This window comes from Marinobacter sp. F4206 (assembly GCF_019392195.1).
GTDB lineage: Bacteria > Pseudomonadota > Gammaproteobacteria > Pseudomonadales > Oleiphilaceae > Marinobacter.
Map to the genome: position 1 here is coordinate 56236 of NZ_JAHXKI010000004.1, position 57671 is coordinate 113906.

Here is a 57671-nt window from a genome sequence, read left to right on the forward strand (position 1 = left end):
CGCCGCGATATTGGAGCCGGTTATAAAACCCGAGCCGTCTCCGGCGAGGAAATCGACAATGCGGGCAATCTCCTCGGGCTCGCCGAGTCGACCGACGGGTATCTGGGCAATGATTTTTTTCCTGACGTCCTCAGGGACCGCCAATACCATATCCGTTGCTATATAGCCGGGAGAGATGGTGTTAACGGTAATGCCTTTACTGGCAACCTCCTGTGCCAATGACATGGTCAAACCGTGCATGCCCGCCTTGCTGGCCGCGTAATTCACTTGTCCAAACTGACCTTTCTGACCATTGATCGACGAAATGTTCAGAATTCGTCCAAAGCCCCGTTCCAGCATCAGCGGGATAACGCTGCGGCACATGTTAAAGGTGCCGGTAAGGTTAACGTCGATGACCGTTTGCCACTGATCAACAAACATTTTTTTGAGAGTCGCATCCCTTGTCACCCCGGCAGCATTCACCAGCACGGCGATAGGGCCGTGAACCTCCTCAAGATCGAGGACAATGTTTTTGCAGGCTTCATGGTCTGACACGTCGAGCACACAGGCTTCAATATTAAAGCCAAGCTCTTTCTGTTGTTTGCTCCAGGCCTCGGCTTTGGCTTGGCTGGCAGATGCTGCGATGACGGTAAAACCGGACTGTTCCAAGGCCTGACAAATAGCGGTTCCAATACCCCCGGTCCCGCCGGTCACCAGTGCAATCTGTTTTGTTTTTGGAGAGGTGTGTGCAGACATAAATGAGTCCCTTTATTTATCTCTTGTGGTCAAGTCAGCTTATTGCTGTGGTTAAAACATGACCGATTCTGACGGTATGTGAATAACTCACATTGATCTCAGTCATGCTTTGCATTTAAAGATCGCAATGGCATAGAGGATCTAAGACGAATGGATAAGGGAGGGGGCAAGAGAGAAGAGCGGTCTCCGGAGACCATCAGGGTTCGGGTGTTAGCGACACGTCGTTCGCCCGCCAACGCGTCATCGCGTTGGCGGGCATTTCATGTCGGTGCTTACCGTTTGTCGATGTTTCCGGACTCGTCCGAAATCACGATCTCGACCCGACGGTTTTGCTGTCGCCCTGAACTGGTATTGTTGCTGGCGACGGGATAGGCCTCACCATAGCCCTCAACTTCAACCCGGCTGCTGGAGATCCCCATGCCCAGCAGGGAATCGTACACGGCCATGGCACGACGCTCGGACAGGCGCTGGTTATAGGACTCTTCCCCGGTGCTGTCGGTGTAGCCTTCGATTCGCACCCGGCGATTCTCGTACTCGCGCATGAACTCGGCCAGGCGTGAGACGGTCCGCTCTCCCGAGCTCTTCAGTTCCGCCTCGTTCAGGTCAAACAGCACGTCCCCAAGCGTCAGCACCATGCCTCGATCGGTTTGTTCCGCCTTCAGCGCTTCCATCTCGGCCCGAAGTTTCTCGGCCTCGCTGGTTTTCATCTGCAGTTGCATCTGTCGGCGACGTTCTTCAGCAGAGGCGACCTCGTCCTGCAGGGACGCACGCATGCCTTGCTGCTGGGCAATCTGCGCATGCCGCAGCGCCAGATAGGCTGCCTGATCGACCCGGGGATCATCGGCGTCTTCCTCCAGTAAGTTCTCGGCTCTTTCCAGCTCGGTCTTGGCGGCCCGAAGCTGGCTGTCCCCACTACGGGCCACGTCTGGGTCGTTCTCGATACTCATGTAGGTCGATCGAGCCTCATCGAGTGTTTCGTTGTAGGGGGGCGAACTGGCGCAGCCTGCCATCAGTGTGAACAGCCCGATCACGATGCTTAGTGAAAGTGTGCGCTTCATCATCTCAGTCTCCTTGTCCGGGCTCACGGTTGATCCGTCTCGAGTTCGTTCTGAAGGTCTTCGATACTGCGGCTGATCTCAGCCACGGCGCGCTGGGTCTTTTCAGTCTCGGCGCGGGCGCCTGCTAGTTGCGCATCGACAGCAGCCTGTTCCAGGAGCCGTCTTGCTTCCGTGTAATCCTCCTCCTCGGGGTCCGATTTATCCATCAGCTCACGGGCGTCGGCCACTTTGTTCTGAGCGTCATTCAGCAAGACTGGATCGAATTGCCGGGCATCGTTAGCTTCGGCCTGTTGAATGGATGACTCGGCTATTTGCAGCTCGCTGGTTGGCTTGGGGCCGGGACCGGCACAGGCCATTAACGCTGCTGTCAGGGTGAGTATCACGAATGTGCGTGGTATCAGTTTGTGCGGCTTCATCTAGGAGCTCCCTTTTCTACGGTGTAACCCGCCGTCCGGCGGCGCAAGCAGGAATGTCAAAAAATGTAAAACCACTGGCTACACTATAGCAGCGGATTTGAAAATCGCTGTATACAAGCGTCGACCGTCTGAGTTTCTGAAATTAGGGGCGCGACCTACAGCTGAATTTGAATCGTCTTCTAAGCTCCAATCGGGAACTGGTCCTGTCTGGCTTAAGTGGCGTATGACTTACAGGAAATGCTCAGCGCAGCGGCCTGAGTGAAACATTTCACCGCTAGGAGAAAATTTAGCTATGAGTGATCCGACCTACACCCCTCCGAAGATCTGGAAATGGGAAGCCGAGAGTGGCGGAACTTTTGCCAAAATCAATCGGCCGATCGCCGGGCCGACTCACGATAGAGAGTTGCCAGTGGGCAAGCATCCGTTGCAGCTCTATTCGCTGGCAACGCCGAACGGCGTCAAGGTCACGATTATGCTGGAGGAATTATTGGAGCAGGGGATTCAGGGGGCGGAGTACGATGCCTACCCCATCCGGATAACCGAGGGTGACCAGTTCGGCAGTGGTTTCGTTGAGGTTAACCCGAATTCCAAGATTCCCGCCCTTCTGGACCGCAGTGTTGATCCTGGCATTCGCGTCTTTGAGTCGGGCTCCATTCTTCTGTACCTGGCGGAAAAATTTGGTGCGTTTTTGCCCGGGGATGTCGCCAAGCGCACCGAAGTCCTGAACTGGCTGTTCTGGCAGATGGGCAGCGCGCCGATGCTGGGTGGCGGCTTTGGGCATTTCTATGCCTATGCGCCGGAAAAGTATGAGTACCCCATCAATCGCTACACCATGGAGGTCAAGCGGCAGCTGGACGTTCTGGACCGTCAGTTGGCCAACCACAGGTATATTGCCGGGGATGAGTACACGATTGCCGACATGGCAATCTGGCCCTGGTACGGTGCGCTGGTTGCCAACAAGGTCTACGATGCCGCGGAATTCCTGGAAGCCCACACCTACAAGAACGTGAATCGCTGGACCGAGGAGATTGCACACCGGCCCGCAGTGCAGCGGGGCAGGATGGTCAACCGCACCTGGGGTGACCCGGAAGAGCAATTGCACGAACGACACGATGCCAGTGATTTCGAGAACCGGACTCAGGACAAGCTGGCGGCAATCCTCGGCCATTCCTGACAGGTCAAAGAGAAGCAAAAAGCGGCAGCCATTGGCTGCCGTTTTTCGTTTGCATCGGCAAGCAGATCTTTGAGCTATTCTTGATTGCATTGCCTGCAGCGCAATTTCTGCCAGACGCACGTCAGGAGGAAGTTGATGAACGGACCCGCAGCGCTGACCGAGGACCAGGTCTACCATCGGTGCCCTCTCGGCCAACTGGACTTTGAAACCACGGACTCTCTGGAAGACCTTGATCTGCCGTGCGGGCAGGAACGGGTGCTGCGTGCGCTGGAGTTCGGCGCCGGTATGCAGGCCGAGGGCTTTAACCTGTTTGTGCTGGGGCCTTCTGGCGCCGGCAAATACGATCTGGTCGAGCGTTTCCTGACCAGACACGCCGCCCGACAGCCGGTGCCGTCAGACTGGTGTCATGTTTTCAATTTCCAGTTCTCTGACCGGCCTAGAGCAATTCGTTTGCCGGCGGGAGAGGGACGGCAGTTCAAGGAAGACATGAGTGATCTGGCCTCTGAACTACGCACAGCGATTCCGGCGACCTTTGAGAGTGAGGAGTATCAGGCCAGGCTCCAGGAACTTCAGGAAGAAATGGCCAAACGCCAGCATCAGGGCCTGTTTGATATCCAGGAAGAGGCCAATCGCAACAACATTGCCATGATTACCACACCCGCCGGTTTCACCTTTGCACCTATGCGTAATGGTGAGGTGATTGACCCGGAAGAATACAAGACGTTTTCCGAGGAAGAGAAAGAGCTCGTCGAATCGAAAGTCGACGAGCTGCAGAAGAAGCTTCAGCAGACCATTCAGCAAATTCCCCGATTGCGGAAGGAGGTACGCGAACGGGTGCATGCCCTGAATGAGGAAATGGTTCAACTGACTCTGGGTGGTCCCATCGGAGAGCTCAGGCAAAAGTGGTCCCACCTCCCGGACATCGTGGATTATCTTGACGGCGTGCGCGAGGATGTGGTCGAACATGCAGAAATGTTCAAGGACCCTGAGAATGGTGTTCCCGGTGGCCTGATGGGCCGTTACCGGGTGAACCTCTTCATCGACAATGCCGACACCTTGGGGGCGCCGGTCATCTATGAGGATTTGCCCAATCACCAGCACCTTGCCGGTCAGATCGAGCACCGGGCCCGCCAAGGTACGCTATACACTGACTTCACCCTGATTCGCGCGGGCTCTGTGCATCGGGCCAATGGTGGCTTCCTGATCATTGATGCCCGCAGGGTGCTGTCCCAGCCGATGGCCTGGGAAAGCCTGAAGCGAATCCTGTTCTCCGGAGAGATCCGGATCGAATCCCTTGAGCGCCTTTACGGACTGGTCAGTACGGTAAGTCTGCAACCTGAGCCGATACCGGTTTCGGTCAAAGTGGTTCTGCTGGGAGACCGACTGCTGTACTACCTGCTGGCCCATTACGACCCCGATTTTCTGGATCTGTTCAAGGTAGAGGCGGATTTCGAGGACGACCTGGATCGGAATGACGCCTGCTATGGTCTTTATGCCCGAATGATTGCGACCATGACGCGTCAGCTAAATCTTCGTGCCCTCGACCGCGCTGCGGTGGCCAGATTGATTGAACATGCCAGCCGTGTGGCGTCGGATCAACGCAAGCTGACGGCCCATGACCGGGTCCTCCGGGATCTCTTGAGTGAGGCAGACCACTGGGCCGATCAGAGCGGCTGCGACCTTATCGGCGCCGATGAGATCCAGCGGGCCATCGACGAGCGGGAATACCGTGCCAGTCGAATCCGCGAACGCAGTCGGGAGCAGATCAGCCGGGGTATTGTGATGATTGCGACCCAGGGCGAGGTTGTGGCACAGGTGAATGGGCTGTCTGTGCTCAGTCTGGGCACCTCCATGTTTGGCCAGCCAACCCGGATTACCGCGACCGCGAGACCCGGCAAGGGGCAGGTGGTGGATATCGAGCGGGAAGCCAAACTGGGTGGGCCGATTCACAGCAAGGCCGTCATGATTCTCTCCCGTTTCCTTGCCAGCCGGTATGCCGGTGAGGGGGAGCTATCATTATCCGCAAGTCTGGCATTCGAGCAGTCCTACGGTGGGGTGGAGGGGGATTCGGCCTCGGTGGCGGAAACCTGCGTGCTTCTCTCTGCCATCAGCGGTGTGCCGTTGAAACAGGGCCTTGCAGTAACCGGGTCCATGAACCAGCTCGGTGAGGTGCAGGCGGTTGGCGGTGTGAATGAAAAAATCGAAGGCTTCTACGATGTTTGCCGTGAGGCAGGCGAGGTTGGTGGCCAGGGCGTGTTGTTGCCGGCCAGCAATGTGGAGCACCTCATGCTTAAAGAAGATGTCCGCAAAACAATTGCCGCCGGTGATTTCAGCCTTTATCCGATCTCCGGCATCAATCAGGCGATTGAGCTGCTTACGGGCATGATGGCCGGTGAGGCGGACGAGGCCGGTTGCTTTCCGGAGGGTTCGTTTAACCGTGCGGTGGCGGACCGGCTAATGACGTTCGCCGAGATCAGCAAGAAGCGCGGTAATGCCGACGCTGAAGAGGATAGAAGCAGTGACAAACGGAGCGACTGAGCGCCGTCGCGGCCGGATTATGGTGCTGCTGGACGGCTCCCGGGTGAGCTATGCGGCATTGGAAGCGGCCGCGGACATTGCCGCGCAAACGGGCGCGGAGGTCCTGGGCATTTTTGTGGAAGAAGTGAACCTGTTACGCAGTGCGGGATACAGTTTTTCCCGTGAAGTGGGTTCGGCATCCGGGATCAGTCGTTCCTTCGATGCGGCCCTGGTTGAGCACCGCCTTCAGCGTCTGGCGGACCAGGCGCGTCAGGCGTTGGCACGGGCTATGGCCGGGCGCGGCGGCCATCATGCTCTTAGCGTCGCCCGTGGCCGGGTTGTCGAGGAGGTATTGGCGCTGGCGGGACCGGAGGATTTGCTGGTTTTGGGCCGGGTGGGCTGGTCCTCCGCACCGGGTGCCCGGCTGGGCTCGACGGCTCGCGGGCTGATTCAGAGGTCTCCGGGCCGGGTCCTGTTATGGTGTGAGCCGCCCGTAGCGACACCGGGACGGATCGTGGCTTTTCTTAATGACCACAACCAGGCCAATCATCGGGCAGTTCTCGCGGCGGTAGAGGCGTCCAGGCGTTACCATCAGCCGATTACGGCCTTTCTGTGCCCGGGTAAGACAGTCCCGCCGGAGCATCTGACTGCCATCAGACGAGAGCTGGATGTGCTTGGTGCGGATGCTCGGATTCGAACTCTGCCGGCCACCGATCCGGCCACGATTGCCCAGGCCGTACGCCAGGAGCATGCCTCTCAATTGGTGGTCAGCCGCGAGTGTGGGCTGTTTCAGAATCCGGGCGCCGATCAGCTGTTGATTGCGGTCAATCTTCCGGTGACGGTTACGCCATAGCCTTGGCAGGATGACTGCTTTTTTGGAATTTCGGGGTTGCCTTAATGATTCTGGATGTACTTTACGTTGTGGGTTTGACGGCACTGGCCGGTGCCTGTATCCCACTAGGCGGTTTGCTGGCCCGTATCGAGAAGATTGGCCCTAATTGGCTGGAACAGGAGTTCCGACATTTCCTGATCGCGTTTGGTGGGGGCATCCTGCTTGGCGCGGTGGCGGTGGTTCTGGTTCCGCAAGGACAGTCGAGTATGGGCGGTTCGTTATGGGCGATACCGACCATCGTCGCGGGCGGGCTGTTGTTCTTCCTGGTGGAGCGGATGCTCGGGCTCCGGCGGCGGGAATCCCCCCAGTTGATGGGGTTGATGCTGGATTTTGTGCCGGAGGCAACGGCGTTGGGTGGGCTTGCGGTGGCCAACCCGGGTATGGCGCCGCTGCTGGCGGTACTGATTGCCCTGCAGAACCTGCCAGAGGGCTTTAACGCTTATCGGGAGTTATGTGCTCTGCCGGGTTACACGTCAAAAAAGACGCTGGCGTTCATGGCGGTGCTGGTAACGGCCGGCCCGATTGCGGGTCTCCTCGGGTACTTCTTCCTGTCGGAACAGCCCGTTTTACTGGGGGCTATGATGCTTGCGGCTTCCGGCGGGATTCTTTATCTGATCTTTCAGGACATTGCACCCCAGTCCCGGCTTGACCGACACTGGGGGCCGCCGCTTGGCGCGGTCGTCGGTTTCTGTCTGGCACTGTTCAGCCATGAACTGGTCACGACCGTGTGAACTGACCGTCAGGCAATTTTCCGCGCGTCTTCCTTTCGAAGCACCTCTTCGATCTCTTCGGCGGAAAGGGTCTCCTGCTTCAGAACAGCCTTTGCCAGGGCCTCCAGTTGCTGCCGGTGTTCCGTCAGGAAGTCGATGGTCGCTTTTTCCAGGGCCAGGAGTTGTGACTGGATTTCAGTATCAATCAGCTCAGCCATTTTCTCGCTGAACTCCCGGGGCAGCCCCATTTCCCGGCCCAGGAAAACGTGCTCCTCGCCAATGCTCAGCCCCAGTGGGCCAATCTTTTCGCTCATACCCCATTGCCCGATCATCCGACGGATCAGGGTGGTCGCCTCTTTGAGATCGTTCTGGGCACCGGTGCTCACTTCGCCATAGATCAGCTTTTCCGCGGACCGGCCACCCAGCATCACCTTGATCCGGTCTTTCAGGTAACTCTCGGTGTAGTTGTACTGATCGTCTTTCGGGGTTTGCTCGGTCACCCCCATGGCCATGCCATGCGGGATAATGGTGATTTTCGTCAACGGATCAGCCTTGGGCATGTAGTAGGCCATGATCGCGTGTCCGCACTCGTGGTAAGCCACCGCTTCCCGTTCTTCCTTCGAAAGATGAGCGTCCCGTTCTTCGCCAAGAATGATGCGATCCCGGGCCAGTTCAAAGCAGTGGGCATTGACCTCGTGAAGGTTTTCCCGGGCCGCTGTCAGCGCTGCTTCGTTCACCAGGTTCTTCAGGTCGGCACCGGAAAAGCCAATGGTGCGAGCCGCTACCTGATCAAGGTCCACATCCGCGGCTAGCGGCACCTTTCGCACATGCACCTGAAGGATTGCCCCGCGGGCCTCCTTGTGGGGACGATCCAGAGTGATCTTGCGATCGAACCGTCCCGGTCTCAGTAGCGCGCTGTCCAGGACGTCCGGGCGGTTGGTGGCAGCGAGAACCAGAATATTCTCGTGGGGTTCGAAACCGTCCATTTCGGTGAGTATCTGGTTCAGGGTCTGTTCCCGCTCATCGTGCCCACCGCCAAGCCCGGTGCCCCGGGAGCGGCCGATGGCGTCAAGTTCGTCTATAAAGATCAGCGCTGGCGGGTCCTTGCGGGCGTTCTGGAACATGTCACGCACCCGGGCCGCGCCGACACCGACGAACATCTCGATGAATTCCGAAGCGCTGATGCTGAAGAAAGGCACTTCCGCCTCGCCGGCGATGGCCCGCGCCAGTAAGGTTTTACCGGTGCCTGGTGGCCCGACCAGCAGAACGCCTTTGGGCATTTCCGCACCCAGTGCCCGGTATTTCTCCGGGGATTTCAGAAAATCGATGATTTCGCTGATTTCCCGCTTTGCTGATTCAATGCCCGCGACATCGTCCAGTGTGGTGGTTGAGGTTTCCTTCCGGGCGAGGCGAGCCTTGGATTTGCCATAGTCAAACGGGCCGCCGCCTTGTGTCATGCGCTTCTGGGCCGCGCCCCAGAACCAGAACATAAGAGCCAGGAGCAATATCCAGGGCAGGAAGCCGCGAATCATCTCCTGCCACCAGGGCAGCCCCGAGGGCGTGGCCCTGATGGTAATGTCGTACTCCTCCAGCAGTGGCAGCAAGGCTGGGTCTTCCATCGGCGGGCGGATGGTATGAAACCCGGTACTGCTGGCCTGGGCGGATCTGTCCGAGCTGAAGGATGCCGCGCCGCTGTCCGTGAACTGCCCGGTGATACTTTCCTCCATCAGAGTGACTTCCGCCACCTCACTGCTCACCACCGCCGTCTTGAACTCGGAGTAGGCCAGTTCCTGCAGCTTGGGCTGACCGCTATCCTGAAGCCAGAGCACCATCAGGAAGATGGCCGCACTGAGCCACAGGAAGGAATACTGGTTTGGAATAGCCGGCTGTTGGTTGTCCGACGGTTTACGGTTTTCGGGCTCGTTGGGCGCTGTCATTTCGGTCTCCGGTCACCCTCCATGATTTTCGCCACAAAAACGGATTTTCCATAGGTTTCGAAGGACCACTTCATGGTGTCCGATAGCACCTTCATGACTTCGTCGTACTCCCCGAAAAGCTCGGTGCTCATGCGCCCTGGATACACCTCCAGCCCGGTTTTCTCCAAACGGGCGATGAGGTCCCAGATCGGTTGTTTGTAATCGTCTTTGAGCGGATAGCAGCTCAGTTGAACAGACAGGAACATACTCGCCTCCATGGTCAGTATTTCAGTTGCCCGGCAGTGTCAGTAGCCCCGGGCCGAAGACGTGCTTCGCCTCGGATCGGCGCCACCATACAACGTGCCGTCCCTACCAATCATAATACTCTGAATGGCGCCCATGGCCGAATCCGTCACTACGGTATGGCCACGCCCCTCCAGCAGTTCGATGGTGTCCGGGCTGATTCCCTGTTCGATCCGAATCTCGTCCGGCAACCACTGGTGATGCACGCGGGGCGCGTTGACGGCTGTCTGGATGTTCATTCCATGATCGACCACATTCATGATCACCTGCAGCGTGGTGGTGATAATCCGGGACCCCCCCGGGCTGCCGGTAACGAGGAAATTCTTGCCGTCTTTCTTGACGATCGTTGGTGACATGGAACTGAGCATGCGTTTGCCCGGTTCCACCTTGTTGGCTTCGCCGCCGATCAGGCCGTAGGCGTTCGGTACGCCGGGTTTGGCGCTGAAGTCGTCCATCTCATTGTTGAGCAGGAAGCCGGCCCCCTTAACGGTGATGCCCGAACCATAGCTGAAATTGATGGTATAGGTGTTGGACACGGCATTGCCCCATTTATCCACGACCGAAAAATGGGTGGTTTCCGGGCTTTCATAGGCCGCCGGCCGTCCCGGACTGATCTCGCTGGCTGGCCGGGCTCGGTCCGGATCAATGCTGCCACGAAGTTCTTCGGCGTAGTCCTTGCTGGTCAGGCCCGGCAGGGGAACCTCCACGAAATCGGTGTCGCCGAGATATTCGGAGCGATCTGCATACGCCAGCTTCATGGCCTCAGCCATCAGGTGAAGGGTGTCTGCGGAGTTGTGGCCGGATTCGCCGATCGGGTAGCCCTCGAGAATGTTCAGTATCTGGATAATGTGGGTACCGCCGGAAGAGGGCGGGGACATGGAGTAGATGTCGTATCCCCTGTAGCTGCCATGCACCGGCTCCCGAACCACGGGTTGATAGGCTTTCAGATCCTCTTCGGTAATCAGGCCGCCATGGCGCTCCATCTCCTCCGCGATCAGTTCGGCTGTTTTGCCCTCGTAGAATCCCTTTACTCCATCGACGGCGATTCGGTGCAGGGTTTTAGTCAGGTCGGGCTGGCGGAAGAGGTCGCCGGGCTGGTACGCGGTGCCGTCTGCCTTATAAAAGGTGTCGAGGGTGGCGGGCCAGCGCTCGAGGCGCGACCGCGCGGATTCCAGACCTTCCGTGAACCGCTTGGGCACCGTGAATCCGTCGCGGGCCAGTCTGATAGCTGGGGCCAGAGCCTCCTTGAGCGAGAGTGTGCCATGGCGTTCAAGCGCCAGTGCCAGTCCGGCGACTGTGCCCGGGACGCCAGCGGCCAGGTGGGTGAAGCGGCTCCGGTTTTTAACCACCTCGCCGTTGTTATCCTGAAACATGGTTTCGGTGGCGGCGGCCGGCGCCTGTTCCCGGTAATCAATGGCCTCCGGGGCACTGCCATCACCCTTGGCGATGAGCATGAAGCCGCCGCCGCCAATGTTCCCGGATCGGGGCTGGGTCACGGCGAGGGCGAATCCTGCGGTTACGGCGGCGTCTATGGCGTTACCGCCGTCTTTCAGCACCTGCAGGGCGACCTCGGTTGCCAGGGCGTGGCTGGTTGCGACCATGCCGTGCTGGGCAACGACCGGATGAAAGCGTTCGCCCTCGAGAATGGCCTGACCGGATGCCGGAATTGCTGCAGTGATCGAGAGGATAAAGGCGATGACGCGCAGGCCGCCTGAGCGTGTCCTGAGGCGGGTCTTCCGTGTTTGCCGCTGAGGGGCGCTGTCCATGATTCTGTTCCTCGTTTCTGACGTCGAGATAGGCTATGATAGCCGGTCATTTTAATAGGTGCGTAACGTCAACCTGTCGAGTTTCCGCCAGTGATTCCCCTGCGCACCTGCTTTCCCGGATTTTAGTTGAAGGAAAGGCTTCCATGGAGCATACCTATCGTCTTGTGATTTCCTGCCCCGACCGGGTCGGAATTGTCGCCAAGGTGAGTAATTTTCTGTCCACCTACAATGGCTGGATTACCGAGGCGAGTCACCATTCGGATACCCACACCGGCTGGTTCTTCATGCGCCACGAGATCAAGGCCAGTTCCATTCCCTTTGGCCTTGACCAGTTCCGTGCGGCGTTCGAGCCCATTGCCCGCGAATTCGACATGAACTGGCACATCGCGGATTCGGCCCAGCCCAAGAAAGTTATTCTCATGTGCAGCAAGGAATCCCATTGTGTGGCCGACCTGCTGTACCGCTGGCACAGCAAGGAAATTAATGCCGAGATCGTAGCGGTGATTTCCAACCACGACGATCTTCGCCGTATGGTCGAATGGCATGAAATTCCCTATCACCATGTGCCGGTGAGCAAGGAAAACAAGGCCGAGGCGTTCGCCCATATCGACGAACTTTTCCAGCAGTACGATGCCGATGTGGTCGTTCTGGCCCGTTACATGCAAATCCTTCCCGCCGAGCTTTGCGCCCGGCATGCCGGCAAGGTCATCAATATCCACCACAGCTTTTTGCCCTCATTTGCCGGGGCCCGCCCGTATCACCAGGCCTACAGCCGGGGTGTGAAGCTGATTGGTGCGACCTGTCACTACGTGACTCAGGATCTGGACGAAGGGCCGATCATTGAGCAAGACGTCATTCGCATCACCCACAGCGATTCCATTGAAGACATGGTGCGCCTGGGCAAAGATGTGGAGAAGAACGTGCTGGCACGTGGCCTGCGGTCTCATATCGAGGATCGCGTGATCACCTATGAAAACAAGACCGTGGTGTTTGATTGAGGCCGTCTCACAGTTGCCCCGGTGCGGGTGCGATTGTGGTAGACTTGGCGGCTTGTTGAAGAATAACTAGGGGGCCCGGAAACGGCCCTGACACGACTTCCAGATAACGCAAAGGAACCTTTCTCGATGGGTGAGTTAGCCAAAGAGATCCTGCCGGTAAATATTGAAGATGAGCTAAAACAGTCCTACCTCGACTACGCCATGAGCGTCATCGTTGGCCGGGCTCTGCCGGACGTGAGGGATGGCCTCAAGCCGGTACACCGGCGGGTTCTGTTCGCCATGTCCGAACTGAACAACGACTGGAACAAGGCCTACAAGAAATCCGCCCGTGTGGTGGGTGATGTTATCGGTAAATACCACCCTCACGGTGACTCTGCGGTCTACGACACCATCGTTCGTATGGCTCAGCCGTTTTCTCTCCGGTACCCGCTGGTCGATGGTCAGGGTAACTTTGGTTCCATCGACGGTGATAACGCGGCAGCCATGCGTTACACCGAGATCCGGATGGAGAAGGTCGCGCACTCGCTGCTGGCGGATCTTGAGAAGGAAACGGTGGATTATGTCGATAACTACGACGGCACCGAGCGTATTCCTGATGTGTTGCCGACCCGGGTTCCCAATCTGCTGGTCAATGGTTCTTCCGGTATTGCCGTCGGTATGGCGACCAATATTCCTCCCCACAACCTGACCGAGGTGGTTAACGGTTGTCTGGAACTGATCAATAACCCGGACCTGACCGTCGACGAGTTGATGGAGTTTATTCCCGGTCCGGACTTTCCGACGCAGGGCATCATCAATGGTCGCGCCGGCATCGTTGAGGCGTATCGCACCGGCCGTGGCCGCATTTACATCCGTGCCCGCCATGAAATTGAGCACGACAACAAGACTAATCGCGATGCGATCATCATCACCGAGCTGCCGTACCAGCTGAACAAGGCACGGTTGATCGAGAAGATCGCCGAGCTGGTGAAAGAGAAGCGTCTTGAGGGCATTTCCGAACTCCGGGACGAATCCAACAAGGAAGGCATCCGGGTGGTGATCGAGTTGCGTCGCGGTGAGAACCCGGACGTTATCGTCAACAACCTGTTTGCCCAGACGCAGCTTGAAACCGTGTTTGGTATCAACATGGTTGCGCTGATCAATGGTGAGCCGAAGACCCTCAACCTGAAGGAAATGCTGGATGCGTTCGTGCGTCACCGCCGTGAAGTGGTGACCCGCCGGACCATTTTCGAGCTGCGCAAGGCAAGGGAGCGGGGTCACATTCTCGAAGGTCTGACCGTTGCCCTGGCGAACATCGATGAAATCATTGAGCTGATCAAGGCTTCGCCGTCGGCGACGGAAGCCAAAGAAAAGCTGATGGACAAGGGTTGGTCACCCGGTGATGTTCTGGCCATGCTGGAACGCGCCGGTGAGGACGCGTGCCGGCCGGACGACCTGCCGGAGATCTATGGCCTGCGTGAAGGGTTGTATCACCTGTCGCCGGAGCAGGCCCAGGCCATTCTGGACTTGCGTCTGCATCGCCTGACGGGTCTGGAAACCGAGAAGCTGCAGAACGAGTACAAGGAAATCCTGGACAAGATCGCTGATCTGCTGGACATTCTGGGCGATCCGGACCGCCTGATGCAGGTCATTCGCGAGGAACTGGAAGCCATCGTGACCGAATTCGGTGACGAGCGCCGCACCGAAATCACCAGCTCTCGCCGCGACCTTACTATCGCGGATCTGATCGACGAAGAAGACCTGGTTGTGACGATTTCGCACAGCGGTTACGCGAAGACCCAGGCCGTTGAAGACTATCAGGCCCAGCGCCGTGGTGGTCGAGGCAAGGCAGCTACGTCCATGAAGGATGAGGATTTTGTCGAAAAGCTGCTGGTGGCCAACTCCCATGACACCATTCTGTGCTTTTCCAACCGCGGCAAGGTCTACTGGCTGCGGGTGTTCGAAATCCCCCGTGCCAGCCGTGCGTCCCGCGGTCGACCGATGGTGAACATCCTGCCGCTGGACGAGGGCGAACGGATCACTACCTTCCTGCCGGTCCGCGACTATCCGGAAGACCAGTTTGTACTGATGGCGACCTCTGCCGGCGTGGTCAAGAAAACCCCGCTGCCCAACTTCTCCCGCCCCCGGAGCAGCGGTTTGATCGCCCTGTCCCTGGATGAAGGTGACACGCTGATTGGCGCCGCCATTACCGAAGGCGATGCCGAGGTTATGCTGTTCTCCACCGCCGGCAAGGCCGTCCGCTTCAATGAGGAAGCGGTGCGCCCGATGAGTCGGACGGCCCGCGGTGTTCGCGGTATCAAGATGCCGGAAGGGCACCACGTTGTTTCCCTGATTATTCCCCAGGAAGACGGTGTGATTCTGACCGCCAGTGAAAACGGCTACGGCAAACGGACCGCGATTGATGAGTTCCCGACCTACGGCCGGGGCAGTCAGGGCGTCATTGCGATGCAGTGTTCCGAGCGGAACGGCAATCTGGTGACGGCACTGCAGCTGTTCGATGGCGATGAGATGATGCTGATCTCCGACAAGGGCACGCTGGTAAGGACCCGTACCGATGAGGTCTCGGTTCTGAGCCGGAACACCCAGGGTGTGCGTCTGATCAAGCTGAGCCAGGAAGACGAACGCCTTGTAGGTGTGGAGCGTATTGCCGAAACCGACGATGAAGAAGTCGACGGTGAAGAAGGCGCGGATGTCTCCGGTGAAAGCAGCCCTGAAGAGGGGGCCGGCGAGGAATAAGCCGGCACTGCCACAAGACTGAATCAGTAAGACTTGAGAGATCACAGGATCATGAGTAGGGCGTATAACTTTTGTGCAGGCCCGGCAACCTTGCCGGAACCCGTGCTGCAGCAGGCACGCGAAGAGATGCTGAATTGGCGCGGTACCGGCATGTCTGTGATGGAAATGAGTCATCGCAGCGACGAGTTTGTGCAGATTGCCGAAGCTGCTGAAAAGGATTTTCGTGAATTGGCTGGCATATCAGATGATTACGCCGTACTTTTTATGCAGGGCGGAGCTTCGAGTCAGTTTGCCACCATCCCGCTCAATCTCCTGGGAGAGAAGACGTCTGCGGATTATGTGAATACCGGGATCTGGTCCAAGAAGGCGATTGCCGAAGCAAAGCGCTATGGCAACGTGAATGTGGTTGCAAGCTCGGAAGAATCCGGTTTTACCACCATTCCGGATGTTTCCAGCTGGCAGCTCGATGCCGATGCCGCGTATCTGCACTATACGCCGAACGAAACCATCGGTGGTCTGGAGTACGACTTCATTCCAGATAGCGGCAACGTTCCGTTGGTGGCGGACATGTCATCTACCATGCTGTCGCGCCCGATGGATTTCTCGAAATTTGGTCTCATCTACGCCGGCGCCCAGAAAAACATCGGTCCGTCCGGACTGGTCGTCGTGGCTATTCGTAAGGATTTGCTCGGCAAGGCCCGCCAGGAAACGCCGACAATGATGAACTACCAGGTCATGGCCGATAACGATTCCATGTACAACACCCCGGCGACTTATTCCTGGTATCTCGCCGGGTTGGTGTTCCAATGGCTGAAAGGTCAGGGTGGCGTGGAAGCCATGGGCCGGATCAACCACCGCAAGGCGACGAAGTTGTACGACTTCATTGATGCCAATGATTTTTACGCCAACCCCATCGATCCCCGTTTCCGTTCCTGGATGAACATTCCGTTTACCCTGGCGGACGATGCACTCAATGGCGACTTCCTCAAAGGTGCGGATGCCCGTGGCTTGCTGAACCTGAAGGGGCATCGCTCCGTTGGTGGCATGCGCGCCAGCATCTACAACGCCATGCCGGAAGCAGGCGTTGATGCCCTGATCCAGTACATGGCGGAATTTGCCAGGGAGCGTGGCTAAGCATGAGTGACGAGCAAATTCGCCTCGGCGAGCTTCGGGACGAGATCGACAGCCTTGATCAGCAGATTATGGATCTGATCAGTGCCCGGGCCCGCTGTGCCCAGGAAGTGGCGCACGTCAAAATGAACTCCAATCCGCAGCAGGATGTCTTCTTCTACCGCCCTGAGCGGGAAGCGCAGGTACTTCGCCGCATCAAGGAGCAGAATCCCGGCCCGCTGTCTGCGGAAGAAATGGCGCGACTGTTCCGTGAGATCATGTCGGCGTGCCTGGCATTGGAAAAACCGATGCACATCGCGTTCCTCGGCCCGGTGGGGACGTTCACTCAGGCCGCGGCCCTGAAACATTTTGGCCACTCTGTGATCAGTGTGCCGCTGCCGGCGATTGATGCGGTCTTTCGGGAGGTGGAGTCGGGCGCCGCTCACTACGGGGTGGTGCCCGTCGAGAACTCTACCGAGGGAATGATCAACCATACCCTGGATATGTTCATGTCGTCGCCGCTGAAAATATGTGGTGAGGTTCAGCTGCGAATTCATCATCACCTGCTGGTGTCGCCGAAACACAAGGATCAGGAAATCACCCGGATCTACTCCCATCAGCAATCCTTTGCCCAGTGTCGTCAGTGGTTGGACACCCATCGCTATGGTATTGAGCGCATTACGGTGTCCAGCAATGCCGAGGCAGCTCGGCGCGCGGCGGAAGAGTCTGGCGCAGCGGCCATTGCCGGCGATATGGCGTCGGAACTCTACGGTCTGGAAAAGCTGGCGAGCAGCATTGAAGACCGTCCGGACAATACCACGCGATTCCTGATTATCGGCCGTGAGGAAGTTCCGGCAAGCGGGCACGATAAATCCTCGATTCTGGTCTCGATGCGCAATAAACCCGGTGCTCTCTACCAGCTTCTGGAGCCATTCCACCAGCACGGTATCAGTCTGACGAGGATCGAAACGCGACCCTCGCCCAGCGGTACCTGGGCGTATGTCTTTTACATCGATTTTGAAGGGCATATGGAAGACGAGCCGGTCCGTAATCTGTTGGCGGAAGTGGACGATGAGGCGGTCGAACTCAAGCGGCTGGGTTCCTATCCGATTGGTGTGCTCTAGGTTCGCGGTGTTCAGGCAAAGAACGAGGTAAGGCTATGGCGATTGATTACCAGAGCCTGGCAGTGAAAGGGGTTCAGGCGCTGTCCCCCTACCAGCCGGGTAAACCGATTGACGAACTGGCCCGAGAACTGGGCCTGAATCCGGCCGAAATCGTCAAGCTGGCGAGCAACGAGAACCCTCTGGGGCCCAGTGATACAGCCCTTGCCGCGGTCAGGGAGGCGCTGCCTGAGCTGTGCCTGTATCCCGATGGCAATGGATTTGACCTGAAGCAGGCACTGGCAGCCCGATTCGACGTCGGTATGGATCAGATTACTCTGGGTAACGGGTCCAACGATGTGCTGGAAGTGATTGCCCGCTGTTTTGCGGACCGGGACTCGGAAGTCATCTTTTCCCAATATGCGTTCGCTGTTTACCCTCTGGTGACTCAGGCCATCGGTGCCAGGGGTGTATCGGTGCCTGCGAAGGAATGGGGGCATGATCTTGATGCCATGGCTGCTGCGGTGAACGATTGCACGCGCCTGATTTTCGTCGCGAATCCGAATAACCCGACCGGTACGGTGCACGAAGCCGGAGCCATCGAAGCGTTCCTGGAAAAGATTCCTGCCCATGTTCTCGTGGTTCTCGACGAAGCCTATTGCGAGTACCTCCAGGGTGATCAATACCCCGATGGCGTTGAACTCCTGAGCCGGTTCCCTAATCTCATCGTCTGCAGGACCTTCTCCAAGGCCTGGGGTTTGGCAGCGCTACGGGTCGGCTACGCCATCTGTTCACCGGCGATTGCCGATATTCTCAACCGCGTTCGTCAGCCGTTCAATGTTGATACGCTGGCCCTGGCGGCGGCAACCGCGGTGTTGGACGATGAAGATTACCTGGAGCGTTCCCGCGCAGTAAACGCCGCGGGCCTTCAACAGTTGGAGCAGGCGTTCGATCGGCTTGGCCTTGGCTATATTCCGTCAGCCGGTAATTTTGTTGCCGTTGATGTCGGTGAGCGGGCCCAGGAAATCTATCAGTCACTCCTCGCCCATGGCGTCATCGTCCGCCCGGTTGCCGGTTACGGCATGCCGGACCATCTGCGAGTATCGGTTGGGTTGCCCGAGGAGAACGCACGATTCATCGAAGCTCTGGAACAGTCGCTGAAATCGGCGGGGCAGGGAGCCGCGGGTGTCTGATCAGCAGCCCGTTTTCGAGCGTGTCGCGATCATCGGCCTTGGCCTGATTGGCGGTTCCCTGGCCTGCGCCATCCGGCGTAACGGGTTGGCACGGGTCGTCGTTGGGGCGGATAAGCGTGCCGACGAGCTCGCTCTTGGCCGAGAGCTGGGTATTATTGATGAAGCAGCCGTCTCGATAGAAGCCGCAGTAAGAGGCAGTGATCTGGTGGTTCTGGCGGTACCGGTTCGGGCAACGCGGGCTGTGCTGGCGGAAATACAGCCCTGGCTTGGCAAGGACGCCGTGCTGACCGACGTCGGTAGCACCAAGTCCAGTTTTGTTTCCGATGTGCAGGCTGTCTTCGGTGAACTGTCGCCGCAGGTTATTCCCGGCCATCCCATTGCCGGTTCGGAGAAAAGCGGTATCCGGGCGGCCAATCCGGATCTGTTTGCCCGGCACAAGGTTATTCTGACGCCGGGCGATCAGGCCAGTCCGACCGCCCTGGCGAGTTTAAAGAGCCTCTGGGAAGGTTGCGGTGCCACCGTGCTGACCATGTCGGTGGCCTATCACGATGAAGTTCTGGCGGCGACCAGTCACCTCCCGCACCTGATTGCCTTCTCCCTGGTGGATACCCTGGCCGGTGAAGATGAGAACATGGACATCTTCCGTTACGCTGCCGGTGGTTTCCGCGATTTTACCCGGATTGCTGCCAGTGATCCGGTCATGTGGCACGATATTTTTCTCTCGAACCGGGATGCAGTGCTCCGGGTGATTGATCATTTTACCCATGATCTTGATCAGCTGCGTGAGGCAATTGCCAATCAGGACAGCGCTACGTTGCTGCGGGTTTTCAGTCGCGCCAAGGCGGCGCGGGAACACTTTTCAAAGATGCTTTCAGGACAGTCTTACGTGACAAACAACAGTGAGAAACAGGTAACGTTCCGTCTTCAGCCCGGCGGCGCCGTTTCCGGCGATATCCGGGTTCCGGGTGATAAATCCATGTCCCACCGTTCGATAATGCTGGGCGCGCTGGCGGATGGCATCACCGAGGTGAAAGGCTTTCTGGAAGGCGAAGACAGCCTCGCCACCCTGCAGGCATTCCGGGATATGGGCGTCACCATTGAGGGGCCTGATGACGGGTTCGTGCGTATTCACGGTGTTGGCGTCAATGGGCTGCAAGCGCCTCGTGGCCCGCTCTACCTGGGCAACTCCGGCACCGCCATGCGTTTGTTCGCCGGGTTGTTGGCGGCGCAGCCGTTTGATTCCGAGCTGACGGGTGATGCCAGCCTTTCAAAACGTCCGATGGGGCGCGTGGCGGATCCGTTGCGGGCCATGGGTGCCGTAATCGACACGGCCGAGGGCGGTCGACCCCCCATGAAAATTCGCGGTGGTCAGCGCCTGACCGGTATTCATTACGAAATGCCGGTCGCCAGCGCGCAGGTGAAATCCTGTCTGTTACTGGCCGGCCTTTATGCCGAAGGCAGCACCTCTGTAACCGAACCGGCTCCGACTCGTGATCACACCGAGCGCATGCTCGCGGGCTTCGGATACCACGTGCATCGCGATGGCGCGACGGCCAGCGTCAGTGGCGGCGGAGAACTCGCAGCCACCAATATTGACGTCCCGGCGGATATCTCTTCCGCGGCGTTTTTCCTGGTTGCCGCCAGTATCTCACCCGGCTCTGACCTTGTGCTCCGACACGTGGGAATGAACCCCACTCGAGTAGGGGTGATTAACATTCTACGCCTGATGGGCGCTGATATTGAGGTGCTGGATGAGCGCGAGATCGGTGGCGAGCCGGTTGCGGACCTGCGCGTTCGGGCGGCAGAGCTCAAGGGTATCGATATTCCCGAGGATCAGGTACCGCTGGCGATTGACGAGTTTCCGGTGCTGTTTATCGCAGCAACCTGCGCGAAGGGTCGCACGGTACTGCGCGGCGCGGAAGAGCTGCGGGTGAAGGAGAGTGATCGGATTCAGGTGATGGCCGATGGGCTCGCTGCGCTGGGTGTCGAAACCACGGTGACGCCGGACGGCATTGTTATTGAGGGTGGTCAGTCCATGGGTGGTGGGACGGTCAACAGTCACGGAGATCACCGAATTGCCATGTCCTTCGCGGTGGCATCGCTGCGGGCGAAGGGCGAGATTGAAGTCACGGATTGCGCCAATGTGGCCACATCGTTTCCGGGGTTCGTGGAGCTGGCCCGTAACACCGGGATTCATATTTCAGCCGAGGGGGAGGAGTAATGTCGGGGGGCGAAGCGACAGTCATTACCGTCGACGGCCCTGGCGGGTCCGGTAAAGGCACGATTACCCAAATGCTGGCAAAGAAACTCGGATTTCATCTTCTGGACAGTGGGGCGCTCTACCGGTTGACTGCCCTCGCGGCGATGCGCCAGGCGGTGTCCCTGGATGATGAGGCCGGCCTGGTTGGTGTTGCGGCCTCCCTGGATGTGGCGTTCGAGCCGACGCCGGCTGGAGAACCGGCGAAAGTGGTTCTGGCGGGGGAGGATGTAACCTCGGAAATCCGGACCGAGACCTGTGGTGACAATGCCTCGCGGGTTGCCGTTATGCAGCCGGTTCGCGATGCGTTGTTGCAGCGGCAACGGGATTTCCGGAAGCCGCCCGGGCTGGTTGCCGATGGCCGCGACATGGGCACCGTCGTTTTTCCAGATGCACCGGTCAAGATTTTCCTGACCGCCAGTGCCGAGGAGCGTGCCCGAAGACGATTTAGCCAGTTGAAGGACGCGGGTGTCGATGTTAACATTGATGCCCTTTTAGAGGAGATACGGGTTCGTGACGAACGGGATATGAACCGTTCCGCAGCCCCTCTCAAGCCTGCAGATGATGCGCAAGTCATTGATTCTACGGGTTTGAGTATAGAAGAGGTGTTAGACAGGTGTATGGCCGCAGCAGGTCAGGCCTGACTGCACCTTTTCGTCGTTGAAATGCCGGATATGGCGTTATCGGCCAGCCACTGGCCGTATCCGGACATGACTAACAGACCGTGTTGCTGGTAGCACGGAGTAAACTTGCGTTGATCACATAGGACACATAATGAGCGAGAGCTTTGCGGATCTTTTTGAAGAAAGCCTGAAAGAAATTGACATGCAACCGGGTTCCATCGTCCAGGGAACCGTAGTTGACGTCGACAGCGACTGGGTCACCGTTAACGCCGGACTGAAGTCCGAAGGCGTTATCCCCGCCTCCCAGTTCCTCAACGAAAAAGGCGAGTTGGAAATTGCTATCGGCGACGTTGTCGATGTAGCTCTCGATGCTGTTGAAGACGGCTTCGGGGAAACCCGTCTGTCTCGTGAGAAGGCCAAGCGTGCCGAAGCCTGGAAGGTACTGGAAAAGTCCTTCGAAGCGGAAGAAGTTGTTAAGGGTGTTATCAATGGCAAGGTCAAGGGTGGTTTTACCGTCGATCTGGCCGGCATCCGCGCCTTCCTGCCCGGCTCTCTGGTAGATGTTCGTCCGGTCCGCGATACCGCGCACCTGGAGAACAAAGAACTCGAGTTCAAGGTTATCAAGCTGGACCAGAAGCGTAACAACGTGGTTGTTTCCCGCCGCGCCGTTCTGGAAGCTGAAAACAGCGCTGAGCGTGAAGCTCTGCTGGAAACCCTGACCGAAGGTATGGAAATCAAAGGTATCGTCAAGAACCTGACCGACTACGGCGCGTTCGTAGATCTGGGCGGGGTTGACGGCCTGCTGCACATTACCGATATGGCCTGGAAGCGCATCAAGCATCCGAGCGAAATCGTGAATGTGGGCGATGAGATCAGCGTCAAGGTTCTGAAGTTTGATCGTGAGCGTAACCGTGTATCGCTCGGCCTGAAGCAGCTGGGTGAAGATCCCTGGGTTGATATCAAGGGTCGCTACCCGGAAAACAGCCGGGTCAAGGCGCGCGTTACCAATCTGACCGATTACGGCTGCTTCGCGGAGCTGGAAGAGGGTGTTGAAGGTCTGGTTCACGTTTCCGAAATGGATTGGACCAACAAGAACATCCATCCGTCCAAAGTCGTGCAGGTTGGCGACGAAGTGGAAGTGATGATTCTGGATATCGACGAAGAGCGTCGTCGTATCTCCCTGGGTATCAAGCAGTGCGTTTCCAACCCGTGGGAAGATTTCTCCAGCAATTTCAACAAGGGCGACCGTATCTCCGGTAAGATCAAGTCAATCACTGACTTCGGTATCTTCATCGGTCTGGACGGTGGCATCGACGGTCTGGTTCACCTGTCTGACATCAGCTGGAACGAGACTGGCGAAGAAGCGGTTCGTGAATACAAGAAGGGTGACGAAGTTGAAACCGTTATCCTGTCTGTTGATCCGGAGCGCGAGCGTATCTCCCTGGGTATCAAACAGCTCGAGAGCGATCCGTTCGCCGAGTTTGTTCAGCTGAACGACAAGGGCTCCATCGTTAAGGGCACTGTCTCTGCTGTTGATGCCAAGGCTGCGACCATCGCCCTGAACGACGAAGTTGAAGCCGTACTGAAGGCCTCAGAAATCAGTCGTGACCGTGTTGAAGATGCACGCAACGCGCTGAAGGAAGGCGAAGAAGTCGAAGCGAAGATTATCAGCATCGATCGCAAGAACCGCATCATCAACCTGTCTGTTAAGTCCAAGGATGTCGAGGACGACAAGCAGGCACTGGAAGGTGTGCGGGCCAAGGCGGCTGAATCTTCTGGTGCGACCACCATTGGTGATCTCATCAAAGAGCAGATGCAGCAGCAAAACGCCAACAAAGATTGATATCTTAGGTTGGTAAGAAAAAAACGGGCTCTAAGAGCCCGTTTTTTTTGTGTTTTTTTTTGGTTTGGCTAAACTGGTAGTCATGAGAGTCCGGTAATCGACGGCCGAATAATAAAGAAAGAGGGAAACGCCTCATGACGAAGTCCGAACTGGTCGAGCTGATTGCGTCCAAGCAAACTCAGCTTTCCGTTAAAGATGTAGAGCTGGCTGTAAAGACCATCATTGAACATATGTCCCAGTCCCTCGCCGATGGTCAGAGAATTGAAATCCGGGGCTTTGGCAGTTTTTCCCTGCATCACAGGGCTGCTCGCACCGGACGGAATCCCAAGACCGGTGAAGCGGTTCAGTTGCCCGCCAAGTTTGTGCCTCATTTCAAGCCGGGCAAGGAGTTGCGTGAGCAGGTTAACGATAGCTTGAAAAAAGGCTTCTGACGCCAGATCGGGGAACGGGTATAATCCGGGTTTTTCCAAAGCCCAAGTGGGAGCTCTATCGCTATGGCAGGATTGCAGAAAATTCTTATTATTCTGTTGGTGCTGGTCCTTATCCTGCTTGCGCTGGTGTTTTCACTCAATAATCAGATGGCCGTTTCGCTCAACTTTCTGTTGTTCGAAACCCAGCCCCATGGAGTGGCTGTCTGGATTATCATGGCATTTGTGATCGGTGCGCTTGTCGGTGTGCTGATAACAATGCTGGCAACTGTTCGTACCTCAGTCTCCCGGCGAACCCTTCAGAAACGACTTGATCGTGCCGAGCAGGCATTGGAGAAATCCAGGGCCCAGAACGACCGGACTCTTTAATGGATATAGTGCTTCAGTGGCTGCTGCTCACCGTGGCGGTCGCGGCCGGCTGGTTAGCCGGCAGGCTAGGTAGCAATGGTCGCAGGACCAAAAAAACCATCGCCGACGAAGATTCGGTGCGCGATCGTCTTCAGTTTCTTTTTACCAATTACTCCGACCAGGCCGTTGAGAATTTTGTTCAGTCCCTTGCAGTGAACAAGGATACGGTTAGCCTGCACCTCTCCATCGGTAGTCATTTCCGCCTGAAAGGCGAGACGGAACGAGCCATCCTGATTCATCAGAACCTTCTGGCCCGACCGGAATTGCCGACCCGCTTTTCGCCACAGGTAACCCTCGAACTCGCCAAGGATTACCTCAATGCTGGTCTCCTCGACCGAGCTGAAGCCTTGCTGCATCAATTGATGGGCGACCGGGACTATGGCCGCACATCGGCGCTGCAGTTGATTGAGGTTTATCAGCAGGAAAAGGAGTGGGGCAAGGCCGCTGATGTGGCTCGGGCGCTCACCAAAGGAGATGCCGACCCGGGAATGTTCAAGGTACTGGCGTACATTACCTGTGAACTGTCGGAAGAGTCGTTGCGGCACGATGATCGTTGGGCGGCTCAGAAGCTGGCTAAGGAGGCTCTGGATTACGATCAGTCCTGTGTCAGGGCAACCCTTATTCTGATGAAGCTGCAGATTCGTCAGGGCAGTTTCCGGGAGGCGGCAAACCAGAGTCTCAAAGTGTTTGACCAGAATCCGGAATTTGGTCCTGAGGCGGTTGATCGCCTGATGCGGCTGGAGCATGAGCATGGCGACGTGCGTCGTCTTGGCAAAAAGCTGCGTAAGCTCTATGAGAAATATCCCGGCACCAGTCTGCTTCTGGCTCTCGTTGAGTCCGTAGAGCGGTCCTCTGGCCGTCCAGCTGCCATCGACCTGTTGCGGCGGGAGCTTGAGACTCGCCCCAGCGTTCGGGGTCTGCTTCGACTGGTTGAGATGGCCGGTTACGAAAAAGGTATGACCACGGACGAGGGCCGGCTTGTCAGCCGGATTGGTCATCTCATCCTCTCCAATCGTCCAATATACCGTTGCGCGAATTGTGGCTTTTCTGGCCAGCAGTTGCATTGGCTGTGTCCAAGCTGCAAGCAATGGGAAACCGTCCGCCCCATCCAGGGCGTTGAAGCCGAATAACCTTTCTGACATTCTGCAGGACATTGAACGTGCAAATCGCTAACGATCCGAAGATTATCGTCGCGCTGGATTTTCCCTCCGAGACTCCCGCCCTGGAACTGGTGGAAAAACTGGATCCGGCCAAATGTCGTCTGAAGGTGGGCAAGGAGTTGTTCACCCGGTCTGGGCCCCAGCTGGTTCAGGGCCTTCAGCGACGAGGCTTTGAAGTCTTCCTTGACCTGAAATTCCACGATATTCCCAATACCACAAGCGCCGCCGTTGCCGCTGCTGCAGACCTGGGGGTGTGGATGGTGAATGTGCATGCCTCGGGCGGCGAGAACATGATGACGGCCTGCCGGGAGCGTCTGGAGCCTTTCGGCGCAGGCCGTCCACTGCTGATCGCGGTAACGGTTCTGACCAGTATGAGTGCTGAAGACCTGGCTGGGATCGGCATCAGCGAATCGCCGGAGGCCCATGTGTCCCGGCTTGCGACCCTGACCCGAAATTGTGGGCTGGATGGTGTTGTGTGTTCGGCCCAGGAAGCGCCGGCCCTGAAGGCTGAGCAGGGTGCTGATTTCCAGTTGATCACGCCGGGTATTCGCCCGCTGAGTGCAGCGAAGGGGGATCAGCAACGGATCATGACGCCGAGTGATGCCTTGCGGGCTGGCAGTGACTATCTGGTGATAGGCCGGCCGATTACCCAGGCTTCCGATCCGCTGGCGGCACTGGAGGCGATTCATCAGGAGGTGGCGGCTCTCTGAGTCGCCCGTATCTCGCCTGGCCGGAAAAGAAAAAAGCCGCTGATTCAAGGAATCAGCGGCTTTTTCGAATAGTGGCTCCCCGAGCTGGGCTCGAACCAGCGACAAACGGATTAACAGTCCGTTGCTCTACCAACTGAGCTATCGGGGAACGTCGTCGTGTGACGAGGCGCGTATATTAAGTTGGCAATACCGCCCCGTCAACCCCTGACCGGAACTTTTTAGCCAAGCGCTTTCTGAAGACGCTCGATAGCCTTTTTCAGGTTGTCCATGCTGGTGGCAAAGCTCAGTCGCATGTGCCCCGGGCAGCCAAAAGCAGAGCCCGGCACCAGTGCCACGCCGGCATCGGTCAGCAGTTTCTCGGCGAACTCGACATCGGAGCTGACGTTGGCGTCGGCATCAATGGCGCCCTGGAAACTCGGGAACACGTAGAAGGTTCCGTCACCGTTCAGGCACTCCACACCCGGCAACTGGTTCAGGGCCTCGACCAGCCAGTCGTGACGCTCCTTGAAGGCCTTGACCATCTCGCCTACACAAGCCTGGTCGCCATCCAGGGCAGCGGTTGCCGCCGCCTGGGAGATGGAAGCCGGGTTTGAGGTGCTCTGGGACTGGATTTTCTTCATGGCGCCAATGATCTTCGCCGGTCCGGCAGCATAGCCGATACGCCAGCCTGTCATGGAATAGGCCTTGGAGACACCGTTGAGCACGAAAGTGCGGTCGTACAGTTCCGGTGTGGCGGTCAGGATGTTGCAGAACGGTTTGCCGGTCCAGAGAATCGGCTCATACATGTCATCGGTGGCGATCATGATGTTGGGGTGCTTTTTCAGCACCTCGCCGATGGCCTGCAACTCTTCCAGGGTATAAGCCATGCCACTGGGGTTGGACGGGCTGTTGATCACGAACAGGCGGGTACGCTCAGTGATGGCGTTCTCCAACTGCTCGGGGGTGATCTTGAAGCGGGTATCCGCCCCGGTCTCGATGATCACCGGCTTACCCTCGGCGACCAGCACCATGTCCGGGTAGGACACCCAGTAAGGGGCCGGAATGATGGCTTCATCACCAGGGTTCAGGGTGGCAAGTGCGAGGTTGAAAAAGCTCTGTTTGCCACCACTGGATACCAGTATCTGGTTGGCTTCGTAATCCAGGCCGTTGTCCCGCTTGAACTTCGCAATAATCGCTTTCTTCAGGGCCGGCGTACCATCCACAGCAGTGTACTTGGTCTGCCCGTTGTTGATGGCCTCAATGGCCGCCTGTTTAATGTGATCGGGGGTATCGAAGTCCGGCTCGCCTGCACCGAGGCCAATGATGTCCTGGCCGGCTGCGCGGAGTTCCGCGGCCTTGTTGGTGACTGCGAGGGTGGGAGAGGGCTTGATAGCCTGTACTCGGCTGGAAAGTTGAAGGTCCAAACTTGCGCTCCTTAAAGCTGCGTCTGATAGGGCTGCGATCGGCCGGGAATCGGTGAATGAGCCGCAGAGCTGGCTGAATTTCGCCCAGCCGTCGATCGAACTGATGGTATCATGAAGCCGGCGTAACGCTAAATTTCTCGATGGTAGGGGGCCTGCTGACAGGCCGTCGCTGTCAAAACCGGAGGTTGTCCGCCTATTATGGCCAAAAATGAGTCCAGTGCTGACAAAGAGGGTGTGTTCAAGGTTGATTCGCCCTATAAGCCTGCCGGTGATCAGCCCAAGGCTATTGAAGGGCTGGTTGATGGTATTCAGTCAGGCCTGGCACACCAGACGTTGTTGGGGGTAACCGGGTCGGGCAAGACCTTTACCATTGCGAATGTTGTCGAGCAGATCCAGCGCCCGACCATCATCATGGCGCACAACAAGACACTGGCCGCCCAGCTGTACGGCGAGTTCCGCGAATTCTTCCCGAACAACGCGGTCGAGTACTTCGTCTCCTATTACGACTATTACCAGCCTGAGGCCTACGTGCCATCGTCCGACACGTTCATCGAGAAAGATGCCTCGATCAACGAGCACATCGAGCAGATGCGGCTGTCGGCGACCAAGGCACTGCTGGAACGGTCGGATGCGATCATCGTGGCCACAGTGTCATCGATCTACGGTCTTGGTGACCCCCAGTCCTATCTGAAGATGATGCTGCACCTTGACCGCGGGGACCAGATTGACCAGCGCTTCATTCTGCGTCGGCTGGCCGAACTGCAGTACACCCGCAACGATGTCGAGTTTCACCGGGCCAACTACCGGGTTCGCGGGGATGTGATTGATGTGTTCCCGGCAGAGTCTGAGAAGGAGGCCATCCGCATTGAGTTGTTCGATGACGAGGTGGAGAACCTCAGCTATTTCGACCCGCTCACCGGCGAGGTGTTGCGCCGGGTGCCCCGGGTCACGATTTATCCGAAGTCCCACTATGTGACGCCCCGCCAGACGGTCCTCGATGCGGTGGAAAATATCCGGGTCGAGCTGGACGAGCGCCTGCAGCAACTGCGTGACAACAACCGTCTGGTGGAAGCCCAGCGGCTTGAGGAGCGAACCCGTTACGATATCGAGATGATGATGGAGCTGGGCTATTGCAACGGCATCGAGAACTACTCGCGCTACCTGTCCGGTCGTCGACCCGGTGAAGCGCCGCCAACCCTGTTTGATTACCTGCCACCGAACGCCTTGCTGGTGGTGGACGAATCCCACGTGACTATTCCCCAGATCGGTGCCATGTACAAGGGCGACCGGTCCCGGAAGGAAACGCTGGTGGAGTATGGTTTCCGGTTACCCTCGGCCCTGGATAACCGTCCAATGCGCTTCGAGGAATGGGAGCGCATTGCTCCCCAGATGATCTTTGTCTCTGCGACCCCCTCCCATTACGAGGCGGAACACGCCGGGCAGGTGGTCGAGCAGGTGGTCAGACCGACCGGCTTGCTGGACCCCGAAATTGAGGTGCGCCCGGCTTCTACACAGGTGGACGATTTGCTCTCCGAGATTCACGCGCGGGTTTCGATCGAAGAGCGGGTGCTCGTAACCACCTTGACCAAGCGGATGGCGGAAGACCTCACCGACTTCCTTATGGAGCACGACATCAAGGTTCGGTACCTGCACTCGGACATCGATACCGTGGAACGGGTTGAGATCATTCGAGACCTTCGGCGGGGCGAGTTCGACGTTCTGGTCGGGATTAACCTGTTGCGGGAAGGTCTGGACATGCCAGAGGTATCCCTGGTGGCCATTCTGGACGCTGACAAGGAAGGGTTCCTGAGGTCTGAGCGTTCATTGATCCAGACCATTGGCCGCGCAGCGCGGAATGTTCATGGCAAGGCAATTCTTTACGGGGACCGGATTACCGGTTCCATGCAGAAGGCCATTGATGAAACCGCACGTCGGCGTGCCAAACAGACCGAGCACAATGAAGAGCATGGAATTACGCCCCAGGGCCTGAACAAGAAAATAGCCGATATTATGGAAGGTGCCGGTGGTGGCGGTCGTGGCCGCCGCAAAGCCGAGCGGCCCGGTCAGAAGGCCGCGGAGGAAGCGGAAAAGTACCGGGTGAAGACCGGCAACAAGTCACCCGAAGAGGTACTTAAAGAGGTGTCAAGGCTTGAAGACGAGATGTACAAAGCCGCCTCGGACCTCGATTTCGAGACTGCTGCCCGGATCAGGGACGAGATTTCTGACCTGAAAGAGGCCGCGTTGCGTACCGGGTGATCAGTTGTCTCGTTTGGGCCCGACGATGACCGCCGCCTGCAACGGTTGCAGGCGGCCGTACCGGGACATCTTGTCGAAGATTCGCCGGTCGATGGGCAGATATTGCTTGTCGGCCATGGTTTCGCCGGCGTCGACATCAATTTCCGGATCGTGCAGATAGACGAATTGATCGTCTATCGCGCACACCGTAACCCAGTGCGGAACCCGGCTTCGGTTCAGCTGCCAGGTGCTGATAAGGATAACGGGGACCCGCCCCTGATGAAGTGCCTGCTCCATGCCCTGGAGGGTCAGGGGGTCGTGATGAAGTGCAATGCCGGTCTGGCCGATATCGTGCAAAAAACCCTCATGCACCAGCTCCAGGACTCGCTTCTTGTCCTCGTTTCTGACGGTGTCCTTGAACAGGGCGCCCTCCTTGCTGATCCAGGCGCTGGCCTCGAAGCCCCGATTCCAGGCTGACAGTGCCAGTCCATGGGGGCCGCAGCCTCCATGGCCGGCCAGCATGAAGATGGTGGTCGCTTCACGCCAGAGTTTCAGCTCTTCCAGGGTGGTGACCGGCTGCTTTTCATCCTGTGCCGCCATGGCCATGATCAGGGCAGCGGGCCCGCATGAAAAATCGGTTGTCTGTGGGTAGTAGGGCACAGGGGAAAACTGTTTCGAGGGTTCGTAAAACAGAATCCGGCGCTCGAAGCGAAGGGCGTTCCCGTGATCCTCGTAGTAATCCCGGTAAGTGCCAAACTGGCGGTAGCCCAGGCGTTTGTAGAGGTTAATTGCGGGGTGGTTGTCTTCCCGTACCTCCAGGCGCATGACAATACGGCCGGTATTGGCTGCCTCTCGTTCGGCCTCACGCACCAGCTTTTCACCCGCACCACGGCCGCGGGCTTTCGGCGAGACGGCAATGGAGTAGATCCGGGCAAGCCGGGTGGCCGCGTTCATCAACACCAGGCAATATCCCACCAGCTCATCATCGAGGGTGGCGACGATCAGCCGGTCTCTTGGCATTTCGAGGAACCGACGGAAACTGCGTCGCGAAATCCGGTCATCCGTGAAACATTGGTTCTCCAGCTGGACGAGGTCATTGAGGTCGGTCGGTTTACCCTGTCTGAGCAAGAGATTGGACATGGTGGCAGAGCCTTGGTGAGAGTCGGGATAGGGAGTCTGGGTGGCTTCCCCTGCCGCGCTATTATGAGTCAGAGCCAGTCACTGAAAAATAGCTGAAGGATGCGTAAAAGCACGCATTATCAGAAGATTGTACAGGTTCCGGTGCAGGCGTATTGTGGCCCAAAATAATTAAGGCTGAACCTTCAGGGAGGAGCGCCTTCGATGTCCCGTTTGCTCATAGTTGTGGATCGTGCCAAAGACTGGTCGCCGTATTACCCCAGTGACGATGTTCTGACGTTCGATGAGTACCTGCAGTTTTCAGCACCGGCGTCCGGTCGCGTTCGGGTCATCAACCTTTGCCAGAGTGCCCGGTATCTGAGTCGGGGTTATTATTGTTCCCTGCTTGCCGAAGCCCGGGGGCACCACGTGGTGCCATCGGTGATGACGCTCAATGACCTGAGCCGGAAAGGGCTGTTTTCCCTGGAGCTGGAAGAGCTGGATGACAGCGTCGTGAACTGGCTTGAGGCTTCCGGGGCGGAAATTGATCCGTCCACGGATGCGCGGCAGGCAACTCACGAAGTGAGGATCCGAACCTATTTTGGTCAGGCGGGGCATCCGGAGCTCAAGCCGGTTGCCCGTGCGCTGTTTGACCGGTTTCCCTGTCCGATTCTGGAAGTGGTGTTCAAGCGCCGCAAAGGTTGGCAGATCGAGTCCATGAGACCCGCATCGCCAGCAGATCTGGACGAGCAAGAGCAGGACGTCTTCGCGGCCGCTCTCGACCGCTTCAGCAGCATGGTCTGGCGGAAGCCTCGGGCCCGGCGCCGCTACCGCTTTGACCTCGCGGTTCTGGTCAATCCAGACGAAGAGATGCCGCCCAGCGACAAACTGGCCCTGAAACGCTTCGAGAAGGCCGGGCGCAAACTTGGCATAAACGTAGAGCAGATTACCCGGCGGGATTACATGCGATTGCCAGAATACGATGGCCTGTTTATCCGGGAAACCACAGCGATTGACCACCACACCTACCGGTTTGCACGGAAGGCCGAAGCCGAAGGCATGGTGGTGATTGATGACCCGGTGTCCATCCTGAGATGCACCAACAAGGTTTTTCTGGCGGATCTCCTGAAAAACAACAAGGTGCCGACGCCCAAGACGTTGATTCTTTCCAAGGATCAGAAGCACGCGGTGGAGCAGATCATTGCGGAGCTGGGCTTTCCGGTCGTCATCAAAATCCCGGATGGCGCTTTTTCTCGCGGTGTTACCAAGGCTGAGGACGAAGCATCGCTTCGCGCCGGTCTGAAGGACTTGTTCAGACAGTCTGCCCTGGTTCTGGCGCAGGAGTATCTCTATACCGATTACGACTGGCGGATTGGCGTTCTTGGCGGCCGGGCCATTTATGCTTGCAAGTATATGATGGTGAAAGGTCACTGGCAGATATACCAGCACGGTGAGTCGAGCAGTGAGAGCGGCGATTTTGAAACCATGCCGACTTATGAAGTACCCCGAAACGTTATTCAGGCAGCTCTGAATGCCACCCGGCTGATTGGCAACGGGCTCTATGGGGTGGATATCAAGCAGTCGGGCAACCGGGTGGCAGTGATCGAGGTCAACGACAACCCCAGCATTGATGCAGGCGTGGAAGACCGCTTTCTCGGTGGAGAACTTTACACATTGATCATGCAGGAAATTCTGTCGCGAATGGAGGACAACCGGCGCCGTTAGGCGCCGGATTGCCGCTTCTCAGGGGCCGCTAACCCAAACCCGCACGCTGCCAAACCAGTTATAATCCGCAAGCTCTTCCCGAAGCCGGTCGGCTGTGAGCGTGTTGCTGTCCGTGGCGGTGTCGAAGAACAGTTCAAGATACACCTTGTTCTTCAGGTAATGCAGCCGCAGGCGGGTGCTGGATGGCAGCTCGCCCACGTGCCGGGACAAGACATCCAGGATCTCCTCGCGAGTGGGGAGGCGTTCCGACGTTGGTGGGTGGTCCTCATCGTTCTCGGCGTCAATGTGGAAATTGATGTCCCGAATGTTTTCGAGGGCATGACGCATGCCACCAACGACCTGCATGCCAATCTGGTGTCCTTCGGACACGCTGATATCCGGCCTTACAACCAGATGGATGTCGAGAAGGATGTCGTGCCCCATCCGGCGGCTGCGCAGTTCATGGACATTCCTTACACCATCGGTCTGGCGGGCAATATCTTTCAGCATGTCGGTGTCTTCCGGGGACAGGCCGGTGTCCACGAGCTCCTTGACGCTGTCCCAGGTAAACCTCCAGCCTACGTGTATGATAATACCGGCGATGACGACAGCCGCCAGAACGTCCAGCCAGAGCATGCCAGCCATGGCGCCGACGGTTGAAAACAGAACGACGACCGAGGAAAACGCATCGGTTCGGCTATGCCAGGCATTGGCAATAATCAGATCGGATCGGATTTGCATACCCACGCGCCGAGTGTAGTGATAGATCCATTCCTTGCCGGCCACTGACAGCCCTGCTGCCAGCAGTACCGGCCAGCCGGGCACAATATCGGCCTCACCCTCAATCAGGCGCAGCGTGTTCTCCCAGGCCAGGGCTGCACCCACGGCAATCAGGATGCTGCCCAGTACCAGGGTTCCGAAGGTTTCGATGCGCTGGTGACCGTAAGGGTGGTCTTCGTCGGGCTCCTGGCGCGAGACTTTCATGACCCCAAGAACCACCAGGTCCGATGCGACATCGCTGAACGAGTGAATTCCGTCTACCAGCAGAGCCTGAGAATGAAAAAGGGTACCTGCAATGACCTTAATGACGCCGAGAACGGCGTCGAGAACCATTCCAATGATGGTAACCCGGAATGCGGCCTTCATTTCCGTGGCCAGATTTTCTCGGTGGCGTTGTGCCGGCGAAACTGGCTCTTCCATCGCGTTGCTCCGGTAAGTGGCTGGTGTGTCAGTATAACGTTATTACAGGCGACGGCGAGGGGGGTGTTTTTTTGGCACCCGTGCACTATTTATGCACAATGTTGCTGAAGTGTGACGGGCTAACATTTTGTTCATGTTTACTCAATACCTTCCCTAAAAAATAATAAGTCATTGAAAATAAAGAGTAATTTAACTGGTTAAAAAATGATCAATCTGTAGACTGGCGCAGTTATCAAGGGGTGGCAAACGTTGCCCCGCGATTTTCAACAGGTTTATCCACAGATTCCGTGGAAAAGATCTTCGGAGGCGCGTCAGCCGGTCATTTGCCGCTGATTCTTCATGCGAAAGCGATGCTGTGGAAAACTTCCGGTATACTCCGGCTCACTCAATGGCAAGGAGTTTTCAGATGTACGGTGTAATCCGCAACCTGCTTTTTCGACTACCGCCTGAGCAGGCCCACAACATCGCTTTGACCGGGCTGGATGCAGCCAACAGGCTCGGATTACTGAGGGTTCTGTCCCGGAAGATAGATGCATTACCAGTGAATGTAATGGGGCTGGACTTTCCGAACCCAGTCGGTCTGGCGGCAGGGCTGGATAAAAATGCCGATCATCTGGATGCGTTGGGTGCGCTGGGGTTCGGGTTTATAGAGGTCGGTACCGTGACCCCGGTTGGCCAGCCAGGCAATCCCAAACCGCGCATGTTCCGTTTGCCGGAGCACCAGGCGATCATCAATCGCATGGGCTTTAATAATGAAGGCCTTCAGCATCTGCTTGACCGTGTGGATTGTCGACGCTACCGGGGCATACTGGGAATCAACGTCGGTAAGAACAAGGATACGCCGAACGAGGAGTCAGAGGCCGACTATCGAAAAGGCATCTGGTCTGTCTACACACGGGCAGACTACATTACGGTCAATGTCTCGTCTCCCAATACGCCGGGCCTTCGGGATCTCCAGTTTGGCGACTCCCTGAAGGGACTGTTGGAAGCCATCAAGGACGAGCAGGGGAGGTGTGAGCAGGAGTTTGGTCGCTACGTGCCCATAGCCGTCAAGATTGCGCCGGACATGGATGATGATGGCATCCGCTTTGTCGCCAGTGCGTTGCGGGAAACGGGTCTCGATGGGGTGATTGCCACCAATACCACCATTAGTCGTGATGCCGTGGCCGGTCACCCCCACGCAGTGGAAGCTGGCGGCCTGAGTGGGGCACCCGTGCGAGCGCCTTCTCTGAGAGTGATCCAGGGTCTCTACGCTGAGCTGGGGGAATCATTGCCGATCATTGGCGTTGGCGGCATCACCGACGGTGAAAGTGCTGCCGAAAAGATTCGGGCTGGTGCCAAGTTGGTACAGATCTATACGGGCTTCATCTACCAGGGGCCGGCATTGATTCGCGAAGCGGTAGAGGCCATCCGGCAGCTAAAGATTGAGGGGTAACTCTGTGATCGTACGGAAATGAGGTGGCGCCAGAACGAGAATGGGCCCGCTTAGCGGGCCCGTGCGGGGAATGTACCCCGTGGCGCTTCTTCGCATGGTACGGGGCGGGAGGCCCCGTTTGGGTTATTCAGCTTACTGCGTCAAATTGTGTGTACGAAAGATCAGATTAAGATCCGGAGTTTCTTGTGAATGTCCGTCACGCTGATGTGACGTTGGAAAGTTTGTGGATGCCGGATACTCCGGTCATGCCCTCCCAGTTATCGGTGCGGCCTTCTCGCCACCCGTTTAACCATTCCTGGCGGACTTCAGCTTGTTCGATGGGGCAGCTGTCTTTGGGCTTGCCAGACACGCCAGCGAGATAACCCCGCTTGAATGCACGAGCGTACATGTCTCTTTTCTGTCTTTTCATGCCGTTCCTCACTGATGGATTAACAGAACATGCGTGTACACATCTGCAGTGGCTATGACAGATGGGACCCACTCCGGGGATAACCCACTATTGTCAGCTCAAGCCAGAGCAGTCAGGATCCTGTTAACGGAGGAAAATATTGACCTCCGGAACGACGCGTCACCTACAAGGTAAGTCGAACGTCGAGCCGATGTACACTAATTATTTCGTCTACGCGACGCTTTTTTTATAGTTTTATGACATAAACGATGGCGGCCCTTCCCGGTAAAAGCCGCTATTCCGCAAACTTACCTGAAGCCTCTTGAACCAGGAGTTGAACTTGTCCAAATCTGTCTTTTTCGTAACCTGCCCAAAGGGAGTTGAATACCTGTTGGCGGACGAGCTCAGTACCTTCGGTCTGGAGCCGGTGCGCAATGCGCCGGCCGGCGTTTGGGCCGAAGGCACTCTGGAAGGGGGCTACCGGGTTTGCCTGTGGTCGCGTCTGGCAAACCGCATCATCCTGCATCTGGATGAGATCGACGCCACCAGCGGCGATCAGCTCTACGATGGCGTGGTTCATATGGACTGGCAGCAGCATATTCCTGTTAACGGCAGTTTCAAGGTCACGTTTCTGGGCCAGAATGACGCTATTCGTAACACCCAGTACGGGGCCCAGCGGGTCAAGGACGGCATTGTCGACCGGTTCCGTGCGGGCGGTGGTCAGAGGCCTTCGGTGGATGCGAAAACGCCGGATGTGACGGTGTCTGCGCGAATGAATCGGGGCAGGTTGTCGCTGGGGGTCGATCTGAGTGGCCACAGTCTTCATATGCGGGGCTACCGGACCGAAAAAGGCGCCGCGCCGTTAAAGGAGAACCTGGCGGCCGCGCTGTTGATGCGGGCGGGCTGGCCCAGCCTGGCTCGTGAGGGCGGCGATTTTATTGATCCCATGTGCGGGTCGGGCACGCTCGTGATTGAGGCGGCGATGATGGCGCTGGATCTCGCACCGGGCCGCAAACAGGAGCGCTTCGGATTTGAAAAATGGCCCGGCCACCAGCCGGAACTGTGGCTGTCGCTGCGTCAGGAAGCTGAGCGTCGAGCCCACGAGGGCAAACAGGGAACGGTTCCGAGAATCGCGGGGTTTGACCAGGACAGCCGCGTGGTTGCGACCGCGCGAAATAATATCCAGCGGGCGGGGCTGGAGGGCCTGGTGCAGGTCGAGAGCTGCCCGTTGGCGGACCTCAGGCTTGAAGGAACCTGGTCATCAACGGGCCTGGTGTTGACAAACCCTCCTTACGGGGAGCGATTGAGCGAACGCCGCGAGCTGGGCGGGATCTATCGCGCGCTTGGGGATGCGGTGAAACGCCTGGTGCCGGGCTGGCGACTCGGGGTGTTTACCGGTGCCCCGGAGTATGGCAAATCGATTGGCTTACGTAGCCACAAGCAGTATCGACTTTTCAACGGTAAGCTACCGGCGCAGTTGCTGTTGTTCGGGATCGACCAGGCCAGCGCCATGACCCCGCGCGAACCGGATGTTCCCGGAGAGATCACACCGCGAATCGCGAACGAGGAGCGGGCGGCGATGTTGCGAAATCGTCTGAAGAAAAACCTGAAATCGATCGGGCAGTGGGCGCGAAAGCAGGGAATCGGTTGTTATCGTCTCTACGATGCCGATATGCCTGAGTTCGCCCTGGCCATCGATATGTACGAGGGTCGGGTCCATGTGCAGGAGTATGCCGCGCCCAAGTCGGTGGATGAGCGCGCTGCCCGCGAGCGCCTGGCCGAGGCGCTGGCCATTATACCAGAGGCGCTGGGTATCGAGCGTGAGGCGATGGTGTGCAAGCAGCGTCAGCGCCAGGTTGGTACCAGCCAGTACGAGAAGCAGGCGGTGAGCGGCGAGTTTTTCCAGGTCCATGAACACGGTTGCGTGTTAAAGGTCAATCTGAAGGATTACCTCGACACGGGCCTGTTTCTGGATCACCGTCCGGTCCGGTACTGGATCCAGCAGCACGCCAGGGGCCAGCGTTTCCTTAACCTGTTTTGTTACACCGGGGCAGCAACGGTTCATGCCGTGGTTGGCGGTGCGAGCCGGTCGCTGAGTCTGGACATGTCGAAAACCTATGTGCGTTGGGCAGAGGAAAACCTGGCTCTGAATGGAGCAGACCCGAAGCGTCACAGAGTAGAGCAGGCGGATTGCCTGACCTGGCTGGCGGCGAAACCAGCCCCGGATCAGCGCTTCGATATGATTTTCATGGACCCGCCGACGTTCTCCAATTCGGCGAGAATGGCAGGGGTGCTGGATATTCAGAAGGACCACAGCCGCCTCATCCGCCAGGCGATGCAGCGGCTCAATTCGGAGGGTTTGCTGATATTCTCCAACAACTTCCGGCGATTCAAGCTGGATGAAGCGCTGACATCCGAATTTGATGTGGAGGAGGTGAGTCGCAGTACTCTCGACAAGGATTTTCAGCGCAATGCCCGAATCCACCGGTGCTGGCACATCCGCCATCGCGGCTGAAGGCTAGAACTCGTAGCGTAACCCGCCGGAGAACTGGAACGTGTTGACCTCCGTTCCAGTGTCTTCGAACAGTTTGCCGCCCTCGAACACCAGGTAGGTGTTGTTCACTACTTCAAAGTCCAGGCCTGCCAGCCAGCTTACGCCAAAGCTGCTTTCCGGGAATTCATCCCTCAATTCGGGAAAATCTGACACGGCATCATCTGTTCGTAAGTCTGCGTCACCTTTGATGTAGGAAAATCCAAACTGGCCGTATAGGTTGGCGTAGTCCGTAATTGGGTAGTGCATGCCAATATACCAGCTAGCAAAGTGGTCAATGGCCAACGATGCATCGTTTGAGCGAAGTTCAGCGTCGCTAATCCCCACCCCCGCTCTGAACTCGGCGTGGAAAAGGTCTGTAAGGTGGCCTCCTACGACAAGTGAAGTCCCTGACCCCCAAGCATGTGTGTAGGTTGGAACCCGCCGATCATCAATTTCAACGATCTCTGTGACTGACCGATAATTAAACAGGGTGCCCAGAATCCCTACGTAGTGGAGGTCTTCCCGCGGAGTTTCTTGAGCGGATAAGGGCGGGGGCAACGTGACTGTTGCTGGAATGAGTATGGCAAGCAGGGACGTTCGCACAACCTTGTTCATTATTATCGGGCTTCCTGACGTGAGCAGATACGGGCCTGATTCTGCCTTGCGTAACCGTTTGTTACGTCGACCCGTGTCACACTTCCCTGTGTCGGGCGAAGTCCGGAATCAGTCTTCCTCGAACAGGCCTTCCTCGCGGGCCATCAGGAGCAGGGCGTAGACGCCGTTCTCCGGGAGTTGTGGCTCCAGTCCTTCGTCGATCATCAGTTGTCGACGGCGATCCTCCAGGGCGTCGCTGTCCAGTCCCGTGATGAGTTCGGTAATCGGTGCAATTTCGAAGGGCGGCTCCTGACTGATAGCGCTGAATATCTTGTCGACCAGGATCTCGTCCGGGTCCAGGCCATCGACGTACACGGTCTGGTCGGGCAGGTCTTCGTGGAGCTCTCGTGCCAACTCCAGCAAGGGTACCCCCTGTTCCTCCAGGTACCGGAGATCAAAATCGCCCAGATCCCCATCCTCGGGAAGCCAGTCGTCTTCGGGCGTGATGACTACGGTTTTCATGCGGCCATCCGCCAGTGACCAGGCCATCGCAATGGGAAAGAGGGCATCTTCGGTTTGGCAATACTCAATATCGAGAAATCTCGGTGCTTTCACGCTGAGCTCCGGTATTCAAAAGTAAGTGAGGGTCCGGTGTAAGGAATGTCCGTTGACCCGGTATGAGGCTTCAAGGCTTCATGCCATACTGTTCCGGCAATTATCATTCAATCAGGGACATCATGGAACACGCTGAATTTAACAAAGATTTGTTGAAGTTTCTGAACTCCTCGCCCACGCCCTGGCATGCCGTGGCCACCATGAAGGACCAACTGGATGCCGCCGGCTTTGCAGAGCTGGACGAGAAGGATGACTGGAGCCTGGCGCCTGGCCAGGGGTACTACGTCATCCGGAACGGATCATCCATTGTCGCTTTTCGCACTGGCAATCGGGACGTCTCGACCTCTGGCATCCGGATGGTCGGAGCGCACACCGATAGCCCCTGCCTGAAAGTGAAGCCCAATCCCGAAGTGCGGCGCAAGGGCTTCTTCCAGCTGGGTGTCGAGGTATACGGCGGTGTCCTTTTGAACCCCTGGTTTGACCGAGATCTTTCCCTGGCCGGCCGGGTCACAGTTCTCGATGAGGACGGTGAAGTGCGCGACACTTTGCTGGACTTCGCCAAGCCCGTGGCTTTCATCCCCAGCCTGGCGATTCATCTTGATCGCGAAGCCAATAGCAACCGGACCGTGAACGCCCAGACGGATCTGCCGCCAGTCGTCATGCAGGTGCCGGAGAGCGATACCACGAGCTTTGCCGATTTGCTACGCCAGCAAATTGCCACTGAATCGGGCATGAAGGTGCGCAAGGTTCTGGCGTACGAGCTGAGCTTCTATGACGCCAGGGAAGCCTATTTTGTCGGGCTGCGGGACGAGTTCATCGCGTCCGCCCGGCTTGATAACCTGTTGAGCTGCTATATCGGTCTTCAGTCTCTGCTGAGTGCCTCCGGTGACGAGGCGGCTTTGCTTGTGTGTAACGACCACGAGGAAGTTGGCAGCATGTCTGCTGAGGGAGCCCAGGGGCCGTTCCTGACGTCCGTTCTGGAGCGCTGGTGTGGGCCTGGAAAATCTCGGGCGATTGCCCGTTCCATGATGATCTCAGCAGATAACGCTCACGGCATCCACCCCAACTACATGGACAGGCATGACGAAAACCATGGCCCGCTGCTGAACGAAGGGCCTGTGATCAAGGTCAATCATAACCAGCGTTACGCGACCAACAGTCGGTCTGCCGCGGTTTACCGTCACATCAGCGATGAGCTGGGGCTGCCGCACCAGACCTTCGTTGTACGCAGTGATATGGGCTGTGGCAGTACCATTGGCCCGCTGACCGCTGGCAATCTCGGGGTGACCACACTCGACATTGGTGTGCCCCAATTCGGAATGCATTCAATTCGGGAGCTCATCGGCACCGAAGATGGCTATACTTTATTTCGGGTGCTGACCGAATTCATGCAGCGTGCTCGGGTTTTGTGAACTGTAGAACGAAAAATGCCGCTGCTTCGTATGAAGTAGCGGCATTCCGGAATAAGTGGCTCCCCGAGCTGGGCTCGAACCAGCGACAAACGGATTAACAGTCCGTTGCTCTACCAACTGAGCTATCGGGGAACAGCATCAAAGTGGCGCGCATATTAAGTGCTTTGATGGGCCGGGTCAACCCCCTGAATTAGAAGGTTAAAAATTGTACGGAAGTCAGTGCTCAGCTGTGCATAGTAACAGGGAGGTGTTGTTATGACCGCTTTTGAATCCGCCCCTCATCCCTTGCCCGCCAACCTCAGGCCGGAGCGATTGCGGTATGCCCCGCCGCCCTGGCTGCGAAATGGCCATGTTCAATCCATCTGGCCAACGCTCTTTCGCAAGGTCGATATGATCCTGCCTCAGGCCGAAGTCCTGCCGACGGATGATGATGACGAACTCCACCTGGACTGGTATCGGCAGGGCAGTGATCGCCTGGCCATCGTGTCTCACGGTCTGGAAGGGCACAGTCGACGGCCTTACGTGTTGGGTCTGACCCGCGCACTGTTAAGTGCCGGCTGGGATGTGCTCGCCTGGAACTACCGTTCCTGCGGAGGCGTTATGAATCGGCAGCCCCGGTTTTACCACAGTGGCGCCACGGGTGATCTGGAACGGGTGATCCGGCATGGTCTCGAGAATACCTACAGCCGGCTCTTTCTATCCGGGTTCAGTATGGGCGGCAATCTTACCCTGTTGTACCTGGGAGAGCAGGGAGAGCGGGTCGATAGCCGGATCTGCGGCGCGGTCACCTACTCGGTACCCTGCGATCTGGCCGGCAGTGCGGAAGTGCTGTCCCGCCCCAGCAGAAAGATTTACATGCAGCGGTTCTTGAAGGATCTTCATGGGAAAATGAAGGAAAAAGCGGAAAAGTTCCCTGATATGATCGATATTTCCGGTTTTGAATCGATTCGGAATTTCCGCCAGTTTGATGACCGATACACCGCACCCCTGCATGGTTTTCGGGACGCTTCGGATTACTGGGCGCAAGCCTCGGCTCTGGGCCGCTTGCGGGATATTCGGGTACCGGCCCTGATGGTTAATGCCGCCGATGACCCGTTTTTATCCGAGCGGTGTTTTCCCGAATCACGCAAAGTGCTCGGCGCCCACGTCCGCATCGAAGCGCCGCGCTGGGGCGGACACGTGGGATTCGTCGAACATGCCAGAGATGGCTATTACTGGTCCGAGCGCCGGGCTATTGCATTCCTTCAGGGGTCTATTTAAGCCGGCATACGGACAGGCGGTGTTCATTCGAGGCTTTGCTTGAGGACTGGCCAGATATTGTCGAGAAGTTTGGGCTGCGCCGCCTCCGAAGGATGGATGCCATCGTCCTGCATCAGCCCGTCCTCGTCGTAAATTCCCTGCAAAAAGAAGGGAACCAGCGCGGTGTCGTATCGGTCCGACAGTTTCGGAAAGATATCCGCAAACATCTGGGTGTAACGCTGACCATAATTGGGCGGGATCTGCATGCCCACGAGCACCGTGCGGGCGCCGCTTTCCTGAACCCGGGTGATCATGTCCGCGAGGTTGGATTCGATAACATTGGGGGGAAATCCGCGGAGGCCGTCGTTACCACCGAGCTCGATAACCACCACATCCGGATTGTTCTCCTTGAGCAATTCCGGCAGTCGCCTGGCACCTCCGTCCGTGGTTTCACCGCTGATGCTGGCATTGACAACCTGCCACTGGGAGAGCCCGTTCCGATTCAGTCGTTCCCTCAGCAACTCCACCCAGGCACGCTCTGACGGCACGCCATAGGCGGCACTGAGGCTGTCGCCCATGATCAGCAAGGTATTCTGGTTAGCCAATGCCGGGGCCGAAAGCCAGGCCAGTACGACGAAAAGGATTGATCTGACGGTCAGTTGTGCCGTATTCATAGACAATTCGTTTACCCTAATTCAGATTATTAACCTCAGGATCGAGAGCTTCCGTGAACCAGATGACTGATTTCAACTCCGACCGCCGACAACCCATGTTGCGAGTGGAGAACCTGACTCACCGGGTCAGCCTGGAAACCGATACGTTGACGATCTTGCAGGGGGTCAGTCTGGAAATCAATCGGGGAGAGTCTGTAGCCATTGTCGGCCGCTCCGGATCAGGCAAGACCACCTTGCTCGGGCTGTTAGCCGGCCTGGACACGCCCAGTGACGGGACAGTCGAGCTGGATGGTTCCATCATCAGCAAGCTCACCGAAGACGAGCGGGCGAAACTCCGCTCCCGCCGGGTAGGCTTCGTTTTCCAGTCGTTCCAGTTGCTGCCGGCGCTTACTGCCCTGGAAAACGTCATGCTGCCCCTGGAGCTGGCGGGCATGGAAACGCCCGAAAGCCGGGCGCGGGAACTCTTGGAGCGAGTAGGGCTGGGGGAACGTCTCAAACATACCCCACGCCAGTTGTCCGGTGGTGAGCAGCAGCGGGTTGCCATTGCCCGGGCATTTGCCTCCGATCCGGCGATTCTGTTTGCCGATGAGCCGACAGGTAATCTTGATAACCGGACCGGTCAGTCCGTCTCGGACCTGTTGATGGAGCTGAACCGGGAGCAAGGCACCACGTTGGTCATGGTGACCCACGATGAGCATCTGGCTGCCCGGTGTGGCCGTCAGTTCCATATTGAAGCAGGCATCCTGACTGAGCCGGAAGCGGCCCGGGCGGGGGCTGACTGATGGCGGCTGCAAGCAAGTTGATGTCGGTTCGCCGCGACTGGCGAGAGCGGGATGTGCGGGTGGTACTGGCTGCATTGATTATCGCCGTCGCCACCGTGGCGACCATTGCCCTGTTCGCCAGCCAGTTGCAGCGCACTCTTGTGTCGTCTGCCAGCTCTTTCCTCGCTGCCGACCGGCAACTGGAGGCGGAGAATGGTCGGGAAATTCCCGGAGAGTGGCTGACCGAGGCACGGTCCAGGGGGTTGGAAACGGGGCGCATGGTTGAGTTCTCCACCATGGTCTTCGGCAGCGGTGGTTTTCAGCTGGTTTCGGTGAAGGCGGTCAGCAACGAGTATCCTCTGCGGGGTGAAATTGAGGTTCAGGAGAGTCCGGAGGGCCCGAGAAATCTGGTGGGCTCCGGCCCGGAACCTGGTGAGGTCTGGATTAATCCGCGATTGTTGCGCCTGCTTGAGCTGAACATCGGCGACTCGTTGGAGGTGGGTAACCGGAATCTTAAGGTGTCGGGCCTGTTGATTCGCGAACCGGATGGTGGCTTTCGGCTCTCCTCGTTGGCGCCCCGGGTCATGATGCATGTGGATGACGTCGCCTCTACCGGTGTGATCCAGGAGGGCAGCCGGGTCGAGTATGTCTATCTGTATGCCGGTGATGAGAGAGCGATTGAAGGCTATTACCAGTGGTTGCAGCCGCGCCTCGAACCCAGCCACGAGTGGGAAGGCGTGCGGGACGGGGAGACCTTCTCAAGATCCCTCGAGCGCGCCGAGCGATTCCTGTTGCTTGGTGGCAGTCTTGCCGTGTTGTTGGCGGCGGTGGCCGTGGCTGTGGCGAGCCGGCAGTATGCGCTGTCCCAGCGTGACACCGTTGCCCTGTTGAAAACCCTGGGGGTCCGCAGCCAGGGTATTGGTAAGCTGTACCTCCGTCGCCTGGCGCTGTGGGGCATTACTGGTGTTCTCGGGGGGCTGTTGGTTGCCTTGCCCCTTTTCTGGTTGCTGACCCGGTTGCTCAGTAATGTGCTCGAGCGGCCAGTCGAGTTTCACCTTGATCCGTCCGCCCTGGCGCCTGCTTTGCTGACGGCACTGGTCTCGCTATTTGCCTTTGCTTATCCACCCATTCGCCGGCTGCGAGCTGTTCCTGCAATGCGGGTCCTGCGCAGCCAACCCGGCGAAGGAGGGCGCGAAGCCCTGCCGGACATTGCGGTTGCGATTGTTGCGGTCTTTGGACTGGTTTGGCTATACGCAGGCGAACTGAGCCTGGTGCTGGCATTGCTGGGTGGGCTGGCGCTGTTGCTGGGAGCTCTGGGCTTATTGGGTTGGCTGCTGGTTGCCACCCTTCGCAAGGTTCGGGGTGGAGGCAACGCCTGGCGCCTTGCGCTTGTGGGGCTTTACCGGCATCGTCGCGCGAGTCTCTCACAGATGGCCGTGTTTGCAATGACGCTCATGTTGGCGGCCACCCTGGTTCTGGTTCGCAGTTCGCTGTTGGACGACTGGCAGGCCCAGCTTCCCCAGGACGCCCCAAATCACTTTCTGATCAATATAGCCCCCGACACGGTTGAGGAGGTCAGCGCATTCTGGCAGGACCGTGGTCAGCCCCTGAACCAGCTGTACCCGATGGTCCGTGGGCGGCTGACCGAACTGAACGGACGACCGGTAAAGGAGGCGGTGAGCAAGGACGAGCGGGTTGGCGCCTTGAACCGAGAACTGAATCTGACCTGGATGTCATCCCTGCCAGCGGATAACGAAATCATTCAGGGCCAGTGGTTTGATCCCGGTCAGAGGCGGGGCGTGTCGGTGGAGGCGGAGCTGGCCGAAAGGCTTGGTCTGGTTCTGGGAGACCGGCTGACCTTCACCATTGGTTCCGAGAAGGTGACCGAATCGATCACCAGCATCCGGACGGTCCAATGGGACAGCATGAAGCCCAATTTCTATATGGCGTTTCCGCCGAATGGTGGTCTGACGGAAATGCCTGCAACCTGGATTACGAGTTTTTACCTGCCACCGGAAAAGAAAACCGCGCTGAACGATTTTTCCAGGCAGTTTCCGACTATTTCGGTGCTGGAGATCGACCATATCATTGAGCGCATCCAGCAGATTGTTCGTCAGGTTACCCAGGCAATTGAAGCGATTCTGGCTCTGATTCTCGCTGCCGCACTGGTGGTGATGGCGGCGGTTGTCAGCGCCACGTTGCGGGATCGCCAGAGGGAAGGGGCCTTGCTGCGAACGCTGGGTGGACGCCAGTCCTTACTGGTTCGTAGCACCATGCTGGAGTTCGCCCTTCTCGGTGGCTTTGCCGGGGTGCTGGGCGTGGTCGCAGCGGAAGCTGCAGTATGGGCACTTCAATTCAGGATGTTCGAAGGGACGTTCAGCTGGCACTGGCAGGTGGTGCTGCCCGTTCCGCTTGTCAGTGCGGTGGTTCTTGCACTGTTTGGGCGATGGCAGCTGCGCCCCGTGCTGAGTGTATCGCCCATGCTTCTGTTGCGTCGGTTGGAGTGAGGTGGAGCTCAGCGGTAGTTCGCGAGAATGGCGTCCAGTTCGCCGCTCTCGCGCAACTCTTTAAGCTCGGTGTTAAAGGCATCGGCAAATCCCTGCCAGTCCTTTCGGAGCATGATCCGGAAACCGACGTTGCTGATACCCATGCGAGTGCTCCGGAACCGGTCCTGCAGGCCCTCTTTGCGGAGAATCCATTGCCCGACCAGCCGGTCAGCGATTGCGGCATCAAAGCGATTACCGTGCAGAACGAAGGTGAACATATCTCGATCCCTGGAGACATCAAAACGCTGGATGTTTCCGGAGTCAAAGTGCTCCTGCAGCAGGGGGTAATGGTAGCCCAGATGGGTGACCACGGTCTTTGAGAAGAGATCCTCTGGCGATTGGTAGGTCAGCCCGGACTCCGCCGGAATAAAAAACACTTCCTCAATGGGCACTACCGGGTCGGTAAACAGGAAACGGTCCGGCTGGGTGGTCCACTCAATCGCCCGTGGGGTACCGTCGATAAAGCCTTCGAGCAGCATTTCATCTACCCGCTTTCTGGGCACTTTTTCCGGCACGACCTCGTAACCCAGACGCTGCCCGATGAGCGATACCACCTCCCACATGATGCCGGATGGTCGACGTTCGTTGACGATTAGGTAGGGCGGGTAGCCGTTGGGAGAAATGTTGAAGTGGAACGTTTTGCGGTCGGTGGCGGCGGTTTCGAAGCTGAGGGTCACGGCCCATACCACCAGCATCAAGGTTTGCACGAAAGAGACCGAGCGGCGAGAGCGTTTTCGCATCATTGTGCATAACTCTTGGCGGAAAAAATTTGCCCGGCTTGTTCCCTGCCAGATTGGTGACAATTGTTACGTTTTTGTCAGACAAATTCAATCATTGGTTCCGCATGCAAGTCATTGAAAACGGGGCCTGAGGCAGGCCCCGCCAGGGGTCAGGCCCAGGCCCGACGCAACACCGTTCGGGCGTCCTCAAGGCTAACTTCTCTCGGATTGAACATGATCGAGCCATCGTCCAGAGCCACTTCGGCAATGTGATCAAGCTGGTCTTCCTGCACCTTGCCGGTTTCTTTGAGCGTGCGCGGCAACTGGCACCTCTTGTTTAACTGGTCCCGGAGCTTGCGAAGGGCCGAGATGCTGGCCTCCGCGCGCCGGCTTGAGGGTGTGGCCGAAAATACCTCGGGTCCTTCCAGGTAGAGCAGGAGCTCACCCAGAGGCTCACGAATTTCTTCCAGGTTGTACTCAAGTACGTAGGGCAGATAAAGGCTCATGCACAGGCCGTGGGGCAGGTGGCATATCGCGCCGGTGGCGTGACCAAGAGCATGAACCAGGCCCACCATCGAGTTGGAAAACGCGATGCCGGCCATGGTCGACGCCTGGGCCAGTTCGAGGCGACCGTCGGTGTCCTTGGGGTTATCCATGACGCTCAGGAGGGAATGGCTGATTTTTTTCACCGCGGCGGTGGCATAGGCATCGCTGAGCGGGTTCTTCGCCATGCAGGTGAATGCCTCGGTGGCGTGGGTCATCGCATCCATGGCTGTCGCGGCGGTGATATGCGGCGGCAGTGTCAGGGTCATGCGCGGATCAATGATGGCGGCATTGGGCAGCAGGAACGATGAGGTAAAGGGCAGTTTCACGCCCTTGGCTTCGTCGGTGATGACGGCCACGGACGTGACTTCAGAGCCCGTGCCTGCAGTCGTCGGAACCACGAAGAACGGCTTCAGGGGATGTTTGATGATCCCGGCGCCACTGTATTTTGCAATGTTGTCGCCACCTTCGGACACCAGAATGTTCACTGCCTTGCCGGTATCGATGGCGGATCCGCCGCCGACGGCGATGATGGAGTCGCATTTTTCCTGACGGTATATGCCGGCAATGTCCCGAACCACTGTGGTTGAGGAGTCGGGAGGCACGTCGTCGTAAATACTGACAATTTCGAGCCCACTTTCCTCACAGGCCGCTATCACGGGGTCCAGCAGGCCGGCGGCACGCACACCCTTGTCTGTCACGATCATGGGCCGTTTCGCTGCCAGACCGGTCAGTTCGTAGGGAATATGCTCAAGGGCGGACTTGCCGGCGATAACTTTTACCGGACAAAAGAACTCATAGTATTTGTTGGTCATTACGCTCTCACCGTCTCAACGAAATTGGTAGCAACTTTCAGATAGATTCGTGCCGCGCTGATCAGCTTCTCCGGCAGGTGCAGATTGGTGGGGTATTCCTTTACCGCCCGTTGGGCGATCAGTTTGGGAAGAATGAAGGACTCAAGTCGGTTAAGCACCCGGGTCATGCGCACGGCGTAGCTGATGTCTCCGTCGACCAGCATCCGGTCGTTGGCAAAGGCCACGGACGTTTTTTCCTGGAATGAGAGCACCAGAAATGCGTGGGCGATGTGTTTGAACTGGATTGACAGGTCGATCGGGCGGGGCGCCGAGTCTCCATGGTAATGGAAGCGGCCAAGGCCGGTGTGCTCGACAATCAGCCGCGGCCCATCGGGCATGACCATCATTTCGAACAGAAACCCTTCAGGCAGCGCCTGGGCTTCCTTTTTGACCGCCTCATCCACTTCACTCACCGCCTGCAGAGCGCGCCCCATCACCTGGAACATCATCTCCACATACAGGCGGCGAGCCTGGAAAACCATCGGCTGGATACGTTTCGCTAGCATGGCCGTCATCCATTTGTTGTTGGTGTAGTCTGATTTTTAGAGTTATTGCTCTAAAAGTCAACGTGTCGGTGACGTTAAATGTGCGTCAGCCCGGCAAACCGGTCCGCGAAACAAAAAAAGCCGGCGGATGTGCGGGTCCGTCGGCTTCATTCAGAATACAGTCCGGTTGATTAACCGGTCAGCGCTTCCAGCTTCTGCCGTGCCTCCTTGGCAATGTCGCCGCCGGCTTCGGCGGCCTTGCTGTAATAAGCGATGGCTTCATCCCGGCGATTCTGCTTGGCGGCGATGTCACCGAGGCGCAGGAACGCGATGGACGTGGGCACCACCTGGTTGGCGCGAACCAGGTTTTCCCGGGCTTTATCGAGGTTGTTCAGTGCCAGTGCATTCAGGCCGTTGTAAAGTCGGTAAACGAACATCTCCGGATAGAGGGATACGGCTTTATCGAAATCCGCAGAGGCCTGATCAAGGTTCTCCTGCTCCTGGTAAATGCGACCACGCAGGGTGTAGAACAAGGCTTCGTCCGGTGCGAGCCGAATGGCTTCATTGATGTTTTCAAGAGCTGCGTCCATGTCCCCTTCGGAGGCCAGTTTCATCGCCTTCTCGTGGGCATCGTAGGCCGGCTGAAGTTTTCGCAGGGTCGCCAGTTTGCGCTCGAAAACGTCCTCCCCGCGGTAACCTCCGGCACCGACTTTGTCGACCAGTTCCCGATTTTTCTGGACCCGTTTCGCTGAAGGCGGGTGGGTGGCAAACATGCCCTGGATAAAGTCGCTTTCCTGGCCCTTTGACAGCTCGAGGAACAGTTGCTGAAGCTCAACCGCGGCGGTCGGATCGTACCCCGCCTCCTTCATGTACAGGATGCCGTAGTAATCCGATTCCAGCTCGTCAGACTGGCTGTATTGGGCCAGCGCCAGTTGCGCGCCCACTGCAGCGCCCCCCATAAGCAGGCCCGCCCACTCATTATCGGAGAGGGCAAACCCCAGTCCGGCAACGCCGGCACTGATCAACATGCCCTGTTGCATGCGCTGGACGCTGTGACGGGCGGCGGCATGAACAATCTCATGCCCGATCACTGAAGCCAATTGGGCCTCATCCTCCAGTTCTGCCAACAGGCCCCGGTTTATGGCGATCTTGCCACCCGGGAGCGCCCAGGCATTAGGAACGCTGCTGTTCAGGACAACAAACTCATAGGGCAAGTCAGGACGGTCACTGACCTCAGCCAGTTTCTGGCCGACTTCGCGGACGTACAGGGCAAGTTCCGGATCCAGGTAAAACTGGCCACCCTGTGTTTGCTGGGTCGGCGTGTACTGTTCGGCGCCCATCGCCAGCTCCTGATTTTCATCAATCAGGGACAGCTGGCTCTCGCCGGTCACCGGGTTAACGGAACAGCCGGTAACGGCCAGAGCCAACACCAGCGGCGCCATGCAGCGTTTCAATACGAACAGATTCACACAAAACTCCCTCTACGGCATTTCGCAACGTTATACCACATGATTGCACGGCTTTGACTGGCTGGAAATCCCCCGGGGTTCTGGTGGCGCCACCGGCCTTAGCGTATTATAAGTGCCTGTTCCTCCGACGTTTCACCCTGCAGTCTCGTTCTAAGGCGCTTCATGAGTAATTTCCTCGAACTGATCGCATTGCTCTGGTTTCTACTCTGTTGGCTGGGCTACAGCCAATATTCCAAGCGTCGGGCCGGAGATCGGCCGTGTCTCTCCAATACCCTGGACCTTTATCGGGAAGACTGGATGCGGGTAATGCTGCGGCGCGAGAACCGCATTGCCGATGCTTCCGTTGTCGGCAACCTTGAGCGGAATGGGGCTTTTTTTGCCTCCAGTTGTCTGTTGATTCTGGCAGGTATCATCACCGCGCTGGGCTATACGCAGGAGGTTATGGAGGTGTTCAGCACCATGCCGTTCGGTACCCTGCCGAGCCGGGAAGTTTGGGAGCTGAGAATGGTGGTGTTGCTGGTGGTATTCATCTACGCCTTCTTCAAGTTCACCTGGTCCATGCGGATGTACAACTTCGTTTCGGTGATGGTGGGCAGCGCACCGCCGCCGGATGACACCAAAACCAGCCCGGCCGGTCGGGAGGCGTTTGCCCGTAGTGCCGGCAACGTCTGTAACCTGGCGGGCGATGCCTTTAACCTTGGGCTACGATCGTACTACTACGCCCTCGCGGTTGTTGGCTGGTTTATCCACCCGGTTGTCTTTATGGCCGCCTCGACGCTGGTCGTGGTTGTTCTGTATCGACGGGAATTCTGCTCCGATGCCCTCGTCGCGCTGCGTTCGGGTAAGGTTTTCGAAGACCCGTTGCCGGGAAAGGCGGAGAAAAATGAACAATCCAATTCTTGATCTACAGGTTTGCCCTGAATGAACGATGATATTCGACTGGACCGGGTTACCCGGTTCATTGATACCCTCAATCAGGCCCGGGAGCTGGGCTTGTCGGTAATAGACGCCCGGGAAGGAAGCCTGACTCTGTGCCTGCCATACAGCGACCGCATCATCGGAAATCCCGATACCGGGGTTATCCATGGCGGTGCGATCACCACCCTCATGGACACCACCTCGGGTTCGGTGACCCTGTGTGCGTTGGATGATTTCGAGCTGTGTCCGACACTGGACCTGCGGGTGGACTACATGCGCCCCGCGGAACCCCATAAACCTGTCTATGCCCGCGCAGAAACCTACAAGGTCACCCGCAACATCATATTTACCCGGTGTGAGGCCTATCAGGAAGGAGGGGAGACCATTGCCAATTGCGTGGGTACGTTCATGCGGATTGGAAAAGAGGCCTCGCCCAAGCATTTCCGGGATCTGATCACCGGAGGTGGCGAATGACCGATCCGGAAATCTTCCGCTACACCCGGGAAACCGGTGATTATTCTCGCCTGTTGCGGAGCATTCCGTACGCCACCTTTATCGGGCTGGAATGCGACCAGTTTGGCGATGACCTGATCTTCCGCCTGCCGAAGAAAGAAGAAAACCTGGGTAACCCGATTCTGCCTGCGATTCACGGTGGTGTGATCGGCGGGTTTATGGAACTGTCGGCGGCTATCTACCTGATGATGTCCCAGGACTGCATGCGAATGCCCCGCATTGTGGATTTTTCCCTGGATTACTTGCGGGCCGGTCTCAACCGGGAAACCTACGCTGAATGCCGCTTAACCCGTCAGGGCAACCGCGTCGCCAACGTGATGATCACCGCGTGGCAGAAATCCCGTTCCCAACCCATCGCCATGGCGCGCGCCCACTTTCTCCTCGAAGACTGATTTCCCTCCGCGGTCGGGGCTTGAAATGCCCCGGCATGCCCCCACTTTTGCAGCAAGACAAAGAATCCGTGCTGAAGCAAGTACGGAACTTTTGCCGAAACACGCTGTGAATACATCCATGTACGCTCGGCTCCGCCATCCATGGCTCCGCACGGTTTCGACAAAAGCTCCGCACTTGCTTCTCTGAACTGTGAGTTGATATCAGGAGATATAGACGCCATGACGGTTGAGTCGCAAAAAGAGACACTGGGTTTTCAGACTGAAGTGAAGCAGTTGCTTCATCTGATGATTCACTCCCTCTATTCCAACAAGGAAATCTTCCTTCGTGAGCTGATTTCTAACGCCTCGGACGCCGAGGACAAGCTGCGTTTCGCGGCACTGAAGGATGACGGCCTGTACGAAGGCGATCCCGAGCTGAAAATTCGCCTGGACTACGACAAAGAGGCGAACACCATTACGCTGACCGATAACGGCATCGGCATGACCCGCGATGACGTGGTCCAGAACCTTGGCACCATCGCCCGTTCCGGCACCGCAGAATTTCTAAAACAGCTCTCTGGCGACGAAAAGAAAGACAGCAAGCTGATCGGTCAATTTGGTGTCGGTTTCTACTCTTCCTTCATCGTGGCCGACAAAGTGGACGTGTTCACCCGCCGCGCAGGCGCGCCAGCGGAAGAAGGTGTGCATTGGGAGTCCAAGGGGGATGGTGAATTCTCCATCGAACAGGTCAACCGTGAGAATCGCGGTACCGAGATTGTGATTCACCTGAAGAACGACGCTACCGAGTTTGCCGACGGCTTCCGGCTGCGCAACCTGGTGAAAAAATACTCCGATCACATTTCCTTCCCGGTAGTGATGAAATCCGAGTCCGAGGACGAGGAAGAGAAGGGTAAGGACGAGACCGTCAACGATGCCACCGCTCTGTGGACCCTACCTCGCGCTGAAATCAAGGACGAGGAGTACAAGGAATTCTACAAGCACATTGCCCACGATTTTGAGGATCCGCTGACCTGGTCCCACAACAAGGTGGAAGGCAAGCTGGACTACACCAGCCTGCTGTACATCCCGGCCCGTGCTCCGTTCGATCTGTATAACCGTGAAGCGCCGCGCGGTCTGAAGCTTTACGTGCAGCGGGTCTTTATCATGGATGACGCCGAGCAGTTCCTGCCGCTGTACCTGCGGTTTGCCAAGGGTGTGATCGACTCCAACGATCTGTCCCTGAACGTCTCCCGTGAGATCCTCCAGAACGACAGCACCGTGGAAAGCATTCGTTCCGCGCTGACCAAGCGCGTCCTCGACATGCTGTCCAAGCTGGCCAAGAAAGATCCGGAGCAGTACCAGAAGTTCTGGGGCGAGTTCGGAACCGTGCTGAAAGAAGGTCCGGCTGAAGACTTCAGCAACCGGGAAAAGATTGCCGGCCTGCTGCGCTTCGCGTCGACGCACACCGGTGAGAGCACTCAGAACGTTGCTCTGGACCAGTACATCGAGCGGATGAAGGAAGGTCAGAAGAAGATCTACTACATCACCGCCGATAACTTCATGGCCGCCAAGAGCAGCCCGCACCTCGAAGTGTTCCGGAAGAAAGGCATCGAAGTCCTGATTCTCTCGGATCGTATCGACGAGTGGATGATGGGTTACCTGAGCGAGTACGACGGTAAACAGTTCCAGGACGTTGCGCGGGGCGATCTCGACCTCGGTGAAGTGGAGACCGAAGAGGACAAGAAGCACAAGGAAGAGGCTGCCGAAGAGCACAAGGATCTGCTGGAGCGTATCAAGAAGGCTCTGGATGATCGCGTCCAGGAAGTCCGGGTTACCAACCGACTGACGGATTCGCCGGCTTGCCTCGTCGTGGGTGACTTTGACATGGGGGCCCAGATGAAAAAGATCATGGAAGCTGCCGGTCAGAAGGTTCCGGACAGCAAGCCGATCTTTGAAATCAACGTGGATCACCCGCTGGTTCAGCGCCTGGAAAATGAAAAGGGTGAGGAGCGTTTTGGTGAGCTCTCCGCAGTACTGCTTGATCAGGCCACTCTGGCCAGCGGGGAGCAGCTTCAGGACCCGGGTGCCTATGTGACCCGCCTGAACCGTCTGTTGCTGGAGTTGGCCAACTAAGCGCATGCAGCAGATCGTTGTGGATCTCAGCATCAGCCCTGAGGAGTGGATCAAGCTCTATCAGGGCGTTGCCAACGACGTTCACACCACGGCCCGGGACGGACGCTCCGTCCGTTTCCCGGCCCGTATCCTTTCCCGATTCTACCTTCGCGACGGCGTTTACGGTTCTTTCCGCATACTGTTTGATGATCAGGGCAAGTTTGCCTCCATCGAGCGACTTCAATAGCCAGAACCTAAAGTTGACGTGGCTTTCTTTGATTACACAGACTCCCGATTCATCGACTACTCTCTAAGAATAGGCAGCGAAGTAGGAGTTGTGCGATGGTCTCTTGGATGAAGTCGTGGTCTGAGCAGTGGAAAAAACAGAGCAGAACGCTGGCGGATTACTGCGTGAATTACGCCATGTCCCAGTAGCATCAAGTAAGGGCCGAATGCCTGCGCTTCAATCCGGCTCCGAAACTGACTACAATGCCGGCCCGCCTGATCTTTAACCACATCCGGAGCCGACATGCGCATAATCCTCGCCCCGATGGAGGGGCTGGTTGACGCACCCATACGTGAAACCCTGACCAAAGTTGGCGGCATCGACCGGTGCGTGACCGAGTTTGTTCGCGTAACTCACGGCATGCTCCCCCCTCGTGTTTTCTACAAATATGCTCCGGAACTTCACAACCAGTCTTTGACCGAAGTGGGCACGCCGGTCGCCGTTCAGCTCTTGGGTTCCGACCCGGAGCAGATGGGCTTGCATGGAGCCAGGGCGGTCGAGTTGGGCGCAACCCAGGTGGACATCAATTTTGGCTGCCCGGCCAAGACGGTCAACAGGCACAAGGGCGGATGTGTGCTGATGCGCGAGCCCGAGCTGATGCATGGGATCACTGCTGCCGTGCGCAAAGCTGTGCCAGACCACATTCCGGTGACGGCCAAGATGCGTCTGGGCTATGACGACCGGTCCATGGGTGTGGCCTGTGGTCAGGCGCTCGAGACGGCCGGAGCGTCGGAAATTGTCATTCACGCCCGAAGCAAGGTAGACGGTTACAAGCCGCCGGCGTACTGGGAAGAAATCGCGAAAGTGCGGGAAGCTGTCTCGGCCCATGTCATTGCCAATGGCGAGATCTGGACGGTGGCGGATTACTGGCGCTGCCGTGAGGTCTCCGGGTGTTCCGATGTCATGATCGGGCGTGGCCTCATTGCGCGCCCGGATCTGGCCCGTCAGATCAAGGCCAGTCAAGTTGGCGAGGAGATTGCTGACATGACCTGGCTGGAAGCGGTAGCGCTGGTCCGCGACTACGCCGGAGTGCTGCAGGGTTGGTTGGAAGACCGCTACGTGACCGGTCGCATCAAGCAATGGATGAACTTCCTTCGCCAGGGCTTTCCCGAAGCAGAGGCGATCTGGCCAGAGGCCCGTAAACTACGCGAGGTCGTTCCCATGCTGGCGTGCCTGGAGCAGGAACCTGAAGTTAGCCGTGCTTCGACTCGGGCAGCCTGATTGCGGACTACACTGGTACGGAATGCCTTTCTGTGCGTAGTAGCTGGAGTTACTACCAAGAGTACCAAGGAGGAACAGGCAATGTTCGAGCGAACGAAATCGCGGGGAATAGTTGAGGTTGTTGGTGGCCTTGCGTTGGCGCTTGGTCTGGTGTCGGGAGCCGGAGCTACCGGGGGTGATGTGAAAGTGACGCCCCTTGGAAGCCATGATGGGGAATTCTGCAGCCGTGACCGGGCTCTGGTGTTTGAAGATCCCAACGGAACCCGCATTCTTTACGACGCGGGACGCACTGTGGCCGGACCGGAGGATGCGCGCCTCGGCCATATCGACGTCATACTGGTATCGCACATGCATGGGGATCATGTGGGCGATCAACGCATCGCCAAGACCAACGCAGGTACCTGTGCCTCACCTGACACCTCGCTATCAACCTTGCCGCAGTCCAACACCGTGGACATAGCGGTAAAAAAACAGGCGAAGATCGTTACCGGCAGTGAGATGCCGGCGTTTTTTGCCGCCAAGCTTTCGGCCTCGGGGGGGGATGCGGCCAATTCCCTGCTGGTGCGCTTCGGTGCAGAACGTGAAGTCGGTGGGGTGGCAATTACGACCGTCCCGGCGGTTCACAGCAATGGGGTATCGCCCAGTTTTCTGACCGGCCCGCTGGCCGAACACCTCAAGGCCGCCGGCGTTGGTGCCAGTGTCGGGCCGCCCACGGGGTATGTTCTGACCTTCTCTAACGGTCTGGTAGTGTACCTTTCGGGGGACACAGGCATTACCGCCGAGCAGGAGCTGGTGGTTAAGGACCATTACGGCGCCGAGCTGGTTGTGATGAATATTGGCGATACCTACACCACGGGCCCGAAAGAGGCCGCTTACGTCATCAATAACCTGATTGAGCCGAACGCAGTCATTGCCTCACACGCCAATGAGGCGGCCACCGCCGGCGGTGAACTGAAACAGGGAACGCGTACGTCCCTGTTCCGGGATCTGGTTGAAGTGCCCGTGCACGTTCCCCTGAGCGGCCGGACCATGGCGTTCGATGCTGATGCGGCATGTACCGGCGGCTGCAACTGACCTCAGGCTTCCATATCGGTGCTGTAGCTTCCTGAACGGGCCGCGCCGTTGAGTCGGGCCCGTTTCAGAATGGCCTCCTGGGCAGCGGGGCCATTTTCGAGATTACCGGCCCAGGCCTTTTGGGCCGGTTCCTGAAGTGCCCTGCCATAAGAAAAGCTCAGTGCCCAAGGTTGAGAGCCCAGATTGTTAATCGCATTCAGGTTCAGGGTAGCCTCCTCTGGTGTCTGGCCGCCGGACAGGAAGTTGATGCCAGGCACTGCAGCTGGAACTACTTGTCTGAAGACCCGAATGGTCGCTTCTGCCACTTGTTCCGGGGTGGCTTTTGGGCATTCTTTTCCGGGTGTCACCATGCTGGGTTTGAGAATCATGTGCTCAAGCTGGACCCCGTGTCTCGCCAACGCATGGAAAACCTCGCGCAGGACTGCCTCACTGACCTCGGCACAGCGATCCATGCTGTGTTCGCCATCGATAAGCACTTCCGGCTCCACAATGGGGACGATGCCCATGGATTGGCAGATAGCGGCATACCGGGCGAGTACCTCGGCATTGGCCTCCACGGCCTGCCGGGATGGCAGAGTGTCCGAGATATGGAAAACGTCGCGCCACTTGGCGAACCTTGCACCCGCGTTCTTGTAGATTTCCAGTCGGTCGTCCAGACCATCGAGGCCGAAGGTGATTTCGTCCCCCGGCGCATTGATCAACGGCTTCTTGCCCTTGTCGACTTTAATCCCCGGCACAATACCCTGACTCTCAAGCAACTGAGGAATCCGGACGTCTTCGAGGCTCTTCTGACCAAGGGTTTCTTCAAACAGGATGACACCACTGATGAATTCTCCCAGGCCCGGAGCCGACAGGATCACGCTGCGATACTCCCGGCGTTTGTCTTCACTGGACTCGACTCCGACGGCGGCGAACCGTTTGGCAATCGTGGGGTGGCTTTCATCGGCGGCAAGAATGCCCTGACCGGGCTTCACAAGGTTCTCAATGGTTGAGGCCAGTTCGTCCTGAATGCTCATGTTGATTCCTCCCTATCGGGTTCCGGTCTGGCGGCATGTCGAAGATGGTCCTGTTTATTGTAGACCCTCAGCGAGTGACTGAAATTTGACCTGCGCTAAAGCGAAGAACGTTTCTCTGATTTAACCTGAGAACAATAACAACAGGATTGGGGCAGGGACGAAGAATGAAGACCGTTGTCAGT

The 57671-nt window shown here is 57.6% G+C and carries 50 protein-coding genes and 2 tRNA genes (2 of these 52 only partly in view); 32 read left to right on the plus strand and 20 right to left on the minus strand.

Features of this window, described 5'->3' with window-relative positions; all coding sequences use genetic code 11:
• The 3 genes from phbB to KZO34_RS16255 all read right to left on the minus strand — a co-directional run.
• Window positions 1-735, minus strand: partial view of an acetoacetyl-CoA reductase gene (gene phbB, locus KZO34_RS16245; protein WP_219477908.1) — the 5' portion only. Its footprint begins 27 nt before the window's first position; only the first 735 of its 762 coding nucleotides appear in the window; its start codon is at window positions 733-735; its stop codon lies off the left edge, out of view.
• Window positions 736-1007: 272 nt separating this feature from the next.
• Complete coding sequence (locus tag KZO34_RS16250; protein ID WP_219477909.1) at window positions 1008-1796, minus strand: OmpA family protein; 789 nt, start codon at window positions 1794-1796, stop codon at window positions 1008-1010.
• A gap of 20 nt (window positions 1797-1816) precedes the next feature.
• Window positions 1817-2209 carry a DUF4398 domain-containing protein gene (locus KZO34_RS16255; protein WP_219477910.1) on the minus strand — a complete coding sequence of 131 codons (393 nt, stop codon included), beginning with the start codon at window positions 2207-2209 and terminating at the stop codon, window positions 1817-1819.
• Window positions 2210-2501: 292 nt separating this feature from the next.
• Here KZO34_RS16255 and yghU point away from each other — a divergent pair, with 292 nt between their 5' ends.
• From yghU to KZO34_RS16275, 4 genes are all read left to right on the plus strand, one after another.
• Window positions 2502-3383: a glutathione-dependent disulfide-bond oxidoreductase gene (gene yghU, locus KZO34_RS16260; RefSeq protein WP_219477911.1), complete on the plus strand. Its 882-nt coding sequence runs from the start codon at window positions 2502-2504 to the stop codon at window positions 3381-3383.
• Between the two features lie 135 nt (window positions 3384-3518).
• Window positions 3519-5921, plus strand: coding sequence for a Lon protease family protein (locus KZO34_RS16265; RefSeq protein ID WP_219477912.1), 2403 nt, complete (start codon window positions 3519-3521; stop codon window positions 5919-5921).
• Window positions 5902-6753, plus strand: a complete 852-nt coding sequence (locus KZO34_RS16270) for a universal stress protein (RefSeq protein ID WP_308318837.1) — start codon at window positions 5902-5904, stop codon at window positions 6751-6753. Before KZO34_RS16265 ends, KZO34_RS16270 begins: the two co-directional genes overlap by 20 nt.
• 44 nt (window positions 6754-6797) lie before the next feature.
• Window positions 6798-7523 carry a ZIP family metal transporter gene (locus tag KZO34_RS16275; protein ID WP_219477914.1) on the plus strand — a complete coding sequence of 242 codons (726 nt, stop codon included), beginning with the start codon at window positions 6798-6800 and terminating at the stop codon, window positions 7521-7523.
• 8 nt (window positions 7524-7531) lie between these two features.
• On the opposite strand, the gene ftsH is transcribed toward KZO34_RS16275, so the two are convergent.
• From ftsH to ggt, 3 genes are read right to left on the minus strand one after another with little or no spacing between them, the layout of a single operon-like run.
• Window positions 7532-9439, minus strand: a complete 1908-nt coding sequence (gene ftsH / locus KZO34_RS16280) for an ATP-dependent zinc metalloprotease FtsH (protein ID WP_219477915.1) — start codon at window positions 9437-9439, stop codon at window positions 7532-7534.
• Complete coding sequence (locus KZO34_RS16285; protein ID WP_219477916.1) at window positions 9436-9684, minus strand: thiamine-binding protein; 249 nt, start codon at window positions 9682-9684, stop codon at window positions 9436-9438. The genes ftsH and KZO34_RS16285 overlap by 4 nt, the downstream gene beginning before the upstream one ends.
• A gap of 39 nt (window positions 9685-9723) precedes the next feature.
• Window positions 9724-11487, minus strand: a complete 1764-nt coding sequence (gene ggt, locus KZO34_RS16290) for a gamma-glutamyltransferase (protein ID WP_219477917.1) — start codon at window positions 11485-11487, stop codon at window positions 9724-9726.
• Window positions 11488-11630: 143 nt separating this feature from the next.
• On the opposite strand from ggt, the gene purU reads away from it, so the two are divergent.
• The 12 genes from purU (at window position 11631) to pyrF (ending at window position 26053) form a co-directional block, all read left to right on the plus strand.
• Complete coding sequence (gene purU, locus KZO34_RS16295; RefSeq protein WP_219477918.1) at window positions 11631-12485, plus strand: formyltetrahydrofolate deformylase; 855 nt, start codon at window positions 11631-11633, stop codon at window positions 12483-12485.
• Between the two features lie 126 nt (window positions 12486-12611).
• A complete protein-coding gene (gyrA, locus tag KZO34_RS16300) occupies window positions 12612-15221 on the plus strand; it encodes a DNA gyrase subunit A (RefSeq protein WP_219477919.1) in 2610 nt (869 codons plus the stop codon).
• Between the two features lie 51 nt (window positions 15222-15272).
• Entirely contained in the window at window positions 15273-16355 is a 1083-nt protein-coding gene (serC, locus tag KZO34_RS16305) for a 3-phosphoserine/phosphohydroxythreonine transaminase (protein WP_219477920.1), read from the plus strand.
• 2 nt (window positions 16356-16357) lie between these two features.
• The gene (pheA, locus tag KZO34_RS16310) at window positions 16358-17455 is read left to right on the plus strand and encodes a prephenate dehydratase (protein WP_219477921.1); all 1098 of its coding nucleotides are present in this window, start codon (window positions 16358-16360) and stop codon (window positions 17453-17455) included.
• A gap of 35 nt (window positions 17456-17490) precedes the next feature.
• A complete protein-coding gene (gene hisC, locus KZO34_RS16315) occupies window positions 17491-18624 on the plus strand; it encodes a histidinol-phosphate transaminase (RefSeq protein ID WP_219477922.1) in 1134 nt (377 codons plus the stop codon).
• A complete protein-coding gene (locus tag KZO34_RS16320; RefSeq protein ID WP_219477923.1) occupies window positions 18617-20845 on the plus strand; it encodes a bifunctional prephenate dehydrogenase/3-phosphoshikimate 1-carboxyvinyltransferase in 2229 nt (742 codons plus the stop codon). The genes hisC and KZO34_RS16320 overlap by 8 nt, the downstream gene beginning before the upstream one ends.
• Complete coding sequence (cmk, locus tag KZO34_RS16325) at window positions 20845-21525, plus strand: (d)CMP kinase (protein ID WP_219477924.1); 681 nt, start codon at window positions 20845-20847, stop codon at window positions 21523-21525. Before KZO34_RS16320 ends, cmk begins: the two co-directional genes overlap by 1 nt.
• 130 nt (window positions 21526-21655) lie before the next feature.
• Window positions 21656-23347, plus strand: a complete 1692-nt coding sequence (gene rpsA / locus KZO34_RS16330; RefSeq protein WP_219477925.1) for a 30S ribosomal protein S1 — start codon at window positions 21656-21658, stop codon at window positions 23345-23347.
• Window positions 23348-23481: 134 nt separating this feature from the next.
• Window positions 23482-23778, plus strand: coding sequence for an integration host factor subunit beta (locus KZO34_RS16335; RefSeq protein WP_007154691.1), 297 nt, complete (start codon window positions 23482-23484; stop codon window positions 23776-23778).
• A gap of 63 nt (window positions 23779-23841) precedes the next feature.
• The gene (locus tag KZO34_RS16340; protein ID WP_219477926.1) at window positions 23842-24144 is read left to right on the plus strand and encodes a LapA family protein; all 303 of its coding nucleotides are present in this window, start codon (window positions 23842-23844) and stop codon (window positions 24142-24144) included.
• Entirely contained in the window at window positions 24144-25313 is a 1170-nt protein-coding gene (lapB, locus tag KZO34_RS16345) for a lipopolysaccharide assembly protein LapB (RefSeq protein WP_219477927.1), read from the plus strand. Before KZO34_RS16340 ends, lapB begins: the two co-directional genes overlap by 1 nt.
• Window positions 25314-25342: 29 nt before the next feature.
• On the plus strand, window positions 25343-26053 hold the full coding sequence (gene pyrF, locus KZO34_RS16350) for an orotidine-5'-phosphate decarboxylase (protein ID WP_219477928.1): 711 nt from the start codon (window positions 25343-25345) through the stop codon (window positions 26051-26053).
• 72 nt (window positions 26054-26125) lie between these two features.
• Here pyrF and KZO34_RS16355 read toward each other — a convergent pair.
• Window positions 26126-26201, minus strand: a tRNA-Asn gene (locus KZO34_RS16355).
• 70 nt (window positions 26202-26271) lie between these two features.
• Entirely contained in the window at window positions 26272-27456 is a 1185-nt protein-coding gene (locus KZO34_RS16360) for a pyridoxal phosphate-dependent aminotransferase (protein ID WP_219477929.1), read from the minus strand.
• A gap of 198 nt (window positions 27457-27654) precedes the next feature.
• Between KZO34_RS16360 and uvrB the strand changes: the two genes are divergently transcribed.
• On the plus strand, window positions 27655-29712 hold the full coding sequence (uvrB, locus tag KZO34_RS16365) for an excinuclease ABC subunit UvrB (protein WP_219477930.1): 2058 nt from the start codon (window positions 27655-27657) through the stop codon (window positions 29710-29712).
• Here the strand turns inward: uvrB and rimI are convergent, their stop codons facing one another.
• Complete coding sequence (gene rimI / locus KZO34_RS16370) at window positions 29713-30831, minus strand: ribosomal protein S18-alanine N-acetyltransferase (protein ID WP_219477931.1); 1119 nt, start codon at window positions 30829-30831, stop codon at window positions 29713-29715.
• A 201-nt stretch (window positions 30832-31032) separates the two neighbouring features.
• Between rimI and KZO34_RS16375 the strand changes: the two genes are divergently transcribed.
• Window positions 31033-32532, plus strand: a complete 1500-nt coding sequence (locus KZO34_RS16375) for a RimK family protein (RefSeq protein ID WP_219477932.1) — start codon at window positions 31033-31035, stop codon at window positions 32530-32532.
• 18 nt (window positions 32533-32550) lie between these two features.
• On the opposite strand, the gene KZO34_RS16380 is transcribed toward KZO34_RS16375, so the two are convergent.
• A complete protein-coding gene (locus tag KZO34_RS16380; RefSeq protein WP_219477933.1) occupies window positions 32551-33711 on the minus strand; it encodes a cation diffusion facilitator family transporter in 1161 nt (386 codons plus the stop codon).
• A gap of 406 nt (window positions 33712-34117) precedes the next feature.
• On the opposite strand from KZO34_RS16380, the gene KZO34_RS16385 reads away from it, so the two are divergent.
• Window positions 34118-35146 (plus strand): quinone-dependent dihydroorotate dehydrogenase, encoded by a 1029-nt coding sequence (locus KZO34_RS16385; protein WP_219477934.1) that lies wholly within the window; start codon window positions 34118-34120, stop codon window positions 35144-35146.
• 196 nt (window positions 35147-35342) lie between these two features.
• Here the strand turns inward: KZO34_RS16385 and rmf are convergent, their stop codons facing one another.
• Window positions 35343-35555 carry a ribosome modulation factor gene (rmf, locus tag KZO34_RS16390; RefSeq protein WP_070967976.1) on the minus strand — a complete coding sequence of 71 codons (213 nt, stop codon included), beginning with the start codon at window positions 35553-35555 and terminating at the stop codon, window positions 35343-35345.
• A gap of 319 nt (window positions 35556-35874) precedes the next feature.
• Here rmf and rlmKL point away from each other — a divergent pair, with 319 nt between their 5' ends.
• On the plus strand, window positions 35875-38049 hold the full coding sequence (gene rlmKL / locus KZO34_RS16395) for a bifunctional 23S rRNA (guanine(2069)-N(7))-methyltransferase RlmK/23S rRNA (guanine(2445)-N(2))-methyltransferase RlmL (RefSeq protein ID WP_219477935.1): 2175 nt from the start codon (window positions 35875-35877) through the stop codon (window positions 38047-38049).
• Window positions 38050-38052: 3 nt separating this feature from the next.
• Here rlmKL and KZO34_RS16400 read toward each other — a convergent pair whose 3' ends face one another.
• Together KZO34_RS16400 and KZO34_RS16405 are read right to left on the minus strand one after the other, a co-directional pair.
• A complete protein-coding gene (locus KZO34_RS16400) occupies window positions 38053-38682 on the minus strand; it encodes an outer membrane beta-barrel protein (protein ID WP_219477936.1) in 630 nt (209 codons plus the stop codon).
• 108 nt (window positions 38683-38790) lie between these two features.
• Window positions 38791-39276 (minus strand): hypothetical protein, encoded by a 486-nt coding sequence (locus KZO34_RS16405; protein ID WP_219477937.1) that lies wholly within the window; start codon window positions 39274-39276, stop codon window positions 38791-38793.
• A gap of 122 nt (window positions 39277-39398) precedes the next feature.
• Between KZO34_RS16405 and KZO34_RS16410 the strand changes: the two genes are divergently transcribed.
• Window positions 39399-40688 carry a M18 family aminopeptidase gene (locus tag KZO34_RS16410; protein ID WP_219477938.1) on the plus strand — a complete coding sequence of 430 codons (1290 nt, stop codon included), beginning with the start codon at window positions 39399-39401 and terminating at the stop codon, window positions 40686-40688.
• Window positions 40689-40744: 56 nt separating this feature from the next.
• On the opposite strand, the gene KZO34_RS16415 is transcribed toward KZO34_RS16410, so the two are convergent.
• Window positions 40745-40820, minus strand: a tRNA-Asn gene (locus KZO34_RS16415).
• Between the two features lie 123 nt (window positions 40821-40943).
• On the opposite strand from KZO34_RS16415, the gene KZO34_RS16420 reads away from it, so the two are divergent.
• Window positions 40944-41948, plus strand: coding sequence for a YheT family hydrolase (locus KZO34_RS16420; RefSeq protein ID WP_219477939.1), 1005 nt, complete (start codon window positions 40944-40946; stop codon window positions 41946-41948).
• Between the two features lie 23 nt (window positions 41949-41971).
• Here the strand turns inward: KZO34_RS16420 and KZO34_RS16425 are convergent, their stop codons facing one another.
• Window positions 41972-42601 (minus strand): arylesterase, encoded by a 630-nt coding sequence (locus KZO34_RS16425; RefSeq protein WP_219477940.1) that lies wholly within the window; start codon window positions 42599-42601, stop codon window positions 41972-41974.
• Window positions 42602-42663: 62 nt separating this feature from the next.
• Between KZO34_RS16425 and KZO34_RS16430 the strand changes: the two genes are divergently transcribed.
• Both KZO34_RS16430 and KZO34_RS16435 read left to right on the plus strand, forming a co-directional pair.
• Entirely contained in the window at window positions 42664-43383 is a 720-nt protein-coding gene (locus KZO34_RS16430; RefSeq protein ID WP_219478072.1) for an ABC transporter ATP-binding protein, read from the plus strand.
• Window positions 43383-45869: an ABC transporter permease gene (locus KZO34_RS16435; protein ID WP_219477941.1), complete on the plus strand. Its 2487-nt coding sequence runs from the start codon at window positions 43383-43385 to the stop codon at window positions 45867-45869. The genes KZO34_RS16430 and KZO34_RS16435 overlap by 1 nt, the downstream gene beginning before the upstream one ends.
• An 8-nt stretch (window positions 45870-45877) precedes the next feature.
• Here KZO34_RS16435 and KZO34_RS16440 read toward each other — a convergent pair whose 3' ends face one another.
• The 4 genes from KZO34_RS16440 to KZO34_RS16455 form a co-directional block, all read right to left on the minus strand.
• The gene (locus KZO34_RS16440) at window positions 45878-46651 is read right to left on the minus strand and encodes a substrate-binding periplasmic protein (protein ID WP_257900492.1); all 774 of its coding nucleotides are present in this window, start codon (window positions 46649-46651) and stop codon (window positions 45878-45880) included.
• 146 nt (window positions 46652-46797) lie between these two features.
• A complete protein-coding gene (locus KZO34_RS16445; RefSeq protein ID WP_219477942.1) occupies window positions 46798-47985 on the minus strand; it encodes an iron-containing alcohol dehydrogenase in 1188 nt (395 codons plus the stop codon).
• On the minus strand, window positions 47985-48530 hold the full coding sequence (locus KZO34_RS16450; protein WP_219477943.1) for a hypothetical protein: 546 nt from the start codon (window positions 48528-48530) through the stop codon (window positions 47985-47987). Before KZO34_RS16450 ends, KZO34_RS16445 begins: the two co-directional genes overlap by 1 nt.
• Before the next feature lie 170 nt (window positions 48531-48700).
• Window positions 48701-49951, minus strand: a complete 1251-nt coding sequence (locus KZO34_RS16455; protein ID WP_219478074.1) for a M48 family metalloprotease — start codon at window positions 49949-49951, stop codon at window positions 48701-48703.
• Between the two features lie 189 nt (window positions 49952-50140).
• Here KZO34_RS16455 and KZO34_RS16460 point away from each other — a divergent pair, with 189 nt between their 5' ends.
• From KZO34_RS16460 to KZO34_RS16490, 7 genes are all read left to right on the plus strand, one after another.
• A complete protein-coding gene (locus KZO34_RS16460; RefSeq protein ID WP_219477944.1) occupies window positions 50141-50881 on the plus strand; it encodes a DUF599 domain-containing protein in 741 nt (246 codons plus the stop codon).
• 18 nt (window positions 50882-50899) lie between these two features.
• Window positions 50900-51370, plus strand: coding sequence for a PaaI family thioesterase (locus KZO34_RS16465; protein WP_219477945.1), 471 nt, complete (start codon window positions 50900-50902; stop codon window positions 51368-51370).
• Window positions 51367-51801 carry a PaaI family thioesterase gene (locus KZO34_RS16470; protein WP_219477946.1) on the plus strand — a complete coding sequence of 145 codons (435 nt, stop codon included), beginning with the start codon at window positions 51367-51369 and terminating at the stop codon, window positions 51799-51801. The genes KZO34_RS16465 and KZO34_RS16470 overlap by 4 nt, the downstream gene beginning before the upstream one ends.
• 219 nt (window positions 51802-52020) lie before the next feature.
• The gene (gene htpG / locus KZO34_RS16475; RefSeq protein WP_219477947.1) at window positions 52021-53913 is read left to right on the plus strand and encodes a molecular chaperone HtpG; all 1893 of its coding nucleotides are present in this window, start codon (window positions 52021-52023) and stop codon (window positions 53911-53913) included.
• Window positions 53914-53917: 4 nt separating this feature from the next.
• Window positions 53918-54139, plus strand: a complete 222-nt coding sequence (locus KZO34_RS16480) for a DUF2835 domain-containing protein (RefSeq protein ID WP_219477948.1) — start codon at window positions 53918-53920, stop codon at window positions 54137-54139.
• 282 nt (window positions 54140-54421) lie between these two features.
• Window positions 54422-55399 carry a tRNA dihydrouridine synthase gene (locus KZO34_RS16485; protein ID WP_219477949.1) on the plus strand — a complete coding sequence of 326 codons (978 nt, stop codon included), beginning with the start codon at window positions 54422-54424 and terminating at the stop codon, window positions 55397-55399.
• An 81-nt stretch (window positions 55400-55480) separates the two neighbouring features.
• Window positions 55481-56473 carry an MBL fold metallo-hydrolase gene (locus KZO34_RS16490; RefSeq protein WP_219477950.1) on the plus strand — a complete coding sequence of 331 codons (993 nt, stop codon included), beginning with the start codon at window positions 55481-55483 and terminating at the stop codon, window positions 56471-56473.
• A 2-nt stretch (window positions 56474-56475) separates the two neighbouring features.
• Here KZO34_RS16490 and KZO34_RS16495 read toward each other — a convergent pair whose 3' ends face one another.
• Window positions 56476-57489 (minus strand): class I fructose-bisphosphate aldolase, encoded by a 1014-nt coding sequence (locus KZO34_RS16495; RefSeq protein ID WP_219477951.1) that lies wholly within the window; start codon window positions 57487-57489, stop codon window positions 56476-56478.
• 164 nt (window positions 57490-57653) lie between these two features.
• Between KZO34_RS16495 and KZO34_RS16500 the strand changes: the two genes are divergently transcribed.
• Window positions 57654-57671 carry the start of a dehydrogenase gene (locus KZO34_RS16500; protein WP_219477952.1) on the plus strand. Its footprint extends 2082 nt past the window's final position, so only the first 18 of its 2100 coding nucleotides appear in the window; it begins with the start codon at window positions 57654-57656; its stop codon lies off the right edge, out of view.

Bases quoted from the DNA above. Each gene is read 5' to 3' on its own strand.
- purU (WP_219477918.1), top strand. From the start codon at position 11,631: ATGGAGCATACCTATCGTCTTGTGATTTCCTGCCCCGACCGGGTCGGA.
- KZO34_RS16265 (WP_219477912.1), top strand. From the start codon at position 3,519: ATGAACGGACCCGCAGCGCTGACCGAGGACCAGGTCTACCATCGGTGC.
- KZO34_RS16455 (WP_219478074.1), bottom strand. From the start codon at position 49,951: ATGGCGCCGCTGGTGTTGGCTCTGGCCGTTACCGGCTGTTCCGTTAAC.
- KZO34_RS16435 (WP_219477941.1), top strand. From the start codon at position 43,383: ATGGCGGCTGCAAGCAAGTTGATGTCGGTTCGCCGCGACTGGCGAGAG.
- KZO34_RS16485 (WP_219477949.1), top strand. From the start codon at position 54,422: ATGCGCATAATCCTCGCCCCGATGGAGGGGCTGGTTGACGCACCCATA.
- htpG (WP_219477947.1), top strand. From the start codon at position 52,021: ATGACGGTTGAGTCGCAAAAAGAGACACTGGGTTTTCAGACTGAAGTG.
- KZO34_RS16495 (WP_219477951.1), bottom strand. From the start codon at position 57,489: ATGAGCATTCAGGACGAACTGGCCTCAACCATTGAGAACCTTGTGAAG.
- KZO34_RS16275 (WP_219477914.1), top strand. From the start codon at position 6,798: ATGATTCTGGATGTACTTTACGTTGTGGGTTTGACGGCACTGGCCGGT.
- rmf (WP_070967976.1), bottom strand. From the start codon at position 35,555: ATGAAAAGACAGAAAAGAGACATGTACGCTCGTGCATTCAAGCGGGGT.
- ggt (WP_219477917.1), bottom strand. From the start codon at position 11,487: ATGGACAGCGCCCCTCAGCGGCAAACACGGAAGACCCGCCTCAGGACA.
- yghU (WP_219477911.1), top strand. From the start codon at position 2,502: ATGAGTGATCCGACCTACACCCCTCCGAAGATCTGGAAATGGGAAGCC.
- KZO34_RS16255 (WP_219477910.1), bottom strand. From the start codon at position 2,209: ATGAAGCCGCACAAACTGATACCACGCACATTCGTGATACTCACCCTG.
- gyrA (WP_219477919.1), top strand. From the start codon at position 12,612: ATGGGTGAGTTAGCCAAAGAGATCCTGCCGGTAAATATTGAAGATGAG.
- ftsH (WP_219477915.1), bottom strand. From the start codon at position 9,439: ATGACAGCGCCCAACGAGCCCGAAAACCGTAAACCGTCGGACAACCAA.
- KZO34_RS16465 (WP_219477945.1), top strand. From the start codon at position 50,900: ATGAACGATGATATTCGACTGGACCGGGTTACCCGGTTCATTGATACC.
- KZO34_RS16425 (WP_219477940.1), bottom strand. From the start codon at position 42,601: ATGAATACGGCACAACTGACCGTCAGATCAATCCTTTTCGTCGTACTG.
- KZO34_RS16480 (WP_219477948.1), top strand. From the start codon at position 53,918: ATGCAGCAGATCGTTGTGGATCTCAGCATCAGCCCTGAGGAGTGGATC.
- KZO34_RS16450 (WP_219477943.1), bottom strand. From the start codon at position 48,530: ATGCTAGCGAAACGTATCCAGCCGATGGTTTTCCAGGCTCGCCGCCTG.
- KZO34_RS16385 (WP_219477934.1), top strand. From the start codon at position 34,118: ATGTACGGTGTAATCCGCAACCTGCTTTTTCGACTACCGCCTGAGCAG.
- serC (WP_219477920.1), top strand. From the start codon at position 15,273: ATGAGTAGGGCGTATAACTTTTGTGCAGGCCCGGCAACCTTGCCGGAA.
- hisC (WP_219477922.1), top strand. From the start codon at position 17,491: ATGGCGATTGATTACCAGAGCCTGGCAGTGAAAGGGGTTCAGGCGCTG.
- rimI (WP_219477931.1), bottom strand. From the start codon at position 30,831: ATGTCCAATCTCTTGCTCAGACAGGGTAAACCGACCGACCTCAATGAC.
- KZO34_RS16380 (WP_219477933.1), bottom strand. From the start codon at position 33,711: ATGGAAGAGCCAGTTTCGCCGGCACAACGCCACCGAGAAAATCTGGCC.
- KZO34_RS16340 (WP_219477926.1), top strand. From the start codon at position 23,842: ATGGCAGGATTGCAGAAAATTCTTATTATTCTGTTGGTGCTGGTCCTT.
- KZO34_RS16400 (WP_219477936.1), bottom strand. From the start codon at position 38,682: ATGAACAAGGTTGTGCGAACGTCCCTGCTTGCCATACTCATTCCAGCA.
- KZO34_RS16285 (WP_219477916.1), bottom strand. From the start codon at position 9,684: ATGTTCCTGTCTGTTCAACTGAGCTGCTATCCGCTCAAAGACGATTAC.
- KZO34_RS16375 (WP_219477932.1), top strand. From the start codon at position 31,033: ATGTCCCGTTTGCTCATAGTTGTGGATCGTGCCAAAGACTGGTCGCCG.
- lapB (WP_219477927.1), top strand. From the start codon at position 24,144: ATGGATATAGTGCTTCAGTGGCTGCTGCTCACCGTGGCGGTCGCGGCC.
- uvrB (WP_219477930.1), top strand. From the start codon at position 27,655: ATGGCCAAAAATGAGTCCAGTGCTGACAAAGAGGGTGTGTTCAAGGTT.
- KZO34_RS16470 (WP_219477946.1), top strand. From the start codon at position 51,367: ATGACCGATCCGGAAATCTTCCGCTACACCCGGGAAACCGGTGATTAT.
- KZO34_RS16490 (WP_219477950.1), top strand. From the start codon at position 55,481: ATGTTCGAGCGAACGAAATCGCGGGGAATAGTTGAGGTTGTTGGTGGC.
- KZO34_RS16440 (WP_257900492.1), bottom strand. From the start codon at position 46,651: ATGATGCGAAAACGCTCTCGCCGCTCGGTCTCTTTCGTGCAAACCTTG.
- KZO34_RS16430 (WP_219478072.1), top strand. From the start codon at position 42,664: ATGACTGATTTCAACTCCGACCGCCGACAACCCATGTTGCGAGTGGAG.
- cmk (WP_219477924.1), top strand. From the start codon at position 20,845: ATGTCGGGGGGCGAAGCGACAGTCATTACCGTCGACGGCCCTGGCGGG.
- KZO34_RS16335 (WP_007154691.1), top strand. From the start codon at position 23,482: ATGACGAAGTCCGAACTGGTCGAGCTGATTGCGTCCAAGCAAACTCAG.
- pheA (WP_219477921.1), top strand. From the start codon at position 16,358: ATGAGTGACGAGCAAATTCGCCTCGGCGAGCTTCGGGACGAGATCGAC.
- KZO34_RS16420 (WP_219477939.1), top strand. From the start codon at position 40,944: ATGACCGCTTTTGAATCCGCCCCTCATCCCTTGCCCGCCAACCTCAGG.
- KZO34_RS16460 (WP_219477944.1), top strand. From the start codon at position 50,141: ATGAGTAATTTCCTCGAACTGATCGCATTGCTCTGGTTTCTACTCTGT.
- KZO34_RS16250 (WP_219477909.1), bottom strand. From the start codon at position 1,796: ATGATGAAGCGCACACTTTCACTAAGCATCGTGATCGGGCTGTTCACA.
- KZO34_RS16445 (WP_219477942.1), bottom strand. From the start codon at position 47,985: ATGACCAACAAATACTATGAGTTCTTTTGTCCGGTAAAAGTTATCGCC.
- KZO34_RS16410 (WP_219477938.1), top strand. From the start codon at position 39,399: ATGGAACACGCTGAATTTAACAAAGATTTGTTGAAGTTTCTGAACTCC.
- rpsA (WP_219477925.1), top strand. From the start codon at position 21,656: ATGAGCGAGAGCTTTGCGGATCTTTTTGAAGAAAGCCTGAAAGAAATT.